This window comes from Mycoplana sp. ABR4_002, assembly GCF_056159645.1.
On record NZ_JBSWVO010000002.1, the window covers coordinates 230,687 to 287,491 of the forward strand.

The 56,805-nt window shown below is 65.2% G+C and carries 50 protein-coding genes (1 of these 50 running past the window's edge); 30 read left to right on the plus strand and 20 right to left on the minus strand.

What is annotated here, in order from left to right; genetic code table 11:
• The 8 genes in view from ACXAGF_RS21340 to ACXAGF_RS21375 are tightly spaced (at most 45 nt apart) and all read left to right on the plus strand, a layout consistent with a single transcriptional unit that may run on beyond the window.
• Nucleotides 1-153, plus strand: the final stretch of a protein-coding gene (locus tag ACXAGF_RS21340; protein ID WP_475019549.1) for an SDR family oxidoreductase. Its footprint begins 603 nt before the window's first position; 153 of the gene's 756 nt are visible here — the last part of the coding sequence; its start codon lies beyond the left edge, outside the window; its stop codon occupies nucleotides 151-153.
• A complete protein-coding gene (locus ACXAGF_RS21345) occupies nucleotides 150-1,187 on the plus strand; it encodes an AbrB family transcriptional regulator (RefSeq protein ID WP_475019550.1) in 1,038 nt (345 codons plus the stop codon). The genes ACXAGF_RS21340 and ACXAGF_RS21345 overlap by 4 nt, the downstream gene beginning before the upstream one ends.
• Nucleotides 1,188-1,190: 3 nt before the next feature.
• Nucleotides 1,191-2,360: a mandelate racemase/muconate lactonizing enzyme family protein gene (locus ACXAGF_RS21350; RefSeq protein WP_475019551.1), complete on the plus strand. Its 1,170-nt coding sequence runs from the start codon at nucleotides 1,191-1,193 to the stop codon at nucleotides 2,358-2,360.
• Nucleotides 2,361-2,405: 45 nt separating this feature from the next.
• Nucleotides 2,406-3,563 (plus strand): acyl-CoA dehydrogenase family protein, encoded by a 1,158-nt coding sequence (locus ACXAGF_RS21355; protein ID WP_475019552.1) that lies wholly within the window; start codon nucleotides 2,406-2,408, stop codon nucleotides 3,561-3,563.
• An 11-nt stretch (nucleotides 3,564-3,574) separates the two neighbouring features.
• A complete protein-coding gene (locus ACXAGF_RS21360; RefSeq protein ID WP_475019553.1) occupies nucleotides 3,575-4,696 on the plus strand; it encodes a CaiB/BaiF CoA transferase family protein in 1,122 nt (373 codons plus the stop codon).
• A 42-nt stretch (nucleotides 4,697-4,738) separates the two neighbouring features.
• Nucleotides 4,739-6,214, plus strand: coding sequence for an MmgE/PrpD family protein (locus ACXAGF_RS21365; RefSeq protein ID WP_475019554.1), 1,476 nt, complete (start codon nucleotides 4,739-4,741; stop codon nucleotides 6,212-6,214).
• A gap of 29 nt (nucleotides 6,215-6,243) precedes the next feature.
• Nucleotides 6,244-7,101: an HTD2 family dehydratase gene (locus ACXAGF_RS21370; RefSeq protein ID WP_475019555.1), complete on the plus strand. Its 858-nt coding sequence runs from the start codon at nucleotides 6,244-6,246 to the stop codon at nucleotides 7,099-7,101.
• Complete coding sequence (locus tag ACXAGF_RS21375) at nucleotides 7,094-7,939, plus strand: HpcH/HpaI aldolase/citrate lyase family protein (protein ID WP_475019556.1); 846 nt, start codon at nucleotides 7,094-7,096, stop codon at nucleotides 7,937-7,939. The genes ACXAGF_RS21370 and ACXAGF_RS21375 overlap by 8 nt, the downstream gene beginning before the upstream one ends.
• 10 nt (nucleotides 7,940-7,949) lie before the next feature.
• On the opposite strand, the gene ACXAGF_RS21380 is transcribed toward ACXAGF_RS21375, so the two are convergent.
• Nucleotides 7,950-8,120, minus strand: a complete 171-nt coding sequence (locus ACXAGF_RS21380) for a hypothetical protein (RefSeq protein ID WP_475019557.1) — start codon at nucleotides 8,118-8,120, stop codon at nucleotides 7,950-7,952.
• Between the two features lie 612 nt (nucleotides 8,121-8,732).
• Here ACXAGF_RS21380 and ACXAGF_RS21385 point away from each other — a divergent pair.
• The gene (locus ACXAGF_RS21385; RefSeq protein ID WP_475019558.1) at nucleotides 8,733-10,346 is read left to right on the plus strand and encodes a BCCT family transporter; all 1,614 of its coding nucleotides are present in this window, start codon (nucleotides 8,733-8,735) and stop codon (nucleotides 10,344-10,346) included.
• Nucleotides 10,347-10,438: 92 nt separating this feature from the next.
• Here the strand turns inward: ACXAGF_RS21385 and ACXAGF_RS21390 are convergent, their stop codons facing one another.
• The 3 genes from ACXAGF_RS21390 to ACXAGF_RS21400 form a co-directional block, all read right to left on the minus strand.
• Nucleotides 10,439-13,618, minus strand: a complete 3,180-nt coding sequence (locus ACXAGF_RS21390) for an efflux RND transporter permease subunit (RefSeq protein WP_475019559.1) — start codon at nucleotides 13,616-13,618, stop codon at nucleotides 10,439-10,441.
• 119 nt (nucleotides 13,619-13,737) lie between these two features.
• A complete protein-coding gene (locus ACXAGF_RS21395) occupies nucleotides 13,738-14,916 on the minus strand; it encodes an efflux RND transporter periplasmic adaptor subunit (RefSeq protein WP_475019560.1) in 1,179 nt (392 codons plus the stop codon).
• A gap of 33 nt (nucleotides 14,917-14,949) precedes the next feature.
• Nucleotides 14,950-15,777 (minus strand): alpha/beta hydrolase fold domain-containing protein, encoded by an 828-nt coding sequence (locus ACXAGF_RS21400; RefSeq protein WP_475019561.1) that lies wholly within the window; start codon nucleotides 15,775-15,777, stop codon nucleotides 14,950-14,952.
• Nucleotides 15,778-15,936: 159 nt separating this feature from the next.
• On the opposite strand from ACXAGF_RS21400, the gene ACXAGF_RS21405 reads away from it, so the two are divergent.
• Nucleotides 15,937-16,839 carry a LysR family transcriptional regulator gene (locus ACXAGF_RS21405; RefSeq protein WP_475019562.1) on the plus strand — a complete coding sequence of 301 codons (903 nt, stop codon included), beginning with the start codon at nucleotides 15,937-15,939 and terminating at the stop codon, nucleotides 16,837-16,839.
• 72 nt (nucleotides 16,840-16,911) lie between these two features.
• Here ACXAGF_RS21405 and ACXAGF_RS21410 read toward each other — a convergent pair whose 3' ends face one another.
• Complete coding sequence (locus ACXAGF_RS21410) at nucleotides 16,912-17,841, minus strand: LysR family transcriptional regulator (protein WP_475019563.1); 930 nt, start codon at nucleotides 17,839-17,841, stop codon at nucleotides 16,912-16,914.
• A 148-nt stretch (nucleotides 17,842-17,989) separates the two neighbouring features.
• Between ACXAGF_RS21410 and ACXAGF_RS21415 the strand changes: the two genes are divergently transcribed.
• Together ACXAGF_RS21415 and ACXAGF_RS21420 are read left to right on the plus strand one after the other, a co-directional pair.
• On the plus strand, nucleotides 17,990-19,684 hold the full coding sequence (locus ACXAGF_RS21415; protein WP_475019564.1) for a GMC family oxidoreductase: 1,695 nt from the start codon (nucleotides 17,990-17,992) through the stop codon (nucleotides 19,682-19,684).
• 39 nt (nucleotides 19,685-19,723) lie between these two features.
• The gene (locus ACXAGF_RS21420) at nucleotides 19,724-22,237 is read left to right on the plus strand and encodes a CoA transferase (RefSeq protein ID WP_475019565.1); all 2,514 of its coding nucleotides are present in this window, start codon (nucleotides 19,724-19,726) and stop codon (nucleotides 22,235-22,237) included.
• Nucleotides 22,238-22,321: 84 nt separating this feature from the next.
• Here ACXAGF_RS21420 and ACXAGF_RS21425 read toward each other — a convergent pair whose 3' ends face one another.
• From ACXAGF_RS21425 to ACXAGF_RS21450, 6 genes are all read right to left on the minus strand, one after another.
• Entirely contained in the window at nucleotides 22,322-23,716 is a 1,395-nt protein-coding gene (locus ACXAGF_RS21425; protein ID WP_475019742.1) for an FGGY family carbohydrate kinase, read from the minus strand.
• Nucleotides 23,716-24,945, minus strand: coding sequence for an NAD(P)/FAD-dependent oxidoreductase (locus ACXAGF_RS21430; RefSeq protein WP_475019566.1), 1,230 nt, complete (start codon nucleotides 24,943-24,945; stop codon nucleotides 23,716-23,718). Before ACXAGF_RS21430 ends, ACXAGF_RS21425 begins: the two co-directional genes overlap by 1 nt.
• On the minus strand, nucleotides 24,942-26,351 hold the full coding sequence (locus tag ACXAGF_RS21435; protein ID WP_475019567.1) for an FAD-dependent oxidoreductase: 1,410 nt from the start codon (nucleotides 26,349-26,351) through the stop codon (nucleotides 24,942-24,944). The genes ACXAGF_RS21430 and ACXAGF_RS21435 overlap by 4 nt, the downstream gene beginning before the upstream one ends.
• Before the next feature lie 127 nt (nucleotides 26,352-26,478).
• On the minus strand, nucleotides 26,479-27,573 hold the full coding sequence (locus tag ACXAGF_RS21440) for a twin-arginine translocation signal domain-containing protein (RefSeq protein ID WP_475019568.1): 1,095 nt from the start codon (nucleotides 27,571-27,573) through the stop codon (nucleotides 26,479-26,481).
• Nucleotides 27,574-27,614: 41 nt separating this feature from the next.
• Complete coding sequence (locus ACXAGF_RS21445) at nucleotides 27,615-28,952, minus strand: TRAP transporter large permease (RefSeq protein WP_475019569.1); 1,338 nt, start codon at nucleotides 28,950-28,952, stop codon at nucleotides 27,615-27,617.
• Complete coding sequence (locus ACXAGF_RS21450) at nucleotides 28,949-29,461, minus strand: TRAP transporter small permease subunit (protein WP_475019570.1); 513 nt, start codon at nucleotides 29,459-29,461, stop codon at nucleotides 28,949-28,951. The genes ACXAGF_RS21445 and ACXAGF_RS21450 overlap by 4 nt, the downstream gene beginning before the upstream one ends.
• 677 nt (nucleotides 29,462-30,138) lie before the next feature.
• Here ACXAGF_RS21450 and ACXAGF_RS21455 point away from each other — a divergent pair.
• The 3 genes from ACXAGF_RS21455 (at nucleotide 30,139) to ACXAGF_RS21465 (ending at nucleotide 33,594) form a co-directional block, all read left to right on the plus strand.
• A complete protein-coding gene (locus ACXAGF_RS21455; RefSeq protein ID WP_475019571.1) occupies nucleotides 30,139-30,912 on the plus strand; it encodes a DeoR/GlpR family DNA-binding transcription regulator in 774 nt (257 codons plus the stop codon).
• 568 nt (nucleotides 30,913-31,480) lie between these two features.
• Entirely contained in the window at nucleotides 31,481-32,815 is a 1,335-nt protein-coding gene (locus tag ACXAGF_RS21460; RefSeq protein ID WP_475019572.1) for a glycosyltransferase, read from the plus strand.
• Complete coding sequence (locus tag ACXAGF_RS21465) at nucleotides 32,815-33,594, plus strand: HAD-IIB family hydrolase (RefSeq protein WP_475019573.1); 780 nt, start codon at nucleotides 32,815-32,817, stop codon at nucleotides 33,592-33,594. The genes ACXAGF_RS21460 and ACXAGF_RS21465 overlap by 1 nt, the downstream gene beginning before the upstream one ends.
• A gap of 75 nt (nucleotides 33,595-33,669) precedes the next feature.
• Here ACXAGF_RS21465 and ACXAGF_RS21470 read toward each other — a convergent pair whose 3' ends face one another.
• On the minus strand, nucleotides 33,670-33,822 hold the full coding sequence (locus ACXAGF_RS21470) for a hypothetical protein (RefSeq protein ID WP_475019574.1): 153 nt from the start codon (nucleotides 33,820-33,822) through the stop codon (nucleotides 33,670-33,672).
• Between the two features lie 507 nt (nucleotides 33,823-34,329).
• Nucleotides 34,330-35,367: a GlxA family transcriptional regulator gene (locus ACXAGF_RS21475; RefSeq protein WP_475019575.1), complete on the minus strand. Its 1,038-nt coding sequence runs from the start codon at nucleotides 35,365-35,367 to the stop codon at nucleotides 34,330-34,332.
• Between the two features lie 137 nt (nucleotides 35,368-35,504).
• Here ACXAGF_RS21475 and ACXAGF_RS21480 point away from each other — a divergent pair, with 137 nt between their 5' ends.
• Entirely contained in the window at nucleotides 35,505-36,083 is a 579-nt protein-coding gene (locus ACXAGF_RS21480; protein ID WP_475019576.1) for an OsmC family protein, read from the plus strand.
• Between the two features lie 68 nt (nucleotides 36,084-36,151).
• Here the strand turns inward: ACXAGF_RS21480 and ACXAGF_RS21485 are convergent, their stop codons facing one another.
• From ACXAGF_RS21485 to ACXAGF_RS21510, 6 genes are all read right to left on the minus strand, one after another.
• Nucleotides 36,152-37,210, minus strand: coding sequence for an adenylate/guanylate cyclase domain-containing protein (locus ACXAGF_RS21485; RefSeq protein WP_475019577.1), 1,059 nt, complete (start codon nucleotides 37,208-37,210; stop codon nucleotides 36,152-36,154).
• Nucleotides 37,207-37,575 carry a group I truncated hemoglobin gene (locus tag ACXAGF_RS21490; RefSeq protein WP_475019578.1) on the minus strand — a complete coding sequence of 123 codons (369 nt, stop codon included), beginning with the start codon at nucleotides 37,573-37,575 and terminating at the stop codon, nucleotides 37,207-37,209. Before ACXAGF_RS21490 ends, ACXAGF_RS21485 begins: the two co-directional genes overlap by 4 nt.
• 132 nt (nucleotides 37,576-37,707) lie before the next feature.
• Nucleotides 37,708-37,923, minus strand: coding sequence for a YgaP family membrane protein (locus tag ACXAGF_RS21495; RefSeq protein ID WP_475019579.1), 216 nt, complete (start codon nucleotides 37,921-37,923; stop codon nucleotides 37,708-37,710).
• A gap of 87 nt (nucleotides 37,924-38,010) precedes the next feature.
• Nucleotides 38,011-38,898 carry an MBL fold metallo-hydrolase gene (locus tag ACXAGF_RS21500; protein ID WP_475019580.1) on the minus strand — a complete coding sequence of 296 codons (888 nt, stop codon included), beginning with the start codon at nucleotides 38,896-38,898 and terminating at the stop codon, nucleotides 38,011-38,013.
• 30 nt (nucleotides 38,899-38,928) lie between these two features.
• Nucleotides 38,929-39,345, minus strand: coding sequence for an ArsR/SmtB family transcription factor (locus ACXAGF_RS21505; protein ID WP_475019581.1), 417 nt, complete (start codon nucleotides 39,343-39,345; stop codon nucleotides 38,929-38,931).
• Nucleotides 39,342-39,977, minus strand: a complete 636-nt coding sequence (locus ACXAGF_RS21510) for a peroxiredoxin (protein ID WP_475019582.1) — start codon at nucleotides 39,975-39,977, stop codon at nucleotides 39,342-39,344. Before ACXAGF_RS21510 ends, ACXAGF_RS21505 begins: the two co-directional genes overlap by 4 nt.
• 265 nt (nucleotides 39,978-40,242) lie before the next feature.
• On the opposite strand from ACXAGF_RS21510, the gene ACXAGF_RS21515 reads away from it, so the two are divergent.
• The 14 genes from ACXAGF_RS21515 (at nucleotide 40,243) to ACXAGF_RS21580 (ending at nucleotide 55,684) form a co-directional block, all read left to right on the plus strand.
• Nucleotides 40,243-40,671: a YeeE/YedE family protein gene (locus tag ACXAGF_RS21515; protein WP_475019583.1), complete on the plus strand. Its 429-nt coding sequence runs from the start codon at nucleotides 40,243-40,245 to the stop codon at nucleotides 40,669-40,671.
• Nucleotides 40,671-41,105, plus strand: coding sequence for a DUF6691 family protein (locus ACXAGF_RS21520; RefSeq protein ID WP_475019584.1), 435 nt, complete (start codon nucleotides 40,671-40,673; stop codon nucleotides 41,103-41,105). The genes ACXAGF_RS21515 and ACXAGF_RS21520 overlap by 1 nt, the downstream gene beginning before the upstream one ends.
• 159 nt (nucleotides 41,106-41,264) lie before the next feature.
• On the plus strand, nucleotides 41,265-42,053 hold the full coding sequence (locus ACXAGF_RS21525) for a sulfite exporter TauE/SafE family protein (RefSeq protein ID WP_475019585.1): 789 nt from the start codon (nucleotides 41,265-41,267) through the stop codon (nucleotides 42,051-42,053).
• 226 nt (nucleotides 42,054-42,279) lie between these two features.
• Entirely contained in the window at nucleotides 42,280-43,299 is a 1,020-nt protein-coding gene (locus ACXAGF_RS21530) for an aldo/keto reductase (RefSeq protein ID WP_475019586.1), read from the plus strand.
• Nucleotides 43,300-43,321: 22 nt separating this feature from the next.
• Nucleotides 43,322-43,828, plus strand: a complete 507-nt coding sequence (gene fae / locus ACXAGF_RS21535; RefSeq protein ID WP_475019587.1) for a formaldehyde-activating enzyme — start codon at nucleotides 43,322-43,324, stop codon at nucleotides 43,826-43,828.
• 2 nt (nucleotides 43,829-43,830) lie between these two features.
• The gene (locus ACXAGF_RS21540; RefSeq protein WP_475019588.1) at nucleotides 43,831-45,279 is read left to right on the plus strand and encodes an NAD-dependent succinate-semialdehyde dehydrogenase; all 1,449 of its coding nucleotides are present in this window, start codon (nucleotides 43,831-43,833) and stop codon (nucleotides 45,277-45,279) included.
• 35 nt (nucleotides 45,280-45,314) lie between these two features.
• A complete protein-coding gene (locus ACXAGF_RS21545; protein WP_475019589.1) occupies nucleotides 45,315-46,265 on the plus strand; it encodes a LysR substrate-binding domain-containing protein in 951 nt (316 codons plus the stop codon).
• A gap of 31 nt (nucleotides 46,266-46,296) precedes the next feature.
• On the plus strand, nucleotides 46,297-47,925 hold the full coding sequence (locus ACXAGF_RS21550; protein WP_475019590.1) for an ABC transporter substrate-binding protein: 1,629 nt from the start codon (nucleotides 46,297-46,299) through the stop codon (nucleotides 47,923-47,925).
• 56 nt (nucleotides 47,926-47,981) lie between these two features.
• Nucleotides 47,982-48,941, plus strand: coding sequence for an ABC transporter permease (locus ACXAGF_RS21555; RefSeq protein ID WP_475019591.1), 960 nt, complete (start codon nucleotides 47,982-47,984; stop codon nucleotides 48,939-48,941).
• Between the two features lie 9 nt (nucleotides 48,942-48,950).
• Nucleotides 48,951-49,796 carry an ABC transporter permease gene (locus tag ACXAGF_RS21560; protein ID WP_475019592.1) on the plus strand — a complete coding sequence of 282 codons (846 nt, stop codon included), beginning with the start codon at nucleotides 48,951-48,953 and terminating at the stop codon, nucleotides 49,794-49,796.
• Nucleotides 49,793-51,379 (plus strand): dipeptide ABC transporter ATP-binding protein, encoded by a 1,587-nt coding sequence (locus ACXAGF_RS21565; RefSeq protein WP_475019593.1) that lies wholly within the window; start codon nucleotides 49,793-49,795, stop codon nucleotides 51,377-51,379. The genes ACXAGF_RS21560 and ACXAGF_RS21565 overlap by 4 nt, the downstream gene beginning before the upstream one ends.
• A gap of 28 nt (nucleotides 51,380-51,407) precedes the next feature.
• Nucleotides 51,408-52,826 carry an aldehyde dehydrogenase family protein gene (locus ACXAGF_RS21570; protein WP_475019594.1) on the plus strand — a complete coding sequence of 473 codons (1,419 nt, stop codon included), beginning with the start codon at nucleotides 51,408-51,410 and terminating at the stop codon, nucleotides 52,824-52,826.
• 22 nt (nucleotides 52,827-52,848) lie between these two features.
• On the plus strand, nucleotides 52,849-54,066 hold the full coding sequence (locus tag ACXAGF_RS21575; RefSeq protein WP_475019595.1) for a mandelate racemase/muconate lactonizing enzyme family protein: 1,218 nt from the start codon (nucleotides 52,849-52,851) through the stop codon (nucleotides 54,064-54,066).
• 7 nt (nucleotides 54,067-54,073) lie between these two features.
• Entirely contained in the window at nucleotides 54,074-55,684 is a 1,611-nt protein-coding gene (locus ACXAGF_RS21580) for a GMC family oxidoreductase (protein WP_475019596.1), read from the plus strand.
• A gap of 39 nt (nucleotides 55,685-55,723) precedes the next feature.
• Here the strand turns inward: ACXAGF_RS21580 and ppk2 are convergent, their stop codons facing one another.
• The gene (gene ppk2, locus ACXAGF_RS21585) at nucleotides 55,724-56,647 is read right to left on the minus strand and encodes a polyphosphate kinase 2 (protein ID WP_475019597.1); all 924 of its coding nucleotides are present in this window, start codon (nucleotides 56,645-56,647) and stop codon (nucleotides 55,724-55,726) included.
• Nucleotides 56,648-56,805 lie beyond the last annotated feature (158 nt).

A 56,805-nucleotide genomic window follows, 5' to 3' on the forward strand; every position in this document is an offset into this window, starting at 1 on the left:
GCGCCAAAGCACCACGGCAACCGCAAGAACCTCGTCGGCCGGCACGGGCGGCCGGAGGAGGTGGCCGAGGCGGTCGCCTATCTGGCGGGCGCGCGCGGACGTTACGTCACTGGCGAGACGCTGCATGTCAACGGCGGCGCCTACCTGTCATGACAATCGGGACCAACCTCACGCTGGCCGGCGGTATCGCCGCCTCGGCCGTGGCTGGTTGGCTCCTGTCCCTGACAGGCGTTCAGCTCGCCTGGATTCTCGGTGCGATGGCGGGCAGCGCCGTCTATGCCAATACCGTCGGCCTCGGCGGCAAGACAAAATATGCTCGCCGCCTCGGCCAGCTCCTCATCGGCGCTGCGACGGCGGCGATCCTGACGCCGGGCATTCTCGGCGAGCTCTGGTCCTATCTGCCGGCAATGATCGCTGCCGCCTTAGTCGCCAATGCGCTGGGCGTGGCTCTCGCCTTCCCGCTGCAGAAGATCGCCCGTGTCGATCGCAAGACCGCATTGCTCTCGACACTTCCGGCCGGCATGTCGGAAATGGCGTCACTGGCGCGCGAGATCGGCGCGCAGTCCGACGTCGTGATGGTCGTGCATACGCTGCGCGTGGTGATGATCGTCGTCCTCGTTCCCTTCCTTTTCGGCGTCGACCGGAACGCTGTCGCTGCTGCCGTCGATCCGCAGGCGAGCGTCCTGGCGCTTGCCGCCTGCGTCGCCGGCGGTCTGGTGCTGTCGGTGGTGACCTCGCGACTCGGCGTGCTCAATCCCTGGGTCATCATGCCGATGGCGGTCGGCATCATGCTGGTGTCGATGAACGTCGCCATCGCGACGATGCCCTGGTGGCTGATCGTCACCGCGCAGGTGCTCATCGGCTTCTCGCTCGGCGCGCGGCTGAAGAAGGAGGACTTCGCGCGTGTTCCGCGGGCGGCGCTTGCCGCCGTCCTCTGCAGCGGCGGGCTCATCCTCATCATGATCTTCGGCTTCGTGCCGGTGCTCCGCCTTTTCGTCGATGTCGCGCCGGTCTCGCTGGCGCTCGGCGTTGCGCCCGGCGGGCTCGGCGAGATGATCGCCTCGGCCAAGGCGCTCGGTGCCGCCGCCGCCATCGTTGCCGGTTTCCAGTTCACCCGCTCCTTCCTCACCAACATCATCGCGCCGTCGCTGCTCGTTCGCTTCGCGGCCAGTCCGAAAGGCAAGTGACCCATGAATATCGTCGATATCCGCGAGGCCGTGGTCTCGATCTCCTCGCCCATCCGCAACGCCTTCATCGATTTTTCGAAGATGACGGCAAGCGTGGTTGCCGTCGTCACCGACCAAGTGAAGGATGGCAAGCCGGTGATCGGCTACGGCTTCAACTCGAATGGCCGCTATGCGGCGAGCGGGCTCTTGAACGAGCGTTTCCTGCCGCGGCTGCGTGAGGCGAAGCCGGAAAGCTTCATCAACGATGCCGGCGACAATCTTGACCCGCACAGGATCTGGGCGGCGATGATGGTGAACGAGAAACCGGGCGGTCATGGCGAGCGCTCGGTCGCCGTCGGTGTCGTGGACATGGCGGTCTGGGATGCCGTCGCCAAGATTGCCGGCGTGCCGCTCTACAAATACCTGGCCGATACCTATGGCGACGGCACCCACGACGATTCCGTGTTCGTGTATGCCGCCGGCGGCTACTATTATCCGGGCAAGGACGACAACCAGCTCCAGGACGAGATGCGGCGCTATCGCGCCATGGGCTACGAGGTCGTCAAGATGAAGATCGGCGGCGCGCCTCTCGACAAGGACATCCGGCGGATCGAGGCCGTGCTGGAGGTGGTGGGCGAGGGCAAGTATCTTGCCGTCGACGCGAACGGCCGCTTCGATCTCGAAACGGCGCTCGCCTATGCGGAGGCGATGAAGCCCTACAACCTCTTCTGGTACGAGGAAGCGGGCGACCCGCTCGACTATCATATCCAGGCCGAACTCGCGAAGGTCTATCCCGGGTCGATGGCGACCGGTGAGAACCTCTTCTCGCATCAGGACGCACGCAATCTCGTGCGCTACGGCGGCATCCGGCCGGATCGCGACTGGCTGCAATTCGACTGTGCACTCTCCTACGGGCTTGTCGAATATCTGCGCACGCTGGAGGCGATCGGGCAGGAGGGCATTTCCAGCCGCAACTGCATTCCCCATGGCGGGCACCAGCTTTCGCTCAACATCGCCGCCGGCCTGAAACTCGGCGGCAACGAATCCTATCCGGAGGTCTTCAAGCCGTTCTGCGGCTTTGCCGACGGCAACCGCATCGAAAACGGCCGTGTCGGCCTGCCGGATGCGCCGGGCATCGGCTTCGAGCAGAATTCGGCGCTGATCAGGGCGATGCGCGAAGCGACGAACACCTGAGCGGCGAAAGGGTATGGAAATTCGATGAACGAGGAATAGACAGTCATGGTCGACGCCGACACGATCCGCGAGATCCGCCAGTCGATCGCCTCTCTTTGCGCCCGCTTTCCGGGGGAATACTGGCGCGGGCTCGACCGGGAGAAGGCCTATCCGTCCGCCTTCGTCAACGCGATGACGGACGGCGGATTCCTCGGGGTCCTGGTGCCGGAGGACTATGGCGGCAGCGGGCAGGGCATCACGGTCGCCGCCAACATCCTGGAAGAGGTTCATGCGCAGGGCTGCAACGCGGCAGCCCTCCATGCGCAGATGTACACGATGGGCACGCTGCTGCGTCACGGCAGCGAGGCGCAGAAGACGCTGTGGCTGCCGAAGATCGCGAGCGGCGAGACAAGGCTCCAGGCCTTCGGCGTCACCGAGCCGACGGCCGGCACCGATACGACATCGATCCGCACCTTCGCGGAGAAGCGGGGCGACCGCTATATCGTCAACGGCCAGAAGGTCTGGACCTCGCGGGCCGAGCATTCCGACCTGATGATCCTGCTCGCCCGCACGACGGCGAAGGACAAGGTGGCGAAAAAGCGCGACGGACTCTCGGTCTTTCTCGTCGACATGAAGACGGCGCTTGGCAACGGGCTTTCGATCAAGCAGATCCGCGCCATGCTGAACCATGCGACGACGGAAGTGTTCTTCGACAATCTGGAGATTCCTGCCGACAGCCTGATCGGCGAAGAGGGCAAGGGCTTCAGCTACATCCTCGACGGCATGAATGCGGAGCGTATCCTGATCGCGGCGGAATGCATCGGCGATGCGGCGTGGTTCACAAGGACATCGTCGCGCTATGCCAACGAACGCGTCGTGTTCGGCCGGCCGATCGGCCAGAACCAGGGCGTACAATTCCCGATCGCCCGGGCCTATGCGGCGGCTGAGGCGGCAAAGCTGATGGTCTATCGCGCGGCGGAGCGCTTCGACCGGGGCGAACCCTGCGGGCCGGAGGCCAACATGGCGAAGCTGCTTGCCTCCGAAGCCTCGTGGCAGGCGGCCGATACCTGCCTTCAGACCCATGGCGGCTTCGGTTTTGCCGAGGAATACGATGTCGAGCGCAAGTTCCGCGAGACGCGGCTCTACCAGGTGGCGCCGATCTCGACGAACCTCATCCTCGCCTATCTGTCCGACCATGTGCTCGGCATGCCCCGTTCTTATTGAGGGCCTAGAGGATGGCCCGAGCGCTCGATGGATTGCTGGTCGTCTCACTGGAACAGGCCGTGGCGGCGCCCTTCTGCACCTCGCGGCTGGCGGATGCTGGCGCGCGGATCATCAAGGTGGAGCGGCCGGAAGGCGATTTCGCGCGCAACTACGACCGGCTGGCCAAGGGCCAGTCCTCCTATTTCGTCTGGCTGAACCGCGGCAAGCAGTCGATCGCGCTCGACCTGAAGCAGGCAGAGGATCTGGCGGTGCTGAAGTCGATGCTGGCGAAGGCGGACGTCTTCGTTGAAAATCTCGCACCCGGCGCCGTTACGCGCCTCGGGCTTGGCGTCGACATGCTGGAAGGCCTCAATCCGGCGCTGATCCAGTGCCATATCTCCGGCTATGGCGACCACGGGCCGCACCGCGGCCGCAAGGCCTATGACCTTCTGATCCAGGCGGAATGCGGGCTTGCCTCGGTCACAGGCACGCCGGAGGAAGCCGCACGCGTCGGCATTTCGGTCTGCGATATCGGCACCGGCATGTATGCCCATGCGGCGATCCTCGAGGCGCTGATCGAAAGGCGGAGTACAGGCCGGGGCGCGGTCATCGACGTTGCGATGTTCGACGCCATGGCCGACTGGATGGCGGTGCCGCTGCTGCAGGCCGAGGGTGCCGGCAGGAACCCGCCGCGCATGGGCCTGCGCCATCCGTCGATCGCGCCCTATGGCGTCTTTTCCTGCGCCGACGGCCGCGGCGTGCTGATTTCCATCCAGAACGAGCGCGAATGGCATGCCTTCTGCGCCACCGTCATGGGAGACGCGGCACTCGCGACCGATCCACGGTTTTGCGATGCCTTCCGCCGGATCGAGAACCGGCCGGTGATGGACGGGCTGATCGCGGCAGCCTTCGCCGCACAGCCGCACGAAGCGATGATCGAGCGTCTCGATGGGGCGGGCATCGCCTATGCCATGGTCAACACGCCGCTCGATCTGGCGGAACATCCGCATCTGAGACGGATCGACGTTTCGACGGACGGCGGCGCCATTGCCGTCCCCGCTCCCCCGGCGCACAGACGGGGCAGCGTGCCGGACTTTGGCGCGGTGCCGGCCGTCGATGCCGACGGCGCGGCGATCCGCCGGGAATTCGGCTGAGCCGATGCGACACGCGCTGATCTGTGCGATGGGAGGAAGACCGTGAACCAGCATCCGAAGACATCCGCTGCGAGCGATGATCCGCACGCCCATCTCTCTGGCCTCACGAAGGCGGCCGCCGACTTCGTTGCCGGTCTCGACTATGCCGATCTCGACAGTGAGACACTGCGGCTCGCGCGGCGCTGCGTGCTCGACGGGCTCGCGGTCGCACTTGCCGGCTCCGAGCAGCCGGGCATGAAACCGCTCGGCGCCTATGTCGACAGCCTCGGCGGCACGCCGCAGACCCGGCTGATCGGTCGGGCGGCAAGCCGGGTGCCGGCCCATCTCGCCGCGCTCTGGGGCGGAACGGCCGGCCACGCCATGGACTGGGACGACACGCAGCTTGCCGAAGGTCCCGGCCGCCCCTACGGCCTCCTGATGCATCCGACCATACCGCCGCTCATCGCCGCGCTGACCATGTCGGACCTTGTTGCGGCCGAGACTGGCCGGCCTGTCGACGGCAAGCGGTTCCTGACGGCCTTTGCGGCGGGATTCGAAGTGGGCTGCAAGGTCGCCGAGGCGATCAATCCCGACCACTACATGCGCGGCTTCCACACCTCCGGCACCATCGGCACCTTTGCCGCAGCGGCAGCCGCCGCCAAGATGCTCGGCCTCGACGCGGCGGGCGTTGCGCAGGTTTTCGGCCTCGCCGCCTCGATGGCGTCGGGCATCCGCGCCGGCTTCGGCACGATGACGAAGCCGATGCATGTCGGCCGCGCGGCGGAAAACGGCGTGACGGCGGCGCTGCTCGCCCGCCACGGCCTCTCCGCCAATCCGGAGGCGCTCGACGGGCGCTGGGGCTACCTGGCGATCGCGGGGCCGGGCGGCGAGCCGGCGCTGGTGCGCGACCGCTTCGGCAGGCCGCACACGATGACAAGCCCTGGCGTGTCGATCAAGCCCTATCCGTCCGGCGTGCTGACCCATCCGAGCATGGATGCCATGCTCTTCCTGATGCGCGAAAACGGGTTGACGGCAGACGACATCGAATCCGTCAAGCTGAAGGCCGGCAGCAACGTGCTCGGCCCCATCCGCTTCCGGATCGCGACGACGGAGCTTGAGGGAAAATTCTCCTTCGCCTTCCTTCTGACGGCGATCATCCTGGCGGGCCGCGCCGGCAAGGCGGAGTTCACGGATGAATTCGTCTCCTCGCAAGCGTCGCAGGACATGCAGCGACGGATCGAGACCGCCTTCGACCAGTCGATCGAGGACATGGGCTGGGACCGCATCCGCTCGAAGATCGAGGTGACGACGAAGGACGGCCGCCATTTCGAGCGCTGGGCCGACGAGAACTATCGCGGCAGCCCGCACAACCCGCTGTCCGATCGCGAGCTTGAGGGCAAGTTCCGCGATTGCGCCGAGGGGCTGATCGACGAGGCGCGGATGCGGCAGGTCCTCGACTTCGTCTGGACGCTGGAGGAGGCGAAGGATGTCGGGCGCATTTTCGAGCTGCTGGACTGGCAGGGCGGCACGGCGCGATAGACACGCGGGCAGCGAAGAAAGGACAAACGATGTCTTCTGAGGCAGCCTCTGACGGCCGCGAAGCAGTCGGCCGCACGGAACGACGGCAGGCGACGATCCTCGCCGATCGCGTCGCGGCACTTGCCGCAGCGCTCGACCTCGACGGTGTGCCGGGCGGTGGGGCACAGCTGCCGCCCGCCTGGCACTGGATGTTCTTCAATCCGGTTGCCCGTCGCAGCGAACTCGGGCCGGACGGCCACCCCCGGCGCGGCGGCTTCCTGCCGGACCTCGGCCTGCCGCGCCGCATGTGGGCGGGCGGGCGCCTCACTTACCGCGCGCCGCTGCCGGTCGGGGCCGAAGCGGCGCGCGAAAGCGAAATCCTGGATGTCGTCAGGAAGGCCGGCCACAGCGGCTTCCTCGCCTTCGTGACCGTACGGCATCGCATTTTCGACGGGGGGACGCTCGCGATCGAGGAGGAACAGGACCTCGTCTTCCGCGAGGCGGCAAATCGCAGCGTGCAGGCAGCGCCGCCGGCACAAGCGCCCGGCGACGCACGCTGGTCTGAAACGATCGTGCCTGACCCGGTCCTGCTCTTCCGCTATTCCGCGCTGACGCAGAACGGCCACCGCATCCACTACGACCAGTCCTATGCGCGGTCGGTCGAGGGTTACCGCGACCTCGTCGTGCACGGGCCGCTGATCGCCACGCTCCTTCACGGTCTGGCGTCGCGCACGATGCCCGGTGCCTTGCTCCGCCGGTTTGCGTTTCGGGCCATTGCGCCGCTTTTCGTCGATCGTCCGTTCCGCCTTGAGGCGGCGCAGTCGCAAAGGGGCGGCGGACTGACGCTCTGGGCGTGCGGACCGGAGGGCGAACTGGCGATGCAGGCGGAGGCGACCTTCGATGCTTGACGACGGAAGGAAGGCAGGATCGGGGCCGGCATTGCCTGCCAGCTATCTCTTCGTGCCGGGCAACCGCCCCGACCGATTCAACAAGGCTGCGGCTTCCGGTGCCGGAAGCATCATCATCGACCTGGAGGATGCCGTCGGGTCGGACGACAAGGATAGGGCCAGAGGTGCTGCGGTCGACTGGTTCCGACAGGGCGGTACCGGGGTGCTGCGCATCAACGGTGTTGATACGCCGTGGTTCGAGGCGGATACCAAGGTGCTTTCCGCCTTCCCGCAGGCTATCGCGATGGTGCCGAAGGCGACGACCGCAACGATGGCGGCGCTGTCCCACCGCCTGCCGGGCCGCCTACTGATAGCGCTTGTCGAAAGCGTCGAGGGGCTCGTGCAAATCCATGATCTGGCGGCCGTCCCCGGCGTCTGCCGCATCGCCTTCGGCAATCTCGATTTCGGGTTGGATGCACGTATCCCCGGTACCGGCTCGACGCTCGATCCGGTGCGGTTGCAGATCGCGATTGCGTCGCGCCATGCCGGCCTGCCGCCGCCGGTCGACGGGGTGAGCGTCGATCTCGAGGACGAGGCGGGACTGGCAGCGGATGTCGCGCGGGTCCGGGATCTGGGCTTTGCCGCGAAGCTCTGCCTGCACCCGCGGCAGGTGGCCGTCGTGAACGGCGGCTTTGCGCCGTCGGCGGCCGAACTTGCGCAGGCGCGCCGGATCGTAGCGTTAGCCGCGTCCGCCGGAGGCGGTGTCGTGCGACTCGACGGCAGGATGATCGACCGTCCGGTGGTCGAGCGCGCAAGGGCGCTGCTCGACACGGCCGGAGACCCGAGCGGACCGTCATGATGCCTGCCGGTTACCCGGCCTTGAGATAGTCCATCTCGGAAAGGGCCTGCCGGACCGTGTTGACGAAGGCGCGGACGTTGGCGTCGCCCGTATCGGCCGCGAATCCGGCGAAGATCGGCGTATCGGCAATCACAGGGTCGACCTCTTTGTTGCCTGAGCGGTCGCCAAATTCTCGCTGCATCGGATGATCCCGTATCTGGTGCCGCTCCTCGGCGTGATCGTCCTGTACCTGGCACTGATCACCTATGTCCCGGCCGTCAGCCTGGCGGCGCTTTAATTGTTCGGCGCGCGGTGATGTCGGGCGTGAAAGACCCGCGCCGCCGCGCCGGAAAATGGGCGCTGTTCCGGGACATGCAAAATAGTTCCATAATTATGCTTATCTGACTTTTAATTGTAGCCGCAAAGTTAAAGTGTCCTGATCCTGCAAAGTAAGAATGTCACCCTCCCCGGGGTTCAGATGACCGGGAGCCTGCGGATGGGATTGGTTGCGATGAGCGGGCCGACCTGCGCGGATTGAGAAAATGGTCGCCGGACGCATGAGGTTGGCTTTGGCGGTGCATGTCCTGGGCTTGAGCACGCGCCAGGGGCGTGGTGTGCTGGATCGAAACCAGTGCTGGCGGTGCGGATGGCGCGCGCGGAACGCTTGGGGGCTCCAATCTTGGCCGAAATGTGGCAGAATTGACCTCTTGGCGGCGCGTCGGCGCGCTTCGGCGCCGCGTTTTGCGCCCATGGCCGGGAAGGCCACCGCTCCCGCGCTCTGTTCGCGGGATGATTACGTTTCCGGGAGGATCCCATGAGTGATACCGGCATCCCCGTTCCTGAAGGACCGACGCAACTGATCGACACGGAATACAAGGTCGGCCAGGACAACATCACCGCGCAGATCGGTCCCTTCGGGCTCGACGTTCACAATCCCGTCTTCATGGTTTCCGGCTTGACCATTGTCGGCTTCGTTCTGGCAACGCTGGCCTTCCAGGAGCAGGCCGGCCCACTGTTCGGCGGCTTGCGCGAGTGGCTGACATCGACGTTCGACTGGTTCTTCCTGCTCGCCGGCAATGTCTTTCTGCTTTTGTGCGTTTTCCTGATCCTGTCACCGTATGGCAGCGTCCGCATTGGCGGGCGTGATGCCGTTCCGGATTTTTCGTACTCGGCCTGGTTCGCCATGCTGTTTGCGGCCGGCATGGGAATCGGGCTCATGTTCTACGGCGTCGCCGAGCCGATCTCGCATTTCTCCTCGTCCGTCGCCGAGGATGCGGGAACGCCTGCAAGCTGGGCCCCGCTCGCCGGGGCGCCGGGAGACCAGGTGCTGGCGCACGACCTCGGCATGGCTGCGACCATCTTCCACTGGGCGCTGCATCCCTGGGCGATCTACGCCGTGGTTGCCTTGGCCCTGTCGCTGTTCTGCTACAACAAGGGCCTGCCGCTGACCATGCGGTCGATCTTCTATCCGATCTTCGGCGAACGCGTATGGGGGTGGGTTGGCCATGTCATCGACATCCTGGCCGTGTTCGCGACCCTGTTCGGCCTTGCAACCTCGCTGGGCTTCGGTGCCGAGCAGGCCAGCGCCGGGCTGAGCCACCTGTTCGGCCTGCCGACGAACGACGCGACAAAGGTCATTCTGATCGTGGTCATCACCGCCATTGCGCTCGTTTCCGTCGTCGCCGGTCTCGAGGCCGGGGTGAAGCGTCTGTCCCAGGTCAACATGGTGCTCGCCGCGCTGCTGCTGCTGTTCGTGCTCCTCGTCGGGCCGACGCTTGCAATCACCATGGGCTTCTTTTCCAACCTGTACCAGTACCTGCGTCACCTTCCGGAACTGGCGAATCCGTTCGGCCGCGTCGACGACAATTTCCGCCAGGGCTGGACATCGTTCTACTGGGCATGGTGGGTTTCCTGGTCACCCTTCGTCGGCATGTTCATCGCCCGGATCTCGCGCGGCCGCACGGTACGCGAGTTCATGACATGCGTCCTCATCATACCGTCACTCGTGTCCGTCCTGTGGATGACAGCCTTCGGCGGGACGGCGCTGAGCCAGATCGTCAATGACGGATATCAGGTAGCCGTCGAGGCGCCGCTCGAACTGAAGCTGTTTGCCATGCTTGAGGCGCTGCCCTTGCAGGCGATCACCAGCTTTATCGGAATCGTGCTGGTCATCGTCTTCTTCGTGACGTCTTCGGACTCCGGATCGCTGGTGATCGACACGATCACCGCTGGCGGCAAGGTGGACGCCCCGATTCCACAGCGGGTGTTCTGGGCCAGCTTCGAGGGCCTGGTGGCCATTGCACTGCTCTTGGGCGGTGGGTTGACGGCGCTTCAGGCGATGGCCGTCTCGACCGGCTTTCCCTTCACCGTCGTACTCCTGCTGGCCTGCTTCGCGATCCTGAAAGGCCTTGCGAGCGAGCCCCGCTAGGGCATGGCGCCGTCGCGGGCCAGCGTGGCGGCCAGCGGCTCGCCGGATCGGGCCGAAGTCCGCCCCCGGGTGGCAACCCGGGGGCGGGTCCCCTACTCTGCCGGCACAGCCTGCGGGGCCGGCTCGGCCGTGTTCCTGAGCGGGCGGTTGCCGGTCAGCCTGCGCACCAGCACGTAGAACACCGGCGTCATGAAGATGCCGAAGAAGGTGACGCCGATCATGCCGGAGAAGACGGCGACCCCCATCGCGGCGCGCATTTCCGAACCGGCGCCGGTGGAGAAGACGAGCGGCACCACGCCCATGATGAAGGCGGCGGACGTCATCAGGATCGGCCGCAGGCGCAGCCGGCTCGCCTCGATCGCCGCCTTGACCGGCGTGCGCCCTTCGAACTCAAGCTCGCGGGCGAACTCGACAATGAGGATCGCGTTCTTCGCCGACAGTCCGACCAGCACGATCAGGCCGATCTGGGTGAAGATGTTGTTGTCTCCCCCGGTCAGCCAGACCCCGGTCAGCGCCGCCAGCACGCCCATCGGCACGATCAGGACGATCGCCAGCGGCAGGGTCAGGCTCTCGTACTGCGCCGCCAGCACCAGATAGACCAGCAACAGCGCGAGCGGGAAAACGATGATGCCCGAATTGCCGGCGAGGATCTGCTGGTAGGTCAGGTCCGTCCACTCGAAGCCGATGCCCTTCGGCAGCGTCTCCGCCGCGATCCGCTCGATTGCGTCCTGCGCCTGCCCGGAGGAGAAGCCCGGCGCCGGTCCGCCATTGATGTCGGCGGCGAGGAAGCCGTTGTAGCGCGTCGTGCGCTCCGGCCCCGTCGTCGCCTCCACCTTCAGCAGCGCCGACAGCGGGATCATCTCGCCCGCCTTCGAGCGCACCTTGAGCGTGCCGATGTCCTCCGCGCGGGCCCGAAACTTGGCATCCGCCTGGATCCGGACGCTGTAGGTGCGACCGAACGCGTTGAAATCGTTCACGTAGAGCGATCCGAGGTAGATCTGCAGCGTCTCGAACACGTCGGTGACGGCGACGCCAAGCTGCTCGGCCTTCTCACGGTCGAGGTCAGCAAAGAGCTGCGGCACGTTGATCTGGAAGCTGGAGAACAGCCCCGCCAGTTCCGGCGTCTGGTATGCCTGCGCGAGGAAGGCCTTGGTTGCCTCGTCGAGCGCCTGGTAGCCAAGGCCGGCCCGGTCCTCGATCTGCAGCTTGAAGCCGCCGGTCGTGCCGAGGCCCTGGACGGGCGGCGGCGGGAACATGGCGATGAAGGCGTCCTGGATCGCGCCGAATTTCTGGTTCAGCTGCATGGCGATCGCCCCGGCCGACAGTTCCGGCGTGGTGCGTTCCTCGAACGGTGCGAGGCCGACGAAGACGATGCCGGCATTTGAGCCGTTGGTGAAGCCGTTGATCGACAGGCCCGGGAAGGCGATGGCGTGCTCCACCCCCGGCTGGGCGAGCGTGATCTCGCTCATGCGCTCGATCACGTCCTCGGTACGGTCGAGGCTGGCTGCGTCCGGCAACTGGGCGAAGCCGATGAGGTACTGCTTGTCCTGCGCCGGCACGAAGCCGCCGGGCACGGTCTGGAACAGTTGCCAGGTCACGCCGACAAGGCCGAGGTAAATCACCATGATCAGGCTCTTGCGCGACAGGATGGCGCCGACACCGCGGCCGTAGCCATTGGAGCTCGCGCCGAAGACGCGATTGAAGCCGCGGAAGAACCAGCCGAAGGCGCGGTCCATGGCGCGCGTCAGCCAGTCCTTCGGCGCATGATGATCCTTCAGCAGCAGCGCCGACAGCGCCGGTGACAGCGTCAGCGAGTTGATCGCCGAGATCACCGTCGAGATCGCGATCGTCAGAGCGAACTGGCGATAGAACTGGCCGGACAAGCCGGTGATGAAGGCCAGCGGCACGAACACGGCGACGAGCACGAGCGCGATCGCGATGATCGGCCCCGACACCTCGCGCATCGCCCGGTAGGTGGCCTCGCGCGGTGACAGCCCGTTCTCGATATTGCGCTCGACGTTCTCGACCACGACGATCGCGTCGTCGACGACGATGCCGATCGCCAGCACCAGCCCGAACAGGCTCAGCGCATTGATCGAGAAGCCGAAGACGTACATCACCGCAAACGTGCCGATGATGGACACCGGAACGGCGAGCAGCGGAATGATGGAGGCGCGCCAGGTCTGCAGGAACAGGATCACGACCAGCACGACCAGCGCGACCGCCTCGAGCAGCGTGTGGACGACCTTGTCGATCGAGGCGCGGACGAACTGGGTCGTGTCGTAGACGATGTCGTAGCGCACGCCCTCCGGCATGGCGACCTGCAGCTCCGCCATCGTTGCGGCCACTTCGTCGGAAATCTCGATCGCGTTCGAGCCCGGCGCCTGGAAGACCGGGATCGCAACGGCGGGCTTGTTGTCGAGCAGTGAACGCAGCGAGTAGTCGGCCGCACCGAGTTCGATGCGCGCGACGTCGGACAGGCGGGTGATGGCCCCGTTCTCGCCGCTCTTGACGATGATGCGGCCGAATTCCTCCGGCGTCTTCAGTCGACCCTGCGCGTTGACGGAGAGCTGCAGGTCGATGCCGGCCTCGCTCGGCGACGCGCCGATCACGCCGGCTGCCGCCTGGACGTTCTGCTGGCGGATCGCGGCGGCGACGTCGCTTGCCGCCAGGCCGCGCTCGGCGGCCTTCTGCGGGTCGACCCAGACGCGCATGGAATAGTCGCCCGATCCGAAGATCTGCACCTGGCCGACGCCGTCGATGCGCGCCAGCCGGTCCTTGATGTTGAGGACGGCGTAGTTGCGGAGGTAGGTGATGTCGTAGCGGTCGTCCGGCGAACTGAGGTGGATGACCATCATCAGGTCCGGCGAGCTCTTCACGGTGGTGACGCCAAGGGCGCGCACCTCGGAGGGAAGCCGCGGCTCGGCCTGCGAGACGCGGTTCTGCACCAACTGCTGGGCCTTGTCGGGGTCGGTGCCGAGCGCGAAGGTGACCGTGAGCGTCATCACGCCGTCGGCGGTCGCCTGGCTCGACATGTAGAGCATGTCCTCGACGCCGTTGATCGCTTCCTCGAGCGGCGTCGCCACCGTCTCGGCAATGACCTTCGGGTTGGCACCCGGATACTGGGCGCGGACGACGACGGACGGGGGCACGACCTCCGGATATTCGGAGATCGGCAGCGACCGCATGCCGATCAGGCCGGCAATGACGATCAGGAGCGACAGCACGCCGGCAAAGACGGGGCGATCAACAAAGAAGCGTGAGATATTCATGACGGGTCCCCTCGGGGCTGGCGGCGGCCCCGGACGACGACACGTCTTGGACCCGCGGCCTGGGCCGAGGGCGGGGCTCGAGGATTGGGGGTCCGGCGGGTCTCCCCGCCGGCAACGGACTACTGGGCGGCGGCGAGGTCCGTCTGGGGATCGACAATTGCGCCGGCGCGGACGCGCTGCAGACCATTGACGACGATACGGTCGCCAGCGCTGAGGCCGGTTTCGACGATGCGCAGTCCGTCGACCGCGGCGCCGAGTTGGACCTGCCGGTAGTTGACCTTGTTTTCGGCATCGACGACGAAGACGAACTTCTTGTCCTGGTCCGTGCCGACCGCACGCTCGCTGACCATCAGCCGCGGCTCGGCCTTCGGCTCGCCGACGCGGATGCGTACGAACTGACCGGGAATCAGCCGGTTGCCCGGATTGTCGAAGACGGCCCGCACGCGGATGGTGCCGCTGGCCTCGTCCACCTCGTTGTCGATCAGCTGGAGCTTGCCGACCATCGGCGTGCCATCGTCGCCAAGCGTGCCGATCCTGACCGGGACCTGGTCGATTGCGGGCAGCGCGCCGGCATTGTCGGGAAGCTTGGCAAGCGTGCGGGCCACGAGATCCTCGCTCGCATTGAAGCTGGCGTAAATCGGGCCGGACGAGACGAGCGTCGCCAGTGCCGGCGATGCCGAGCCTGCGGCGACGAGGTTGCCCTCGGTCACTTCCAGCCGGCCGACGCGACCGTCGATCGGTGCGCGGATCTCGGTGTAGCCGAGGTCGAGCCGCGCCGTGAGGAGCGATGCCTCGGCCGCGCGCAGGTTGGCGACCGCCTCGCTGCGGAGGCTCTGGCGCTGCACGTAGTCGCTCTCGGAGATCGTGTTCTTTTCCACCAGCCTACGGCCCCGCTCCAGCTCGGCTTCGGCCAGGTCGAGCTTGGCACGGGCCGAGGCGACGAGGGCTTCGGCCTGCGCGACGGCTGCCTCGAACGGCGCCGGATCGATCTTCACGAGTAGATCGCCCGCCTTGACCAGCGCTCCCTCGCGGAAATGCACCGACTGGATGGCGCCGGGGACGCGCGAGCGGATTTCAACGCGGTTGACGGCCTCGAGCCGGCCGGAGAATTCCTGCCAGGTGGTGACGCTACGCGGTTCGAGCGCGGCGACCGTGACGGGGATTGCGGCCGCGGCGGGCCCTGCCGGCGCGGCATTCGCGCCGGCGGTAAAGTCGAAATGCAGGGCTGCGGCGGAAATGGACACAGCAGTACCCAGGCCGGCGCCCCAGAGGGCCCAGCGTCGCGTGTTCAACGGCATTGGTATCTCCTTACGGCCCCTTGGGCCGGTTCTTCATCTCAAATGACAAAAGGTCCCGCTCTCCAGGTCCCGAACAAACGTCTCGAATTCCTCGCGCAAGGCGGCGGGGGGCTCGCATTGCGCTGTTGGTCGATTTCCATAGATCTGCGTCCAGCCCTGACAGGCCGGAAGCACGCATTGTCTCACCGCCACGCCGGCCGTCTGCAGGCGTGCGGCGTAGTTGGCGGCCTCGTCCCGCAACGGGTCGTCCGCCGAGGTCACGATCAGCGCCGGTGCGACGCCCGCCAACCGGGAGCAGTGGCCCGGCGCGGCGTAGGGATGGCAACAGCCGCCGGTCGCGCCGAGATAGTGGTTCCAGCCCTCCGTCCAGCGTTCCAGCATGCCGACCCCGCCCGCCTCACGGAACGAGGGGGTCGCCATCAGCGGATCGATCAGCGGCGACAAAAGAATCTGGCCGTCGATTTCTCCCGCCATCTGGTAGTCCCGCGCCTTCAGCGCTACCGCCGCTGCGACATTGCCTCCCGCCTCGACGCCGGCAACGAGCAGCGACGAACGCTGGCTGCCGAAGTGCCTGCGCTTGCCGCTGAGGCAGCGCAGCGCCGCAAACGCATACTCGAGCGCCTCGGGAAACGCATTGCCCGATGGTGCGGCATAGTCGGCCTCGACGACCACTGCGCCGGCACCGGCAAAGCAACGCGCTATCGGGCTTTCCGCGCCACGCTCGTCCTCAAGGAACGAGCCGCCGCCGAGATAAAGAACGAGCGGCGGCGCCTTGCCGCGACCGGGGGCGTCGTAGATGCGGACCGACATGGTGCGGTGCGAGCGCCCATCGACCTCCATCTCCCGCCATTCACTGGCCATCGTCCTGGTTCCTTTGCATGCAACCTGCTTTCCTGGGAAAGGGTGCTTGCCTCACTTACGTCTTATTTTATTATCCGGTTTCGATTTCATAAGACCTGAAATCCTGATAGCACTGTTCCAAATTTCGAATAATAGCGCAATGCAGCAAAGGGACTTGCCTTGGACCAGCTTTCCGCCATGCGCGTCTTCGTTCGAGTGGTCGAGACCGGCAACTTCTCGCGCGCCGCCGCGGCGCTGAACGTGCCGAAGACCACGGTGACCAATCTCATCCAGGGGCTTGAGGCGCACCTGCGGACGACGCTCCTGAACCGGACCACCCGCCGTGTGATGGTCACGACCGACGGCGCGCTCTACTACGAGCGCGCCTCGCAGATCATATCGGAGATCGACGAACTCGACAGCAGCCTTTCGCAGTCACAGTCGCAACCCTCCGGCCGGCTGCGTGTCGAGATGGCGGGGGCCTTCGCCGACCTGCTTGTCGTTCCGTCGCTGTGTGACTTCCATGCGCGCTATCCGCAGATCCAGCTCGATCTCGGTGTCGGCGACCGCCTGGTCGACTACATCGCCGAGAATGTCGACTGCGCCCTGCGCGGCGGGACGCCGAGCGACCAGTCGCTGATCGCCCGCAAGGTCGCGGAGATGGAACTCGTCACCTGCGCCGCCCCTCGCTACATCGACAAATGCGGGATGCCGGAGCGGCCGGAAGAACTGGCAACCAGTCACTTCGCCGTTGGCTATCTGATGGCCCAGGCAAGCCGTGTCATGCCGATGGAGTTCATCCGATCCGGCGAAAGCAGGGAGATCACGCCGCGTTATGTCGTCTCCGCCAACGACGCCCGTACCTACCTGAATGCCGTTCTGGCGGGTCTCGGCGTGGCGCAGGTGCCGCGTTTCATGGCTAAGCAGGCATTGGACGACGGTCGGCTCGTGCCGGTGTTGACGGAATGGCGATGCGATCCGGTGCCGCTCTATATCGTCTATCCGCAGACGCGGCATCTGAGCAACAAGGTCCGCGTCTTCGTCGACTGGCTCGTCAGGCTGCTGCGGGAGAACCCGCACTAGGATGCGACGCGAGGGCGCAACCGCGGGCGCGCTCCCGGCTCAATGGTGGGGTCGGATGCGGCCGTCCCGCGGTCAGGCGCGATCCCATATGCGTCTCGCGGCATCGAAGGCCAGCGCGATCACCGGGTCCGATGCGCGGCTTGCGAGACAGGCGAAGCCAAGTGACGTCGTGATTTTGACCCTGTCGGCGATCGCCAGCCCGTTTGCCTGCTGCTCGTGCAGCGCGATCGATTCGCGGCAGAGACTCAGGCCGAGACCGGTGCGGACCATGGCCAGCATCGAGGCTTCCTGATCGACCGACGCGACCACGTTCTGCCTCAGGCCGAGCTCGCCGAACAGTCTGTTGAGCAGCCGGTGGTGCACCGAGGCCGGTGGCGTCCCGATCCAGGGCAGGTCCGCGAGGCCGGACCAGTCCTTGCCCCGGACGGATTCCGAAAGCGCCGCCGGCGCGACAACGCGGTAGGTCAGCGGCGCCAGTTCCAGGCAGCGGAAGAGCCCGCCCTGCCCTTCCTCCGCCGGCTCCGCCGCGGGGTCGTAGTCGCGGACGTCCCCAAGGAAGAAGCCGATGTCGAGTTCGTTGCGCTTCAGGCCTTCCGGCACCTCGCCGCTCATGCCGTGCCGAAGCTCGGTCTCGATGCCGGGCCCGGTTTCCACCAGCGCCTTGAGGAGCGAGCCGAGCCTGGTGAACTCCGGATCGATGATCGTGCCGATCCTGAGCTTGCCCCGGACATGGGTCGACAGATGGTGGGCGGTCTGGCCGAAGTCGGTCAGAGCGGCCAGAATCCGCTCTGCCTTGGCGGCAAGCAGGGTCCCTTCCCGCGTCAGTTCCATGCCCCTGGCCGTGCGCCGGAACAGTTCGACGCCGGTGTCGGCCGCAAGGCGCTTCAGCTGTAGGCTGATCGCGGGCTGGGTCAGGTGCAGCCGCTCCGCGGCACGCGTTACGTTCCCTTCGCGCGCGACCGTCACGAATGCCTTCAACGTCTTCAGGTCGACCAGATCCATATTAATTTCAATTATAATTGTTTGCGCGATTTGTCATTGGATTTTCTCGTGTACGGCTGATTACTGTCAAAAATCTGCAATGCCGCCACAAAAGGCAAGAAGGCGGGATGTGGGAATTTATAATTGACAAGCTGGGAGGGGTGGTTTCATGTCGAAGGCCGGGGGTGTGAGTGTCGAGAACCAGTTCGACTACGTCATCGTCGGCGGCGGGTCGGCCGGCTGCCTGCTGGCCAACAGGCTCAGCCGGGACCCTGCCAATCGCGTCCTGCTGCTGGAGGCCGGCAAAAGGGACAACTACCTCTGGATCCACATTCCCGTTGGATATCTCTATTGCATCGGCAATCCGCGCACGGACTGGCTCTACAACACTGAAGCGGACCCCGGCCTGAACGGCCGTCGCCTGCGCTATCCGCGCGGCAAGACGCTCGGAGGCTGCTCTTCGATCAACGGCATGATCTACATGCGTGGCCAGGCGCGTGACTATGACGGCTGGGCCACCGAGACCGGTGACGAAAGCTGGACCTGGGAAAACGTGCTGCCGGCGTTCCGCGCCCATGAGGACCATTACCGGCTGGACGACGGCCGCGATCCCCAGACAGGCGACAACAGCCGTTTTTCGGACATGCACGGTCATGGCGGTGAGTGGCGGGTGGAAAAGCAGCGACTGCACTGGGACGTGCTGGACGCCTTCGCCGAGGCAGCCGTCGAGGCGGGGATCCGGCGCAGCGACGACTTCAACAGCGGCGACAATGAAGGGGTCGGCTATTTCGAGGTCAACCAGCGCTCCGGCTGGCGCTGGAACACTTCGAAGGCCTTTCTCCGCCCGGTCGCGAACCGTCCCAACCTTTCGGTCTGGACGGAGGCTGCAGTCGAGCGACTGACGACCGCAGCGGACGGAGGCGGCGGCCAGCGCTGCACCGGCGCGAGGGTTCGGCGCGGGACTGGTCTGCTCGACGTTCACGCGCGAAAGGAAGTGATCCTTTCGGCCGGCGCCATCGGGTCGCCGCAGATCCTGCAATTGTCCGGCATCGGCCCGGCGGCGCTTTTGCAACGACACGGGCTTGCGGTCGTTGCCGACCTTCCAGGCGTCGGCGAGAACCTTCAGGATCACCTTCAGATCCGCTCGGTTTTCAAGGTCACCGGTGTCAAGACGCTGAACAGGCTGGCCAACAGCCTGTTCGGCAAGGCGATGATCGGTCTCGAATACGGGCTGTTCCGCACCGGGCCAATGAGCATGGCGCCATCCCAGCTCGGCGCCTTCACGCGTTCCGACGAAGGCCGCCCCCATGCCAATCTGGAATATCATGTACAGCCGTTGAGCCTGGATGCTTTCGGCGAGCCTCTGCACCGCGTTCCGGCTTTCACCGCCAGCGTCTGCAATCTCAATCCCACCAGCACCGGTTCGGTGCGGATCCGTTCGGCAAGGCCTGGCGATGCCCCCGCCATCGCGCCCAACTATCTGAGCACGGATGAGGATCGAAAGGTCGCCGCCGACAGCCTGCGGCAGGTTCGCCAGATCGTGGCGCAACCGGCCTTAGCGCGCTACCAGCCGGTGGAGTGGAAGCCCGGCGTCGCGTACCAGACCGACGACGAACTGGCGAAGCTGGCGGGCGACATCGCCAACACGATCTTCCATCCGGTCGGCACCACCAGGATGGGGCGAGACGACGATCCGATGGCCGTCGTCGACAGCCGGTTGAAGGTGCGGGGCGTTTCGGGCCTGCGCGTCGTCGACGCCGGCATCATGCCGAGGATAACCAGCGGCAACACCAACGCACCGACGCTGATGATCGCGGAGAAGGCCGCGGCCTTCATCCTGCAGGATGCCGCCCGCAGCGCTTGAGGCTCTCCCCTTTCCAGGTCCAGTTTAAGGATATCGGACATGCCATCCACCACCCGCGAAAATCTTCCGCTGCATGGCGTCAAGGTCGTCGACTTCGGGCAATATATCGCCGGTCCGGCTGTCGCCATGATCCTGGGTGATCTCGGTGCGACCGTGGTGCGGGTCGATCCGCCCGGCGGACCCATCTGGGACAGCCCTGCCAATGCGACGCTCAATCGCAACAAGCTGATCGTCAACCTCGACCTGAAGACGCCGGAAGGTCTGGAACAGGCGCTCGCGCTAATCGCGGAGGCCGACATTGTCGTGGAGAATTTCCGGCCGGACAAGCTGAAGAGGCTGGGGATCGATTTTGCGGCACTGCGACAGCAGCGACCCGAGCTGATCAGCGTTTCCATCCCCGGTTTTGCCTCGACGGATGTCGAGCGTCGCGAACTGCGTGCCTATGAAAGTGTGATCGCCGCCAGTTCCGGCGTCTATACCGACATGGGGCTGAACCGTGTCCTGATGGGCGTGAACCCGTCCTTCTCGCCGCTGCCGCTGGCTTCCGCCTATGGGGCCATGCTGGCCGCGTCCGCTGCCGTCCTGGCGCTGCAGGCGCGCGAGCGCACCGGACTTGGCGACCACGTGGAGGTACCTCTCGCCAGCGCCATCATGGAGGGGCTCTGCTACAATTCGATCAAGATCGACGGGCTGCCGGACCGCTACGTCACCCAGCGCGAGCGCGAGATTGCCCGACGGCGCGCCGAAGGCCTGCCGATGAACCTCGGTTATGAGGAACTGCAGGATCTGCTCGATCCCTTCTATCGCAGCTATCTCTGCAAGGACGGGCGCATGTTCTACGTGGTCTGCCCGAGCCACAAGAACCATGCCAAGCGCTGCCTGCAGGCGCTCGGCATCTACGAAGAGCTTGTTGCCGATGGCTTGATGGAGGAAGAAGACACCTATCTGCCGACGTCGGAATGGAAGTCCGACGTCTCGCTCGGCGTCTATCCCCTGCCGAAGTTCTGGGCCGACAAGATTGCCGCGCGGATGAAGGAGGTCTTCCTCACCCGCACCTCCAAGGAATGGGAGCGCATCTTTGGGCGTGGCGGCTTCCCCGGCGCCCCGCAGCGCTGGCTGCAGGAATGGATCAACGACGACCATGCGGAGACCTCCGGTCTCATGATCGAATTGCAGGATCCCGAATACGGCACGATGATCCAGCCCGGCCCGGTGGTCTGGCTTGAGGAAAGCGGCGAGGCTGCCCTGTCGCCGGAACCGCGCCGATGGGTGGAGTTCTCGACCGCGCTCTCGGTGCTTCGCCTTCAGAAGACCAAGCTTCCGCGCGTGAGCAACGGCGCCGACCGCAGCGGTTGGCTCGAGGGCGTGCGGGTTCTCGACCTCTGCAACGTGATCGCCGGCCCGCACTCGGTCTATTACCTTGCCCGCTTCGGTGCCGAGGTGATCAAGCTGGATCCGGCCACACCGCTCTACGATTGCTGGAATACGGTCATCTTCGGCATGTCGCACATGCGCGGCAAGCGCTCGTTGCTGGCCGACATCAAGAGTCCCGCGGGGCGCAAGGTATTCGAGGAGCTGGTGAAATCGGTCGACGTCATCGTCTGGAATGCGCCCGACAACCAGATCCGCCAAATGGGCCTCGACGCCGAGGCGCTGAAGAAAATCAACCCTGATGTGATCTTCTGCAAGCTCGATTGCTTCAGCGGCGTGCTGCGCGGGCCGCGAACCGACTATGTCGGCTATGACGACCTGGTGCAGGCGTCGACCGGAATCATGTTGCGCTTCGGCGGGGCGATGCACGAGCCGGAGGAGCATGCCCATGTCGGCACCATCGACGTGATGTGCGGTTTCGGCGGCGCCCTCGGCGTCGCTGCCGCGCTCTATCAGAAGCTGAAGACCGGCCGTACCGGCCGCGGACGGACATCGCTGTCGGCCAACAGCGGGCTGCTGCAGATTCCGTTCTGCTACGACTACCGGGGCCGCCCGCTCTTCAACGAGCCGTCCGGCCGCTACGTTTCCGGCTATGACGCGCTAACCCGGTTCTACTACACCGCGTCCGGCGACTATCTGCTCTTCAGCACGAACGAGCAGGAAATCCCGCATCTCGACCGGATCGACGAATTCAAGGGCATCGCGGCGCTGCCGAAGGAGGAGCGGGAAGCCTTTCTTTCGGGGGTATTTGCCGCCGACACCGCCGCGGCGTGGATCGAAAGGCTGCGCGCCGAAGACATCGGCGCCGTCGTCTGCGACAATCTCGACGCGTTGCGGGCGACCTACGCGCGCGAGGCGGACGGCGAGCCCGGGACGGTGGGGGGAAGCTACTCCTTCTCCATCTATTCCGACCATCCGAGCGGGCATGTCGTGACGCAGCTTGACCCCTGCGCAATCCGCCCGAGCCGCAGCGCGATTACTTCCCCTCCTCCGGCGGAAAAGTACGGGGCCTCGACCGTCAGCCTTCTGAGGGAGCTGGGCTACACGACGGCGCAGGTCGAGGCGATGATCGAGGCGGGCGCCGTCAGCCAGGGCTGGAGCAAGGAATACCTGCCAAGCTGAGCGGCCGTTTGGGGCGGCGGTTCGCCCGGCCGACCGGCGATCTTTCTGCCGAGCTGGTCGGCCGCCCGGCGACGCCGGGTGCGGTCACGTCCGCCAGCGACGAGCGCGCTCAAGGGCCGCCGCGAAACGGGCGTGATCGGCCCTGCTCACGGACCCATCACCCGTATAGGTCACGGTGGTGCTCCGGGCTGCGGCGGTATCGACGCCGCACAGTTCCGCAAGGCCGAGCGCCGTCAGTTCGTGCATGGCAGGCACGACGATCCGCCGCCGGCTCGCCGAAGCCAGGAACTGCGCGAAGTATCTGCTCTGGGAAAGCCCGCCGTCGATCGAGATCTTGCCGCCGTTGTTGTTGACGCCGGCGACCGCATCGACCAGGCCGGCGGTGAGCATGGCGATGCCCTCAAGCACCGCGCGCATCAGATCGACTCGACCGGTTGCATGGTCCATGCCGATAAACAGCGGCGCCGCCAGTCGATCCCAATACGGCGCAGCCAGGCCGGACAGCGCGGGGACGAAGACGATGCCGCGGCTGAGTGCAGACGGGCCGTCGAACGCATCCAGTTCCTCGACGGTCGAGAACAGTCCGATGCCACGTGCCCACTCGACCGCTGCTCCGGCATCATAGACGCCGCCCTCGACCGCAAAGACGGGCGGCTCGTCCCGCCGCTGCCAGGCGATGGTCGGCAGCAGGTCTCCGGCTGCGGGGCGCTCGTTGCCGGTGATCGCCAGCAAAAAGGCGCCGGTGCCGAAGGTGATCTTGCAATCGCCGGGCCGTCGGCAGCCGTGCCCGTAGAGCGCCGCCTGCTGGTCGACGATCGACGCCGCGACCGGTATGCCGTCGATCGTGCCGAAGCCCGTGTCCACCGGACCGATCGGTGGCAGGCATTCGCGTGGCACGCCATGCAGTGCGCACATCTCTGCGCTCCACTGTCCGGCGGCGAGGTCCAGCAGCCCGGTTCGCGACGCGGTGGCGATATCGGTCGCGAAGGTTCCGCACAGGCGGTCGAGAAAGAAGGCGTCGGTCGTGCCGAGCCGCAGCCGGCCGGCGGCCAGCGCCTTTGCCACGTCCGGTTCGCTTCGCACCAGATAGGCGAGCTTGCTTGCCGAAAAGTAGGGATCAAGCGGCAGCCCGGACACCACTTTCGAACGTGTCTGTGCTTCCGCATCGAGCGAAGCAAGGGTGCCCGCCGTGCGTGCGTCCTGCCAGACGATGACGGGCGACAGCGCCCTGCCCGTCTCGGCGTCCCAGGCGAGGCAGCTCTCGCCCTGGTTGGCGATGGCGATGGCATCGACGGGGCCGGCCTGCCGAAGCACCGCGCCGATGTTCGCCAGCAGCTCTTCCGGATCATGCTCGACCCAGCCCGCGGCCGGATGGTGTTGCGCATGGCGTATGGAGGCGACCGTTCGGGCCGTGCCGCCGTCCTCGATCACGAGGCAGCGCGTGGATGTCGTCCCCTGGTCGATGGCAGCGACGCGCATCATTTTTCCTCCCGGAATCGGAAATGGACGGTTCTCGCCGTATACGCCGCTGCAGGAATCGGCACGAGGAAACGCCGTTCGGGCAGCCATAGCCGCCCCTGTCGCCAGACTTCGCGGCCGTCGAGCTCGAGCGACAGGAGGCCGCGGCGGCGTTGTTCGAACCGCAACTGGAACTGGCGGAAGGCTGGCGAAGGCAGCCCACTGCGGCGCAGCATCTGTGGCACGACCAGCTTCACGGGGGGATCGAAGGTGACGGAGACGGGATCGCCCGCCTCTCCTGCCCTGCCAAGGTCCTCCGCGATCGCCGCGCCCACGGCCGTGCCTTCGCGAAAGGCCCAGCCCCCGGTCTCGACGGCGCGGAGCACGTTGCCGCTGGCAAACACCCGCGGGTCCTCGGTGCGGCCGTCCTGGTCGATAGCCGGCCCGGCGCTGGCGGTCGTGACCCCGATCGGCGACTGCAGGAACAGCGCGGCCTCGGGGGTGAAGCGCCCGGTAAACAGGACGCCGTCGCAGGCCAGTGTCTGCTTGGTCCCGTCCCGGTGGCGGATGGTTGCCGCCTCGACCCGTGCGTTGCCGCGAATGTCGACAAGGTCCGTGCCGCAATGGAAGGGGATGCGCGCAAGCGCGGGAAACCAGCGGAACGGCGCCCGCGCGAGCGGATGACTGTTCGGCTCGATCATCGCCACCGGGCGCGCGCCGTGGGTGAGACATGTCAGCGTTGCCGACAGCGAGACGAGTTCGGAGCCGACGATCAGCGGCCGGCGGAAAGGCATCAGGCCGTGAAAGGCGACGTAGGACTGCAATGCGCCGGTCGTCAGGACGCCGATCGGACGGTCGCCGGAAACGAGCCTTGCGGCGCGCGAGGTTTCGCGTGCGCCGGTGGCGATCAGGATGCGACGCCCCATGATGGTCGAAAGGCCTTGGTCCGAGGCAACCGTGAGCATGCCTCCATCGTCCAGCGAAACGACGGAGTGCCCAGTGCGGACCTCGATCTTGGCCGCCGCCGCCTCCCGTTCCAGCCGGCGGCCATAGGCGGCGCCGAGGTACAGGCGCCGGAATTCGCGCATGCCGAAGGGGGAGTGGCTGCAGTGCCGCGTGGCGCCGCCAAGCTGACGCTCCCGCTCCAGGATCACGACGCGTGCGACGCCGCGACGATGCAACTCGAGAGCCGCGGCGACCCCGGACGGTCCGCCCCCGACGATGATGACATCCGCATCCGCCGCGTTCATGACAGCTCCGGCTCCTGAACCGCCAGCGACGTCGCCAGCCGGCCCTTCGTCATCTCGGCGAGGCGGGCGTTGCAATAGAAGCCCTGGCAGCGCCCCATGCCCGCACGCGTGCGACGCCGCAGCCCGCCGAAGTCCCCGGGCGGCACCGGACTGTTGAGGGCGGCCTCGATCTCGCGCCGCGTCACGAGTTCACAGTGGCAGACGATCTCGCCGTGATCCGGTCGCTGCCAGTCGCGCTCGCCTGTCTCGGTGAGGTTGGGAACGGTTACGGGAGGGGCGTCCGAGACCGGCTTCAGGGCCACGCCAAAAGCGGCGTGCAATGCCAGCGCATGCTGGGCAAGGCCAAGCGCTGCGCTGAGCCCGGTCGAACGGATGCCTCCCAGCGTTATTGCCCGCTGCTCGGCGCGTGCGTGAACACGATAGGCCTTCTCTTCGGTGGCAGGCCGCAACCCCGCATAGACGGCTGTCACCGGCAGGCTCGCAAGGGCGGGAATGATGTCCGCGCCGCGCGCCAGCAGGGCGCGCAGCGTTTCCGTATCGACGGTGGCGCGAACGCGGTCCTCCTGTTCCTCCGCGGTCGGACCGATCAGGACGTTGCCGAAGACGGTCGGGCACACGACGATGCCCTTGGTAATCTCGGTCGGGACCGGCAGGACGATGCGGGGTACGTGTCGGAACGCTGCTTTGTCGAGAACGACGAACTGCCCCTTGCGCGGCTTGATCTGGAATGTCGGCTCGAAGCCGAGCCGGCGATCGACGAGGTCGCCATAAAGACCGGCAGCATTGACCACGGACCGAGCCGTCACCGTTCCCGACGAGGTCTCGAGCGTCCAGCCGCCGTCGAAATGCCCGCTCAAAAGTTCGGCATTGCGCATGAAGACCGTACCGAGCGCTGCGGCCTGTGTCAGATAGGCGAGCGGCGCCGACCAGGGGTCGATGACATGCTCCCCCTCCACTTCCAGCGCCGCGATCAGGTTGTCGGCGAGCCCGGGCATGGTCCGGCGTGCTTCCGCCCCGGACAGGATCCGGAGTTCGGCGATGCCGTTGCTTCGCCCCTGCCTCTCGATCGCTGCGAGCTTGTCCGCCTCTATGGCGTTCCAGGCGCAAACGAGCGCGCCGGTCCGCACCAGCGGCAGGTTCAGGCCGGCGCGGATCTCCAGGTATTCTTCTCTTCCGGCGCGAACGAGCGCGAGTTCGAGGCTGTCCGGAGGGGCGTCGAAACCGGTGTGCAGTATGGCGCTGTTGGCCTTCGAGGCGCCCGACAGGATGTCCGGCCCCTTCTCGATCAGCACCACGCGCGCACCTGCCAACGCAAACCGGCGGACGACGGCGCAGCCGACAACGCCCGCGCCGATGACGGCGACGTCGAAGGGGCCTGTCGGCGGCACTTTGGCTGGTCGGAGCATTCTGGCTCCCTTCCATAGCAAATCGGCGTGCGACGGTCGGGCCATCGCATCGGCCTATGCCAGACATCGGTTGCGAAACGGGGTGGCCCGCCCTCAGGATCGGGCGGGCCAAGCTTGCAATTCACGCTCAGCGATAGGGGTAGCCGGCCTTCTCCATGGTCTCGGCATATTTCTTGAACGCCGCGACGACCTTGCCGGCGCGCGGGCTCGAAGCGGCCACCTCGTCCCAGAAGCCTGCGGAGTCCTTGACCACCTGGTTCCATTCCTCCGGCGGGAGCGCCGTCAGCTCCATTTTTTCGCCTTCGACGCGCAGCTTCGCTTCGCCGCCCCAGTACCAGACGTCGCGGTAGTAATGCGACTGGTCGATGGTGATGCGGAAGAGTTCCTGCAGGTGCGGCGGGACCTTCTGCCAGCTCGCGGTGTTGGCGAAATAGCTGCCGAACCAGGCACCGGTGACGGAGTTGGTCAGGGCGTAGTTGCACACGTCGGCCCAGCCGACCTCATAGGCCTCTGTAAAGCCGCACCAGGCCACGCCATCGAGTTCGCCCGTCTGCATCGCCACTTCGACGTTGTCCCAGGGGATCGTGACGGGGACGAGGCCGTAGCGCGAGAGGAAGCGGCCGGCGGTCGGGACCCCGAACACGCGCAGCCCGTTCATGTCGGCCAGACTGCGAATGGGCTTGCTGACGGTGAAAATGTGCAGCGGATCCCAGGCGCCGGAAGAAATCCAGGTGACGTTGTCGACCTCAGAATAGGCCTCCTCCCAGATCTCCTTCAGGCCGTAGTAGCTGAACAGCGCCGGCACATCCAGGCTGTAGCGGGTGGCGAACGGGAAGTATCCGCCGAACACCGCGATGTCGACCGGCGAGGCCATCGTTGCCTCGTCCGACTGCACGGCATCGATCGTGCCGCTCTGCATGGCCCGGAACAGGTCGGCCGTCGGCACCAGCTGGTCGGCGTAGAAAAGTTCGATCTCCATCTCGCCGTTCGCTGCGGCGTTGAACGCGTCGATCTGCGGTTTGATCACGTGGGCCCCGAGCGGCGCGCCGGAATAGGTCTGGAGCCGCCACTTGATCGGACCGGTTTGGGCGTTGACGTAAGGAGCGGCAAGCGTGGAACCGGCCACCGCGGCACCGGCGCCGAGACCGGTCTTCGTCAGGAAATGTCGGCGCGTGGACAGGATCCGTTCCGAGGCGCCAGGTTTCTTCATGTCCTTTGTCATTTCGTTCTCCTCTGGTTAAACAAGTCTGTCGGCCGTCCGTATCAGCCCTTCACGTTCATGTGCTCGGGAAGCCAAAGCGCCAGTTGCGGGAAGACCATGATCAGGGCGATCGTGATCGCCATGATGAGCGAGAAGGGCCAGATCGACCGGTAGATGTCGATCAGCGTGATCTCCTTCGGCGCCAGCGAGCGCATCAGGAACAGGTTGTAGCCGAAGGGCGGGGTGATGTAGGCGATCTGGCAGGTGATGGTGTAGAGCACGCCGAACCAGATCAGTTGGTTGTCGAAGCCGAGGTCGAGAAGCTTGACCAGTGGGATGTAGAGCGGCGCGACGATCACCAGCATGGCCGTGTCGTCGAGGAACATGCCCATGACGATAAAGCTGATCTGCATGACGATGATGACGGTCCAGGGCGACAAGTCCCAGGTGCCGATCAGCAGATTCTCGATGGCCTTGACCGCGCCCAGGCCGTCGAACACTGCCCCAAAGGCCAGCGCGGCAAGGATCAGCCACAGGAACATGCACGAGACCGAAAGGGTCTTCATCGAGGTCTCGCGGATCAGCTTCCAGCTGAAGCGTCGCTTGAGCACAGCGGCGAGCGTCGCGCAGGTGGCGCCCACGGCGGAGCTCTCGACCAGGCTCGTATAGCCGAACACGAACAGGCCGGTCATGAAGAAGAAGATCGCGAAGGGGATGATCCCTGCCCTCGCCAGCTTCAGCTTCTCGGCCAGCGGCATGTTCAGCTCCTCTTCCGGCACGATCGGCGCCAGTTTCGGATTGAGCCGGGCCCGAACCACCACATAGGCAACGAAGAGCGCAGCCATGATCAGACCGGGGACAAGGCCGGCGAACCAGAGCTTGGATACCGGCTGGCGGGCAATCATGCCATAGAGCACCATTACCACCGAGGGCGGGATAAGGATGCCGAGCGATGAGCCACCCTGCACCACGCCCGAGATCAGGATCTTGTCGTAGCCACGCCGCAGCATTTCCGGCAGCGCGATGGTTGCGCCGATTGCCATGCCCGCGACCGAAAGGCCGTTCATGGCGGAAATGATGACCATCAGGAAGATGGTGCCGATCGCGAGCCCGCCGCGCACGCGGCCGAACCAGACGTGCAGCATCCGGTAGAGATCCTCTGCGATGCCGGACTCCGACAGGATGTAGCCCATGTAGATGAACATGGGCAGCGTCAGCATCGCATACCAGTTGAACAGCTTGAACACCTGGTTGAACGGCAGCTCGATCGCGCCCTGGCCGTAAAGCAGCAGGGCTGCGGCGGAGGCGACGAACCCGATCGCGCCGAACACGCGCTGGCCGGTGGTCAGCAGCACCACCATGGACGCGAACATGAGGAGGGCGATTGTCTCGTAGCTCATCGCAACTCCTCACCGCGCAGGGCTGCCAGATGCTTGAACGCCAGCGCGACCGCCTGCATCATCATCAGGATCAGGCAGGCCACCATCAAGGACTTGATCGGAATGACGGAGGGGTTCCAGATGGAAAAGCGCCGCTCGCCCGTCTCGATCGCATAGGCAAGGCTGGAGATCGATCCGGCCAGAAGAACGCCGAGATAGAAGATGAGGCAGCCGATGGTGGCGAGATCGATCTTGGCGCGGCTGCGCGGCGAGACCGACGTGTACCACAGATCCATGCGGACATGGTCGTCGTTCTTCAGCGTGATCGGCCCGCCCATGAAGTAGTAGGCGGCCAGTGTGAACTGGGTCAGTTCCACCGCCCAATGGACCGGCATCCGGATCAGGTTTCGCGTCACGGCATCGAACAGCAGCGCGCCGCCCATGAGAAAAATCAGCGATGCCGCCAGATAGCCGACATAGTCGGAGATCCTGTCGGTCCACCGCACGTAACCTGCGATCAAGCCACGCATCGGCGACCTCCCGCCCGTTCGTCACTGCCTTTCGAAACCACGCATTCGCTCCCTTGCCGGTTTGGGTGTCACGAAGCGCACCGGTGCGACGGGGTCGCTGCCGGCGCGAGAGCCGGAGACAGAAGGCTAGCCGTGGCGTCACGGGAAAGGCCGGATGGCCTCCTCGTGGAAAGGACATTGCGTCTGCGGCCTGCCATCGGCCGGACAGTCGCAGTCCTCGCATGTAAACCCGCGCCGCGTTCGCCCCTGCTGTTTCCGGGCCGCCGACTGCCGCTATGGCGAATGTGATGCTTGTCGAACCTGGTCCATTTCAGTTCCCCGAATGCTGTGATGTTCAGCGATGCATTTGTTTTGTTTTTTAGCTGCATCTGTCGCCACTGTAGCGGGTTTCCTGCCGAAGGAAAGCCCAAATCTTACAGTTTTTGACCGAACGGTCACCAAGTTATCGCAAGTTTTCGGTCAAAGGCTGCCGTTATATCGAATAAATTGACCGAACGCGCAAATCGCGCTACGAATAGCTCCAGTTCGGCAACGCGTCTCCTGCGGGGTGCGGCCATGCTGCCGACGGGCGAACACCGCCGCACCATGGCAGATGGATCGTTTTGCCATAGGGTTGCCAGCAATTCGGTGTTCAACGGCCGGCGAACCGAGTCGCCTTGCGGCGCGTGGGGGTCAACTTGCAACCAATAAAGCGCCACGAGGAAATTTCCCGGCTCCTTGACCATTCGGGCGAGATGGCGGTCGAGGAATTCGCCGCCCTGCTGGGAGTTTCGCGCGAGACGATCCGTCGCGATCTGACGCGCCTTGACGCCATGGGCAAGTTGCGGAAATTCCACGGCGGGGCAAGGGCCATTGTCCGCTCGGCTCCAGCCATCGAAACGGAGGGCCCGTTCGCACAGCGCATGGCGCAAAACGCCGAGGCCAAGAAGACGATCGCGCGCGCCGCGAGCCGGCTTCTCGCGCCAGAGGACTCGCTGTTCATCGATACCGGCAGTACGACCGTGGCCATGGCCGAAGTGCTGGCCGAACTGAACGCGCTCGTCGTCATCACCAACTCGCCCAGGATCGCAGCCGCCGTCGCGACCAACAAGAGCCACAAGGTCTTCCTGATCGGCGGGGCCTACGGGGCGGATGCGGGCGAAAGCCTGGGACCGCTTGCGCTGGAGCAGATTGCCAAGTTTCGCGCCCGCCACGCCATTCTCACGGTCGGGGCCCTCGATGCGGACTCGATCATGGACTTCGATGTCCAGGAGGCGGAGGTTGCCAAGGCGATGATCGAGCGGGCCGAACGCGTCACGGTGCTCGCCGACCAGAGCAAATTCGATCGCCGTGCTGTGTTCGAGGTCGCGCCGATTTCGGCCATTGACACGCTGGTGACAGATGCCCGACCGTCATCCACTATCACCTCAGCCCTGGACGCGGCCGGCATCGAATTGATCGTCGCCGAATGACGGCCGGCGGAGACGCCGCGGCCCTGGCCGATCGGGCGATCCGCGATATGTCAGAGGGGCTGTCTTGAAATCGACACGTAAATCCGGTGTAATCCTTGTGCGGTCACGTCGAAGTTTCTGTCTAGATGAGTACAGGAACTCGGCGACGGACGAAAAGGGGTCCCGGCTTGTATGAGATGTCGGGGCCCTTTTTCTTTCTGCAGCCTAAACTGGCGTGCCGCCGATCCCCTTCATCTCTTTCAACGACCCGGCTGTGAACCTCATTCAGGCGGCCGCAGCTGTCGATGACGCCACCAGATTTTTGACGCGACCCGTCGCTCGGCTTCGATCCTGTCGGCAGCAGACATGCGTGTGGCGCCGATCGCGCCGACCCATCTCTGCCATCTTCGTTCTCCATGTCGAGGCAACTTACGGGAGAACAAAAATTCTGGACAATTGTAAAAGGTGGCGCCTTCCTTGACATGATTACCGAAGAAGAGGAAATTAATTTCAGGTATGGTTGGCTACGAGGCATAATTTGGCGGATGGAAACGATCTCTTCCTTCCTTTTCCTGAGGCAAAACCGGAAATGAAGACACGCAGGACCGATGCGGCGCCAAGGGTTGCGTTGCTGTCTACGCATGGCTATGTGGCTGCCAGGCCTCCTCTCGGCGCGGCGGATACCGGGGGGCAAGTGGTCTATGTGCTGGAACTCGGCAAGAAGCTCGCACAGCTCGGCTACGAGGTCGATATCCTCACGAGACAGTTTGAGGGCCAGCCTCAGATCGACCAGATCAACGACCATGCGCGGGTCGTCCGTTTCCCCTGCGGCGGCAGCGAGTTCATTCCGAAGGAATATCTTTATCGGAGCCTCGACGAATGGTGCGACAACGCACTGACCTATCTACGTCAGCACGATCGTACCTATTCCTTCATCAACAGCCACTATTGGGACGGCGGCATCGCCGGACAACGGCTGGCCGACAGTCTGTCGGTCAAGCATATCCACACTCCGCACTCGCTCGGCTCCTGGAAGCAGCAGCAGATGCTCGAGGATTACCCGTCCATGGCCGCGACCATGGAAGCCGAGTTCAACTTTTCGGAGCGCATCCGTCATGAGCGCGCGCTGTATCAGGCGTGCGACTGCCTCGTCGCGACTACGCCGATGCAAGTCGAGGTCCTGACCAAGGACTATGGCGTGCCGGAGGGCCGCGTGGTGATGGTGCCGCCCGGCTACGACGATACACGCTTCTATCCGGTCTCGCGTGCGACCCGCGAGATCATCCGGCAACGGCTGGGGTTCGAAGGAAGGGTCGTGCTGGCCCTGGGACGTCTCGCCACCAACAAGGGCTACGATCTTCTCGTGGACGCTTTCGGTGTCATGGCGGAGAGGGAGCCTGAGGCGCGGCTTCACCTTGCGATCGGCAGCGAGGAACTTGACGAGGTCGAGGGCGAGATCCTCAGGGGCATCAAGGCCAGGGTCGCGGAACTGAACCTGACCGATCGCGTGGTCTTTTCCGGCTACGTCCCCGACGAGGCGTTGCCGGACTACTACAGGGCAGCGGACCTCTTTGCGCTTTCGAGCCGTTACGAGCCTTTCGGCATGACGGCAGTCGAAGCCATGGCTTGCGGAACGCCCACCGTGCTGACGACCCACGGCGGATTGTTCCAGGCCGTGAACTACGGGCGCCACGCCCTTTTCGCCGACCCGTTCGACCGGTACGATTTCGGCATCACGATGATGAAACCGTTCCGCTACCCGAAGCTCAGGAGCCGGTTGTCGCGCATGGGCGCGCACAAGGCGCGCAGCCTCTTCACCTGGTCGGGCATTGCCCAGCAAGTCGCTGCAATCTCGAAGGGAAGGGCGCAGGTGGCGCACTTCGGCGACAACGAATGGGCAGAGCCGTGGCTAGACGGTGACTGATGGCGATAAAAGTCCTCTCGGCCGATCTCGACGGTACGCTGCTCGGCAGCCGCGAAGCGGAAGGCCGCTTCCTCGAGGCCTGGACGAGCATTGAAGAAAGCAGGCGACCCCTGCTCGTGTTCAACAGCGGCCGCCTGCTCGACGACATCCAGCAGGTGCTGCCGGAGACGAACCTGCCGCAGCCGGATATCCTGATCGGCGGTGTCGGCACCATGCTCTTCCACTTCGGTCGCCTGTCTGAGGCGGCGGCCTATCACGAGAACCTCGGCACCGGCTTCGATTGGGCGGCGATCGAGGCGCTTCTGAGCCCGCACCCTCGGCTCGAACTCCAGCCGATGAAATACCAGTCGCCGCTCAAGTCGAGCTGGTATCTCACGGGTGGCAAGCCCGACGATCTGCATCACATCGAGACCTTGCTCTCGGATGCGGGACTGAAGATCAGGCTGATCTACTCGAGCAACCGCGATCTCGACATTCTGCCGAGGGGGGTGGACAAGGGTTCCGCTCTGGCCTGGCTGTGCCTCCGGCTCGGCGTAGACTTGGCTGACGTGCTCGTGGCGGGCGACACGAACAACGATCGAAGCATGTTCGAGCTGCCCGGCGTCAGCGGCATCGTTGTCGCAAATGCGCACGAGGAACTGCTCGACCTGGCGCGACGGAACACGCGCATCTATCGTGCCAAGGGGAATGAAGGCTTCGGCGTTGTCGAGGGACTTGCGCATTTCGGGCTTCTGGCGAAACCGCTCGCAGCCGGTTGGCGCGCCGGGCAGGAGTCCTGAGTCCGCATCAAGGATGGTTTCCACCTTGTGATGGGCGGTTGCTCGTTCTGGGTCCGCCGGGCATGGCGGGCACAGTCAGCGGTGCTCGGAGTAAATGGAACTGGCCCTTACGAGCGGCCCGTAGGATTTCATCATCACGAAAAACAGGCCGGCGACGATCAGCAACATCCCGCAGACCAGGCCGCATCTGATAAGGCGCGAGTCGCCCGTTGCTTCCCTGCGTTTCATGCGCCGGCTCCCTCTCGCTCGGGAGCAAACCCTACGCCCGTTGCGGAACGTGTCGCCAGATCTTTAGCGGACAACTTCACATCTCCCGTCAAAAAATTGGCGGCCCGCGGCGGTTAGGTCACATCTGCGGACACGCAAGAACGTCATCGCCTATCAACGGGAAAAGGATGGCCGGCGTAAGACCGCTTGAGGGCTTCTTTTGGTCGGCATTGGGATCGCATCGGGCTTCGTTCCGGCGGCCCGCCGGCGCAAAGGAGAGCCCCGGTCGAACCGGGGCTCAGCTTCGCCACATCCGTCTTGTCCAGCCTTGATTCCTTACCGCTACCCTATGGCTGCCCGGGGATGGCAGGAGAACTGCAGCAAGGGGGAACTATGCTGCACCTGGGTAACTCCTCGCAGTCCCAGATTGTATCATTTGGTGCTCTCATACAAATCAAGGATTGTTGAGAAGGGGTCGCAAAGTTGTGACCGACAGCGCATGCGTGCATCGAAGGTCAGTTGGCCGGATCAGCCGCCGGCTTGGCCGGCCGCCCTGATCAGCGGCTGGAACATGCGGCGATAGCTGCTTGGGGTCAGTCCGGTGCAACGCCTGAACAGCCGTCTGAAGAAGGCCGGGTTTTCATAGCCGACCAGGGCCGCGATCTCGTCGACGGCGGTCGCCTGGCTTTCCAGCATACGTTTCGCCTCCTCGATCCGCAGGTTCTGCACATAGGCGATCAGCGTCACGCCGGTGGCCGCGGTGAAGCGTCTTTTCAGGCTGCGTTCGGGAATGCCGCAGTGTTTCACGGTCGCCGCAACCACGACCGGCTCGCGATAGTGCTCGGCAAGCCAGTTCTCCGCTCTGCGCACGACCGAATCCGCATGCGGTTGCCGCCTCACCAGGCAGGCATAGGGGGACTGGCCCTCGCCGTGCCATTTGAGGAGGTACACCTTGGCAATGTGCAGCGCTTCGCCCGGGCTGCAATGACGGGCGATGATGTGGATCGCCAGGTCGTGCCAGGATGTGGTGCCGCCTGCGGTCACGATCCGGCCGGTCCGGTCCGAAATGACGAGATTGGGCGCCGGATCGAAGCGAACCCGAGGGAAGCTCCGGCGGAACAGGTCCTGATATCCCCAGTGCGAGGTTGCATCGCACCCGTCGAGCAGGCCGGCAGCCGCCAGCAGCACGGAGCCGGAGCAGGCCGAATAGATCGTGCTGCCATCGGCATGACAGCGCCGCAGCCACGCCTTCGTGCGCCCGTGCCGGTCGCGAATGTCGTCGGCCGGCGACAGCCAGAGTTCGGGCACAATGACGATGCCCGGCCGGGACGCTTGCTCAAGCGTAGCCTCGGGGCGAACCGGAATGCCATTGCCGCAAAGGAACGGCCGCCGTTCCGGCGACACGATGCAGGGTCGGATCTGTGGGCAGTCCGTTCCGCTGCCGACGAGGTCCCGCCAGAGCGTGCCGCTGGCCGCCAGTACGTCGACCATGCCGTACAGCGCCGACCCCGCCGTTTCCGGCAGCGCCAGGATCAGGGCGGTGACCGTTTGCTCACGCGCTGCCATTGCAAAGCTCTTGGCACATTTGGGTCGATTTCGACCAAAATGGCACTGACCGGGGACGCAGTCCATACGTAGCTTGATGGAACGGGGACATCCCCTCGCCGCGCGCAAGACCACCCAAACACGATGGAGCGTCTGTCATGAACACGCATTCTTCAATCCACCCTGCCCCGACCTCTCTCAACGGCTTTAACGTCGACGCCGCCATGGCGACGATTGCGGCGCTCAAGGCCGACCGGAGCCTTGCCCGGTTTCAGTTCCGCGCCCGCAACACCTGGATCAGCGGTGGCGAGAACCGCTCCGTGATCCGTGACTTTTTCGGCTGCGGCGAGGAGGACAGGTCGCGCGAGGCGGCCTTTGAGTTCACGAACGGCGAGCCGCCGGTGCTGCTCGGCAACAATGAGGGCGCCAACCCGGTCGAGTTTCTGCTGCATGCGCTTGCCGGCTGCGTGACAACCACCTTTGTCCTGCACGCCATGGCGCGCGGCGTCGCGGTTGCGGAACTGTCGACCGAACTATCCGGCGACCTCGATCTGCAGGGCCTGCTCGGTCTCGATGACAGCGTGGCGCCCGGCTATGAGCGAATCCGCATCCGTATGCACGTCAAGGCCGACTGCTCCGACGAGGCGCTGGATGAGCTGCTTGCCTGCGCCCAGCGCCACTCGCCGGTTTGCAACACCGTCTGCCGGCCCGTTCCGGTCGTGATCGAGCGGGTTTGAAAGTCCGCTACCCGCTCGCGCGGCAAGCTGCCCGGGCGGGTTGCCTTGTCGTGGCGGTCAGGGGGACGTCAGAACTGTCGCGATCTCCGGGTGAGGTCGAGACCGGCCCCCACCCCGATCAGGCTAAGGCGGCCGATCCCGCGAATATCGTGGCTGCCGAGGTCCGATAGCTGGAAGTCATCGAGCAGGTCCTGCTTCATCTCCTCCGGAGCGACGATGCTCATCGGCTCGGCAAAAGCCTGCAGTCGGGCCGCGATGTTCACGGCCGGTCCGAACACGTCATAGACGTATTTCTGGATGCCGACGACCGAGCCGACGGCCGCGCCGGTGCCGATCCCGATGCGCGCCTCCCATTTGTGCTGGTGGCTGAGGTTGCGGCGCTCGAGGTAGCGGATGAAGCGAACGGCACAGTGGGCGACCGGAGCCGCATGGTCGGGGGACGGCACCGGCATGCCGGCGACGGCCATGTAGGCATCACCGATCGTCTTTATGCGTTCGCAGCCGAATTGTTCGGCGATCCGGTCGAAGGCGGTAAAGATGTCGTTCAACTCGCCTAGCGTCACCGTGGGGTCGTGTTCGGCCGAGAACTTGGTGAAGCCGACAAAGTCGAGCATCAGCACGGAGACGTTCTGAAAGAGTTGCGGCGTGACGACGCCGAAGGTCTTGAACTCCTCGTAGACCGATCGGGGCATGAGGTTCAGCAGCAGGCGTTCGACCCGCTCCTTCTCCCGCTCCAGTTCGCGTGTGTTCCGCTCCACCATCGCCGAGTAGCTCTCAATCATTGACTCCAGTTCGCGCAGGCGAGTGATGTTGGCGCATTCGAGCACGTAGAGCCGCCCCGCCTCCGTCTCAGCGGTCGAGACCGACAGATGAATCACCAACGACCGTCGCTTGGGCTTGACCGTGAGCTCGCGCGTGAAGCGGCCGTCCGTCTCCAGTCGTTGTTGCATCTCGGAAAGGTCGAAGCCGGGAAGCACGTCGGCAAGCAACGCCGTGTCCGCCGGCTCCCCGAACCACTCGGCGAAGGACGGATTGTGAAAGAGGATGCGCTGGTCCGACGAGCGCACGATCGCGATTCCGACGCCGATCGTACGGAGCAACTGTTCGTTGATCGCGGCGATGCTCATGACTGCTCCGCCGAAACGATCACCGGGCGGCGGGCCTCGATTTCCGCCGAGACGCGTCTTATGTCCTGCTCCTCGAAATCGAACTCCTGAAGCGTCTCGCGCAGGATCTCCGTCATCGCGTCGAAGTCGGCATGGGTCAGGTTCAGATGGGTGTGGACCTTGCGCAACCTTTCGTCGGAAAAGGCGGCCGGGCCGCCGAGGACCGAGGCGATGAACTTGGTCTGGTGGTCGATCAGCCGCGGCATGTCCACGTTTTCGAAGTGGATGCCGATCTCGTCCGAGTCGAGCACCTTCTCGTAGAAGGCCATGACGACACGGCTGACAGTTCCAAACCCGCCATATTTATCGAACAGTGCCCCAACCATGTCGTGCCCCGCCCTACAATAGGGAAAGACTAGACCATAAGCGCCGTGCGTCCAAGGGCCTTGCCGTCGCGGGGGCGTGGTCCGTCCGGCATGCGCGATACACAATGGCAGTCGCGGGGCGTCGGGCGCCTGCTAGTTTTTGGGCAGGGCGCAGGTCCGGATCCCCAGCAGCCGGTAGGCCGGGCAAAAGCGGAACAGCGCCGTACCCAGCATCACTATGCCGGCGGCAAGGCTCAAGAATCTCCAGGCGCCCCAACCGTCGAACGCCGTCGTCACCAGCGGCAGCGCGACAAGGACGATACCGACGAGGAAGCGCAGGATGCGATCGAGAGAACCGACATTTGCCATTTTGACCTCCGTGGGGTGAGTGTGGTGCTGGATCGAACGGCTTTGGCGAGTGGCAGACACACCTGCACACGGGCCTCATGGGACACGTTAATCGGAACCCTTGCGTGGCTCGAAGTAACCGATCGGGATTTTCAGGTAGGAGCGGCCGTTGGTCTCCTCCGACGGCAGCCGCCCGCCGCGGATATTGACCTGCAGCGCGGCCAGCATCAGCCGAGGCAGGGGCAAGGTCGCATCGCGTGCATCGCGTACCCTGACAAAATCGGCTTCCGTCACGTTCCCGGCGATATGCTTGTTGCTGGCCAGATGCTCGGCGACACTCGCCTCGCACATCGCGTCGCGGCCGTTCGGTGCGTAGTCATGTCCGATGAAGACGCGCGTTTCGGGGGGGAGCTCGAGAATGCGGCGAATGCTTGTATAGAGCGCTCTAGAGTCTCCGCCCGGAAAATCGGCGCGGCTCGTTCCGCTGTCGGGCATCATCAGCGTGTCGTGCACAAACGCTGCGTTGCCGGCGACGTAGGTAATCGAGGCCATGGTGTGGCCGGGCGAGAAATAGACAGTCACGGGAATCTCGCCCACGTGGAAAACTTCGCCGTCCTTGAAAAGTCGGTCCCATTGCGAGCCGTTCGCCGGAACATCGTCGCCCAGGTTGTAGATGCTCTTCCACAGCGCCTGGACCTTCGTGACATGTTCGCCGATCGCCGTGGGGGCGCCAAGTTTCGCCTTGAGGTAGGGCGCGGCGGAAAAGTGGTCGGCATGTGGGTGGGTGTCGAGGATCCAGACGATCTCGATGCCCGTCTGTTGCACGTACTCGAGAATGCGGCCCGCCTGCTCGGTTGTAACGGCGCCGGCACGCGGATCGTAGTCCCAGACCGGATCGACGATCGCGCCCTTCATGGTCTTGGGGTCGTGAAAGACGTACTGCCACGAGCCGGTCGGCTCGTCCCAGAACGACCTCACGATAGGATTGGCGGTCATGAACTTACCTCGCTTACACGTTTTTCCTAACTATCCCGCCCGCAGGACGCGGGCGAATTGGGCTGCATCGCCTGCCGATGTTGAGGGCGGTCGTTCCGGGGCGGCCGTTGCGCTCGCGCCCGCGAGGGCGTCCGCCGGCCCGCAGAAAAGCTGGAACAGAAGGGCCGTCACCGCTTCGGCTCGGCCGTCGGCGATCGAATAGTAGATCTGACGGGAGACTCGCCGCGTCTTGACCAGGCCGGCCTGGCGCAGTTCGGCGAGCTGCTGGGACAGCGCCGGCTGCTTGATGCCGAGCGCCTCCTGGATGTCGCTGACGGAGGATTCCTGCTGGGCGATCTGGCACAGCAGCATCAGCCGGTTGGCATTGCTGAACAGGCGCATGAACTCCGCCGCTTCCGGAGCCTTGGCGGTCAGGGTCTCGAGGGAAACGCGCGGCTTGCCGATCATGGGCGCCGTTCCCGAAAGTACCAGCTCTCGCCCTGCCGAAGACCGCCCTCGTCAAGGTCGGCGACCGGTGCCGGCTCCACCAGCGGATCGCCCGGCCGCCAGCCCTCTGGAGTTGACGCCTGCTCCCGTTCCGCAGCCTGGAGCGCTGCGACGAGCCGCAGCAGCTCGTCCACCGAGCGGCCCACATTCATTGGATACCAGACGATGGCGCGAATGATGCCGTCTGGGTCGATCACATAGGTCCCCCGCACCGTTGCGCTGCTCTCCGAGGCGTTGTCGATCATGCCATAGGCGCGCGCAATGGCCATGGAGGGGTCTTCGACCAACGGGAAGGTCACCTTCACGCCGAAGCGTGCGTGAATGTCGCGCAGCCAGGCGATGTGGGAGTAGAGGCTGTCCACCGAAAGGCCAAGCAATGCACAGCCTATCCGCTCGAAGTCCGGGGCCGCTCTTGCGAGGGCGATGAACTCGCTGGTGCAAACAGGCGTGAAGTCGGCGGGATGCGAAAAGAAAACGAGCCAGCGGCCCTGAAAGGCGGCCAGCCTCAAAGGTCCGGCGGTCGACCGAGCGGCAAAGTCCGGGGCCGGATCGTTGAGGCGTGGCGTAGGAGGCGTGGGCGCTTCGGTCGTCATCGATTGTCCTGGTCGGGTCGGGTGGCCGTTCTCTGATGCAGGGCGTGCGTTCGCATGAATGGAAAATACAATATTGTATATTTACTGTAAATATGTATTTATAAGATTGCCCAGGGCGCCTTGTCGGTCAGCTTCGTGTTAGATCGATCGCGTCAGGTCGATCGTGGCAGGAAATCGAGCCGAGCCGCCTCGTGCGCCGGCCGAACGCCTGCCGGCGGGCGAGCGCTGGGAATGGCAATCAGGTTTCAGTGGGGTTGTGATCTTAATGAGCGAACTCAACATTCTTTGGCCGCTGGGCGGCGGCCTGCTCATCGGTCTTGCGGCAGGATTGTACCTGCTGACCACGGGGCGCATAGCCGGTATATCCGGCCTCACCGCTGGGGCGGCGGGTTTGTCGGATTCGGGCTTCAGCAGGCTTGGGCTCGGCTTTCTGGCCGGCATCCTCGGCGGTGCTGCGCTGGCTAGCGCGTTCGTCCGCCAGCCCGATGTCCTCGTCACGTCCTCGGCCCCGCTGCTCGTCACTGCTGGCCTGCTGGTCGGCTTCGGCACGCGCCTGGGCTCCGGCTGCACCAGCGGGCACGGGGTCTGCGGGCTTGCCCGTCTGTCGCCGCGCTCGATCGTCGCCACGCTGGTGTTCATGGCGGTGGCCGCGGTCACGGTTCTCCTCATGCGTCTTGTTTCCGGAGCGATGTGATGCTTGCCAGAATCCTTGCCGCTGTTGCCAGCGGCCTTCTCTTCGGCGCCGGGTTGGTGGTCTCGGACATGATCAATCCCGCTCGCGTGCGCGCCTTTCTCGACGTTGCCGGCAACTGGGACCCGTCGCTGGCGTTCGTGATGGGCGGTGCGCTGATCCCGTCGGCGATCGCCTATCTGCTGCGCCGCCGCCTGCAGGCGCCACTCTTTGATAACCGCTTCCATGTCCCGGCCGGCACGCAACCAGACGCACGGCTGGTCGGCGGCGCGGTGCTGTTCGGGCTCGGATGGGGCCTCGTCGGCTTTTGTCCCGGTCCGGCGATCGCAGCACTCACCACGGGTCGCTGGCAGGCGGGACTTTTCGTGGCCGCCATGCTTATGGGCATGATCATCTACCGTTTGACGCTGGGCCGTCACGCCCTGGCGGCACGATGACGCGGGGACGGTTCGTGGGCATCCGTAGGCGCATCAACCGGCCGTTCGTGCCATTACGGAATGCGGTCAGGGCGATGCCTGTGATCGCAGCGCCGGGCATGGCCTTGCTTCGCGTCAGTGCCGCGCGGATTGCATGAGCCGGCGAAAGGCAGTCTCGACATGTATCTGGAACCCCTGCAATACGGTCTCGGTGCGCTCTCCGGCGGGGTGGTCGGTCTCGCGCTCGGCCTGTTCGGTGGCGGCGGCTCGATCCTCGCCGTGCCGCTGATGGTCTATGTGGTCGGGGTGCCAAGCCCGCATCTGGCGATCGGCACCAGCGCCTTCGCGGTTGCCGTCAACGCCGGCGCCAACCTCCTCGGCCACGCGCGCTTCGGCCATGTCAAATGGCGTTGCGCGGGCGTCTTCAGCGGGGCCGGCGTTGTCGGTGCGCTGATCGGCTCGTCGCTCGGCAAGATCGTGGACGGTCAACACCTGTTGATCCTCTTTGCCTTGCTCATGGTTCTGGTGGGTGGGCTGATGTTCAAGAACAGGGGCGCAGAGGGCGATCCGGGGGCGCAATGCTCTCGTGAAAATGCGCCCAAAATCGTCCTGTTCGGCGGCCTCACCGGTATCGTCTCCGGCTTTTTCGGGATCGGCGGCGGGTTCCTGATCGTGCCGGGCCTGGTCGCCTCCACGGGCATGCCGATCCTGTTTGCCATCGGCTCCTCGCTGGTCGCCGTTGCCGCCTTCGGGCTGACGACGGCACTGAACTATGCCGTCTCCGGGCTCGTCGACTGGGCGCTTGCCGCCGTGTTCATCAGCGGCGGCGTCGCCGGCGGCCTTGCCGGCGCGGTCGCGGTGCGAAGGCTTGCGGCGCGCAAGGGCATTTTGAACACCTGTTTCGCCCTCCTCATCTTCGTGGTCGCCGGCTACATGCTCTACAAGGGCTATCTCCAGATCGCCGCCTGAGGCGCAACCGGCGCGGGCCGTGTTCGCGCCGGCGGGGCGCGGCGCCCCTCCCCCCTCCCCTTTCCTGGCACAGCACGGGTCGATGGCGCGGCACCTCTGCGGCGGTGGCGCGGCTTGCGAGCAGCCATCGAATTTCGAGATGGCAGCATCGAATAAGTCTATTTGTCACAACCAGCCGGTAACGACATAGTCCGCGCCAGGGAGAAACATTTCGTAGGACATCGCTGTGGAACACGTTCGCTTTGGCCGTACCGGTCTGAAGACCTCGTCGCTTTGCCTGGGCACGATGGGCATTGGCTCTTCCAAGTGGAAGGGCTGGGTTCTCGACGAGGATCGCTCGGTGCCGATCCTGAAGAAGGCGCTCGATGCCGGCATCAATTTTTTCGATATGGCTGACTGGTACTCGACCGGGCTCAACGAGCGGGTCGTCGGACGCACGTTGCTTTCGCTGACGGAGCGTGAAAAGCTGGTGCTGGCCACCAAGGCGTTCTACCCGATGAGCGAGGATCCGAACGACAAGGGCCTTTCTCGCAAGCATCTGATGAAGTCGATCGACCGATCGCTCGCGCAGATCGGCACCGACTATGTCGACCTGTACATCATCCACGCCTTCGATCCGGAGACGCCGATCGAGGAGACGATGTGCGCGCTCAACGACATCGTCAGGTCGGGCAAGGCCCGCTATATCGGCGCCTCGACCATGTATTCCTGGCAGTTCGCCAAGATGAACCATGTCGCCGACAAAAACGGCTGGGCGCGGTTCGTCAACATGCAGTGCCAATATTCGCTGCTCTACCGCGAGGAAGAGCGCGAAATGATGCCCTACTGCAAGGACGAGGGCATCGCCGTCACCACCTTCTCGCCGCTGGCGCGTGGGTATCTCGCCGGCGGCGGCACGGCGCCGCGTATCGCCCACGACCTCTTCCTCGAGTGGTTCGGCGACGAGATCGATCAGGAGATCGCCCGCCGCGTCAATGAACTGGCGCGCAAGTACGAAAAGGCGCCGAGCCAGATTGCCCAGGCCTGGGTGTTCGGCTCCGGCAACAGCACGGTGCCGCTCATCGGTGCGGAAAGCGCAGAGCAGGTCGAGGCCGCGCTCGAGGCGGCAACCATCGAGCTCTCCGCCGGCGACCGCGCCTACCTCGAGGAGCCCTACCGGCCGCGCGACATGATCAACGACTACAACGACGTGCGCCGGCCGCGCGCACTGTCCGCGCCGGTCGTTGCCCCCGTCGCAGCCGCCTGACCTTTCAAATTGGAGCAAGCCTGTGCTTTACATCGGTGAAGGATTCGAGGGCTCCGGCCCGAACGCCGCCCACATCAACCTCTATCTCGGTCCGAAGGACGGGCCGATCGCCGGTGCCCTGGCGACGGCGGCGGCGAGTCCCGGTCCGGGCCACCTGCCCTTCCAGGCCATCCTCAAGCCCAATCTGCCGGCCAAGCCGGTAACGCTCTTCATTGCCAAAGCGGTGCTGCAGCCGGGCAATCATGAGACGATGACCTGGGGACCGGCCCAGGCCGGCGTTGCCGCCGGGATCACCGCTGCGTTGCTCGACGGCACGCTGCCGGCCGAAGCCGAGGACGACTGGCTGGCGATCGCGGCGGTCTGGGTCAACCCGGCGGCGGACGACGCCGAAACGGTCTATACCCACAACCGCACGGCGACGCACATGGCGGCGAAGCGCGCCCTGATGCGCAATTGGCCGTCGCGCGAAGAGCTTGCCGAAGGCATCAGGACGGTCGGCAATCCATTCTTCACGCCGAAGGTCGCCTGAACATGGAACTTGTCGAGCAACTGGCCATGATCGGCGGCGTGTGGCAACACGCGATCGAAAAGCGGCAGTTCGCCGTGCTGAACCCCGCGGACGGCAGCGAGATCGCCCGCGTCGCCGATTGCGGGCGCGTGGAGGCGCAGCAGGCGCTGGATGCGGCCGAGACCGCGTTCCGTAGCTGGCGCCAGACCACGGCCTCCGAGCGTTCCGAAGTGCTGCGCCGCTGGGCGGCGCTGATGCTCGCCCGTCAGGAGGAACTGGCGCGGCTGCTCACTGCCGAGCAGGGCAAGCCGCTGGCGGAGGCCCGGGGCGAGGTCGCCTATGCCGCCGGCTTCCTCACCTGGTTCGCGGAAGAGGGCCGCCGCGCGCATGGTGGCGTCGTGCCCTCGCACCGGCGCGATGCCCGCATCGTGGTGATGAAGGAACCGGTCGGCGTGGTCGCGGCGGTCACGCCCTGGAATTTTCCGCTGGCGATGATCACCCGCAAGATCGGGCCCGCGCTGGCCGCCGGCTGCACCATCGTCGTCAAGCCGGCCGAGGATACGCCGTTGTCGGCTTTGGCGCTCGCCCGTCTTGGGGAAGAGGCCGGCGTCCCGGCCGGCGTTGTCAGCGTGGTGCCGACAAAAAATCCGGCAGACGTCGTGGGCGTGTGGATGGAGAGCCCGGCGGTGCGGAAGTTCTCCTTCACCGGGTCGACCGCCACCGGCAAACTGTTGATGAAGCAGTGCGCAGACACGGTAAAGCGCGTGAGCCTCGAACTCGGCGGCAATGCGCCGCTGATCGTGTTCGACGACGCCGACATCGAACTGGCGGTGCGCGGCACCATCGCCTCCAAGTTCCGCAACACCGGCCAGACCTGCGTCTGTGCCAATCGCATCCTCGTCGAGGACGGCATATATGACAGATATGCGGCGGCCCTGAGCGCTGCGGTCGCATCGATGAAGGTGGCGCCCGGCACGGAAGAGGGTGCCGCCCAGGGGCCCCTGATCAATGCGCCCGCGCTTGGCAAGGTCGAACGCCATGTCGCCGACGCGGTCGAAAAGGGCGCCACCGTCCTCACCGGCGGCAAGCGTCACGAACGGGGCGAACTGTTCTATGCGCCGACCGTGCTGGCCGGTGTCACGCCGGCAATGGTCCTGGCGCAGGAGGAGACGTTCGGACCGGTGGCAGGGCTGTTCCGCTTCAGGGGCGAGGAGGAGGCGATCGCGCTTGCGAACGCAACCGAGACCGGCCTCTCGGCCTATTTCTTCACGCGTGACCTCGGCCGCGCCTGGCGTGTCGCCGCTGCGCTCGAGGCCGGCATGATCGGCATCAACGAGGGGGTGATCTCCACGGAGGTCGCGCCATTCGGCGGCATTAAGCAATCGGGCGTCGGGCGCGAAGGCGCAAGCGAAGGGCTGGACGAGTATCTGGAGAGCAAATACGTGCTGTTCGGGGGGCTTTCCGCAGGATGATGGAGCGCTCCGGCTCGAACAGAAAGGATCCCTTCATGGATCGCCGACGGCTTCCGCTCAATGCGTTGCGCGCCTTCGAGGCTGTTGCCCACTACAACAGCTTCACGGCCGCCGCCGCGGCACTCAACATTTCGCAGAGTGCATTGTCGCGCCACGTCATCAGCCTTGAAGAGAGCATCGGCTGCAAGCTGTTCGAGCGCGGTCACAAGGCCATCACACTGACGGACAAGGGGCGTGCGCTGCTTGCCGGCGTCGCCAAGGGATTCGACCGGATCGACCAGGCGCTGCAAGATATCAGCGGCGCCGACGGGCAACGCCAGCGCAAGCTGCGCATCAACCTGCCGCCGAGCTTCGCCATGAAGCTGACGGTGCCGCTCTTGACCGATTTCCGACGCAGCTTTCCCGACGTGCTGCTTGAGGTGTCGACGCCCTATGGCGGACCGAACAGCGAGTTCGACGTCGCCGTCGTCTATACGCGTCCGACCGTCGACGAATGGATCACCGACCTTTTGTGGGAGGAGCGCCCGACGATCCTGTGCCATCCGGAACTGGCGCGCGGGACGCCGCCGGACATTGCAACGTTCATAGCAGCCAATGAACTTGTCCACGTCAAGATCGTCGAGGTGGAGCCTTATCACACCTGGCAGCGCTTCGTGCTGCAGAACGGCATTTCCGGCGTTTCGGTGGCTCGCGGGGTTACCTTCGACAGCGCCAGCCTTGCAGTCCAGTACGTGCTCTCGGGACAGGGTCTGGCCCTTGTCGACCCGGTGCTGTTCCGTGACGAACTCGAGAGCGGCCGCGTCGTGGCGCCCTTCGAGGCCAATCACTACGAGGGCTTCGGCTACTACCTGAAAATCGATGCCGAAGGATTGGCGGATCCGCTGATGGCGGGATTCCGCTCCTGGCTGATCAGCCGCTTCAGAAGTCACAGCCAGGGCGAGGGCGGGCCGGTCTTGCGCGTCGTTTCGACGACGGACGGCGCCTGAAGGAAGAAAATCGTTCAAGGAGGAGGAAACGATGACGGAACTGAAATCCAATAGCGGACGACCACTGCATTCGGCGGTCTCCGAGCTGTGCGACAGGGTGCAGGCGGGCGCGATCGACCGTCGCGGCTTCCTGCGTGCCGCAGCCTGGCTCGGCGTTTCGGCGGCATCCGCCAGCGCCTTCGTCGGCATGGGCGGGGAGGCGCGTGCTCAGTCGGAAGTTCCGGTCGATGGCGGTACTCTGCGCTTCGGCTGCCAGATCCAGGAGCTGACCGATCCGATGCTAACGAGCTGGATCGAGGCTTCGAACCTTTATCGCAACAGCCTCGAGTTCCTCACCTATGTCGATGCCGACAACATCACCCATCCCTACCTCGCCAAGAGCTGGACGCCGTCAGAAGACCTGAAGGTCTGGGATTTCGAGCTCGACGAGCGCGCGACGTGGTCGAACGGTGATCCCTTCACCCCCGAGGACGTCATTTTCAACATCGAGCGCTGGATCGCACCGGAATCGCAATCGTCCAACAAGACTGCCTTCTCTGCCATCGAGAAGGTGGAAAAGACCGGCGATCACAGCATTCGCATCACGCTGTCGCGCGGCGTCTCCTCGCTGCCGGAGCAGCTCTATTCCTACACCTGCCCGATCGTGCACCGCAATTTCGTCAAGGACGGCGGAAACTGGCCGGCCAATCCGATCGGCACCGGGCCGTTCAAGCTCGTCAGCCACGAGGTCGGACGGCAGGCGATCTTCGCCAAGCGCCCGGACTACTGGGGCACGCCTGCCCATCTCGATGAGATCCACTACATCGACATGGGTACCGACGTGACCACCCACCTTGCCGCACTCGCGAGCGGGCAGATCGACGTCATCTATCGGGCCAGCATCGCCGAATACGATCTGATGAACTCGCTGCCCAGCATCCAGATCCTGAAGGCCAATCCGGCGCACACGCTGGTCATGCGGATGCAGGTCGATGCCAAGCCTTTCGACGACGTCCGCGTCCGCAAGGCGGTGCAGCTTGCGGCCGACAACAAGCAGATGCTCGACGTTGCCTATCGCGGCGAGGGCGTCGTCGGTGGGAATTTTCACGTTTCGCCGAACCAGCCGGACTACTATCCGCTGGAGCCGGTTGCGCGCGACGTCGAGAAGGCCAGGGCACTTCTGGCCGAGGCCGGGCACGAGGACGGCATCGACATCGAACTGACGCTCGGCAACACCCAGGGCAAATGGGAGCAGGACACCGCGCAGGTGCTCCAGCAGAATCTCGCCGAGGCGGGCATCCGCCTGAAGCTCAATGTCCTGCCCGCCTCGCAATACTGGCCCGTCTGGGACAAGGTGCCGTTCGGCCTGACCTACTGGGCACACAGGCCGCTGGGCGCGATGACGCTCGACCTCGCCTATCGCTCGGGCGGCGCCTGGAACGAAAGCCACTTCGCCAGCCCCGCGTTCGATGCCGCGCTCGACAAGGCTATGGCGCTGGTCGACCCGGCCGAGCGCAAGGAGGCGATGCGCGAGGTCGAGCAGATCCTGCAGGACAACGCGATCATGGTGCAGGCCTACTGGCCGAGCCGCTTCAGCGCCGCGGCAAAGAATGTCCGGAACTTCCAGCTGCATCCGGCGGACTATTTCCGCATGGATGGCGTCTGGCTCGCCAAGGCCTGATCATCGGAGCGGGCCGCGTTCGCGCGGCCCCAATCCCGCCGGCGAGGAGACTGCCCGTGACCCTTTTCCTGTTTATCGTGCGCAAGCTCGGCGGCGCCATGGCCGCCATGCTGACCGTGTCGTTCCTTGTTTATCTCGCGCTCGAGATCAATGTCGGCGACGTCGCCGTCAAGGTGCTCGGTCAGTTCTCGACCGAGGAGCAGCGCGCCGCCTGGCTGACGGCGAATGGCTACGACGATCCCTTTTTCATCCGTTACGGCCGCTGGCTCTGGGCGTTCGTCACCGGGAATTGGGGCGAGTCGAGCTATTACCGCGCGCCCGTCATCGACCTGATCCCTGATCGGCTGGCCGCGTCCGGATTGCTTGCGGGCGGCGCCCTGCTGGTCATGGTTCCCGTCGGCCTGCTCGCCGGCGTGCTTGCCGGCATGCGACCGGGGTCCCTGATCGACCGCGGCGTGTCGCTGCTGTCGATCGTCACCACATCGATTCCGGATTTCGCCTCGGCGGTGTTCCTGTCGGCGGTTTTCGTCTTCTGGCTCAACTGGCTTCCCGGCGCGAGCACCATGCTGACGGGCTTCTCGCTGAGCGAGATCGTCCTGCCGGTGCTCGTTCTCGCCCTCTATTCGACTGGCTATCTCGCCCGCGTCACCCGCGCCTCGATGGTCGAGGTGATGGGCACCCACTACGTGCGCACGGCCCGTCTGAAGGGCGCGAGCCTGGCGCGCATCGTCTGGCGTCATGCGTTGCGCAACGCGCTGATCACCCCGGTGACGGTGATCATGCTGCAACTGCCATGGCTGCTTTCCGGCGTCATCGTGGTCGAAGTGTTCTACGCCTACAAGGGGTTCGGCACGCTGCTCTACGACGCCGCGCTCAACAGCGACATCCGGCTCGTCGAAGCCTGCGCCATGGTGAGCGTTCTCGTCGTGGTCGCCACCCAGATCCTGTCCGACATCGCCTATGGCTGGCTCAATCCTCGCGTCTCGCTGCTCGATGCGGCGACGGGCGGCAAATAGGAGATCGCGATGCGCAAGTTTCTTTTGCCCTACCTTTCCAGCCCGATTACCGTCATCGGCGGTCTGCTGAGCACCGGCTGGCTGCTGATCGCGGTGCTGGCGCCAGTGCTTGCTCCCTATGACCCGATCAAGACTCTGGTGCCACTGGCCCAGCCGGGCACGGCGAACCCAGCCGGCGGCATGTTCTGGCTCGGCACCGACATGCTGGGGCGGGATATCCTGTCGCGTCTGATCTATGGCGCCCGTACGGTCGTCGTCTTCGCAACGCTCGCGACCCTCACGGCCTATGCGGTCGGCGTCACGCTCGGCCTGATCGCCGGCTACTGGCGCGGTCGCCTCGACGCGATCCTGTCCTATTTCGCCAATGTCGTACTCTCCTTTCCCGTGCTGGTGCTCTACATCGTCATCATCGTGGTGATCGGATCCTCGCCGTTCAACATCATCCTCGCGGTCAGCTTCGGCAGCGCCCCAGCCATCTTCCGTATCGTCCGCGGCATCACCATCGACGTCGCCAGCCGCGACTATGTGGCGGCGGCGATCACCCAGGGCGAAAGCGTCTGGCGCATCATGCTCTTCGACATCCTGCCCAACGCCAGCGGCCCTCTCGCCGTCGATTTCTGCCTGCGGCTCGGCTACACCGCCATCACCATCGGCACGCTCGGCTTCCTCGGCCTCGGCCTGCCGCCGCCGACGCCCGACTGGGGGACAATGGTCAACGAAGGCCGAGGCATGGCCATCGCCTTCCCGCATCTCGTCATCTTCCCCTGCCTCGCCATTTCCTCGCTGATGCTCGGCCTCAGCCTGCTGGCCGACGGACTGAGAGAGGTTTCCGACGCACAAGGACGGCGCGCATGATGACCGAACAAGAGCAAGCCATTCTCACCGTGGACAACCTCCGCGTGACGTTGCCGAAGGGCGCAGACCGTCCCTTCGCGGTCAAGGATGCCAGCTTCACCTTGCGACCGGGGGAAATTCTCTGTGTCGTCGGCGAATCCGGTTCCGGCAAGTCGGTGCTGTCCAGTGCACTGATGGGGGCCGTGCCCGAGGGGCTCAAGATCGCCGGCGGACGCGTGCAACTCGGCGCCACCGATCTCGTCGGCCTGTCGGAGAGGGCATTCCGCGTCATTCGCGGCCGCGACATCGCAATGATCTTCCAGGAACCCATGGCGTCGCTCAATCCGGCCATGACCGTTGCGGCGCAGATCGAGGAGGTCTTCCTGCTGCATTCGAAGATGGACGCGGCGGAACGCGCCAAGCGAGCCCGCGCCCTCGCCGAGGCGATGCGGCTGCCCGATCCCGACCGGATCCTCAAGTCCTATCCGCATCAGCTGTCCGGCGGCCAATGCCAGCGCGTCGTCATCGCCATGGCGCTCGCTATGAACCCGCGGGTGCTGATCGCCGACGAGCCGACCACGGCGCTCGACGTGACAACCCAGGCGCAGGTACTCAAGCTGATCCGCGAACTGCGCGACGTGCATGGACACGGCATCGTCTTCATCACCCACGATTTCGGTGTCGTCGCCGATATCGCCGACCGGGTCGCGGTGATGAAGCACGGAGAGATCGTTGAGATCGGCGAGGCCAAGCAGGTGCTGACCGACCCGCGTCATCCCTACACCCGGGCACTGATTGCGGCCGTGCCGAGCCTCGTTCCGCACGGCCGCTCTGCCGGCCCCGACGCCGAACCGGTGCTTGCCGTGCGTGGCCTGCATCACTCCTATGGTGCGCTGGCGGTGCTGAAGGACATAAATCTCAGCCTCGCGCCCGGCCGTGTCGTGTCGATTGTCGGCGAATCGGGCTGCGGGAAGTCGACGCTTGCCAAGGCGATGATCCGGCTGATCGAGGCCAAGGGCGGGCGCGTGGAGGTAGCCGGCACCGACCTCCTGGCGCTGCCGGAAAGCAAGCTCAGGAAATACCGCCGCACCATCCAGATGATCTTCCAGGATCCGTTCGGTTCGCTCAACCCGCGCCGTCGCGTCGGACCGATGATTGCACGGGCGGCGCGGCTGGCCGGGGCCAGTTCGCTCGAGGCCCGGCGCCGCGCCGAGGAACTGCTGGATCTCGTCGGCCTGCAGAAGAGCGCCTACTGGCGCCGGCCGGGCGCATTTTCCGGCGGCCAGCGCCAGCGCATCGGCATCGCCCGGGCGCTCGCGATGCAGCCGGACGTCCTGATCGCCGACGAAAGCGTCTCGGCGCTCGACGTCTCCGTCCAGGCGCAGGTGCTCGACCTCCTGCGCAACCTGCAGCAACGCCTCAAGCTCGCCATCGTCTTCATCACCCATGACCTGCGCGTGGCGGCCCAGATCAGCGACGAGATCGTGGTGATGCAGAAGGGCGAGGTCGTGGAGCGCGGCAGCGCGGCAAAGGTGCTCAGCGAACCGAGCCACCCCTATACCAGGACCCTGCTCGATGCGGCCCCCGGCCGCAGCGCCTTCTGACATGCGGCCGAAACATGAGGGAATTGCCTTGACCGACTATCGCAATTTTGTCGCCGGCGTATTCCGGCCGGGGTCGGAACTGGTTGCGGTGCATAACCCCGCCAACGGCGAGACCGTCGCCCGCGTGCCTGCCGGCTGTGCTTCGGACGTCGTTGCCGCCGTCGAGAGCTCCGCCAGGGCGCAGAAGGCATGGCGGACGCTGCCGGCGATTGCTAGGGGGGAAGCGCTTCGCCGTTTCGCGACCGCGATCGAGGCCCGCGCCAGCAGAATCGGCGCGGCGCTCGCCCTGGAATCTGGCAAGAGCCTCGGGGATGCGACGGCGGAGGCGATCTACGGAGCGGAACTGATGCGTTATCACGCCGAGTGGGCGCGGCGCATCGACGGCGAGGTGATCCAGAGCGACAGCCCGGACGAAACCCTGCTTCTCAAACGGGAACCGATCGGCGTCGTCGCCTGCCTGATCCCCTTCAACTTTCCGGTCTACACGCTGGTGCGCAAGATCGCGCCCGCATTAATCGCCGGAAACGCCGTCGTCGTCAGGCCGAGCAACTCGACCCCGACCTCTGCCTTCGAGATCGCAGCGGCCGCCATGGAGGCCGAGTTGCCGGCGGGCCTCGTCAACATCCTGACCATGTCGCACGACGTCGCCGCAACGCTTTGTACCCATCCGTCGGTCGGCATGATCACGCTGACCGGTAGCCTGCAGGCGGGGCGCACGGTTCTCGAATACTGCAAGGCCAATATCGCCAAGCCGTCGCTCGAACTCGGTGGCAAGACGCCGGTGATCGTCGAGCCCGACGCCGACCTTGACGCGGTCGTGGCCGGCCTCGTGGCGGCCAAGACCAACCATTGCGGCCAGGTCTGCACGGCGCCTGAGCGGGTCTATGCGCACCGCTCGATTCACGATGCGTTGCTCGGCCGGCTCCGGGCCGGCTTCGCGGCAAGGGCGTTCGGCGATCGCGCCGTCGACCAGACACGCATGGGGCCGCTCGCCACGAAGTCGGCCCAGGCCAGCGTCCACGCGATGGTCACCCGGGCGGTCGAACAGGGCGCCCGGATCGAGGCCGGCGGCGTGCTGCCCGACGGCAAGGGAAATTTCTATCCGGCGACCCTGCTCTCCAACTGCCGGCAGGACATGGAAGTCGTCGCCGAAGAGGTGTTCGGCCCCGTGCTCGCCGTGCTCACCTATGACAGCGCGGACGAGGCCCTGGCGCTTGCCAACGACCATCAGTTCGGGCTGAGCTCGGTGCTCTTCACCAACGACTACGGCACCGTGATGCGCTTTGCCGACGCCATCGAGGCGGGCGAGCTCTACGTCAACCGCTTTCCTGCGGACCCTTATCAGGGCTTCCACGCCGGCTGGAAGCGGTCAGGACTCGGGGGCGACGACGGCAAGCACGGCATGCTCGAATTCACGCAGACCCGCCTGGTCGTGCTCAAGCACTGACGCTCGCAGAAGGACTTTCACCATGCAGATTGCCTCGCTCGCCGTCCACGTCGTTGCCGTGCCGCCGCCCCATATCGGCGGCATGTACTGGGTCTTCGTGCGGCTCACCACCAAGGACGGCATCGAGGGCGTTGGGGAAATCTACGCCACCGCCTTCCACCCCAAGGCGCTGGTGCCGTTGATCGAGGACGTTTTCGAGCGTCACCTGCTCGGCCACGATCCGCACGACATCGAGCGCTTCTGGCGCTCGGCCTATTCGAGCGGTTTCACCCAGCGTCCCGATCCGACGATGATGGGCATTGTTTCCGGGCTCGAGATCGCCTGCTGGGACATCGTCGGCAAGGCCGCCGGGCAGCCGGTGCACAAGCTGCTGGGCGGTTGCGTGCACGAGCGGCTGCGCGCCTATACCTATCTCTACCCGAAGAACGACGCCGGCGAATATGACTACAACGACGCCGAGCTCGCGGCCGACGAGGCGGCCAGAATGGTCGACATGGGCTTCACCGCCGTCAAGTTCGATCCGGCCGGTCCCTACACGGCCTATTCCGGTCATCAGCTGTCGATCGGCGTGATGGAGCGGTGCGAGGAATTCTGCGAAAAAATTCGCGCCGCGGTCGGCGGCCGTGCCGATCTGCTGTTCGGCACGCACGGGCAGATGGCGCCGTCCTCGGCCATTCGCCTCGCCCGCCGGCTCGAGAAATACGATCCGCTCTGGCTCGAGGAGCCGGTTCCGCCCGGCCAGGAAGAGGCGATGGCCAGCGTCGCCCGTGCGACGTCAATCCCGGTTGCTACCGGAGAGCGGCTGACCACCAAATACGAGTTCCAGCGCGTGCTGGAAACGGGTGCCGCATCGATCCTGCAGATGAATGTGGCGCGGTGCGGCGGCCTGCTGGAGGCCAAGAAGATCGCTGGCATGGCAGAGGCGCACTACGCGCAGGTCGCCCCGCACCTCTACAACGGGCCGATCGGTGCCGCAGCGAGCATCCAGCTGGCCGCGGCCTGCCCGAACTTTCTCATCCACGAGGCGATCGTCGACTTCAAGGGCTTCTATGCCGAGATCCTCCAGAGGCCGCTGCAGTTCGACGACGGCTACCTGATACCGTCGCGCGAACCAGGGCTCGGCGTCGAACTCGACCTCGACGTGGTCGAGAGGAACTCGCCCTACGAGGGCCAGCGCCTGCACCTGCAGATGGACGACAAGCCCGTCGACATCAAGGCGTTTGCACCCGCTCGCGGCTGAGGATCACATGACCACCTTCGACTACATCGTTGTCGGCGCGGGGTCCGCCGGCTGCATCGTTGCTGCCCGGCTTGCCGAGGACGGAAAGCACAAGGTGCTGCTGATCGAGGCGGGCGGCAAGGACAGCTCGCCCTGGTTTCGCATCCCGGTCGGCTACGCCCGCTCCTATTACGACCCGCGCGTCAACTGGATGTACTGGACCGAGCCGGAAGCGGCGTTGAACCAGCGACGCATCTACGCGCCGCGCGGCAAGGTCCAGGGCGGCTCGGGCTCCATCAACGCAATGATCTTCGTGCGCGGCGCGGCTGCGGACTTTGATGACTGGGCCGCGGCGGGCAATCCCGGCTGGTCCTATGGCGAGGTGCTGCCGTACTTCAAGAGGCTCGAGACCCATGCGAACGGCGAGTCGGATTTCCACGGCGGAAACGGGCCGATCCACATCACCCCGATGCGCGACCAGGCGCACCCGATCACCAGGCGCTTCCTCGACGCCTGTGCCGAGCTGCAGCTGCCACTCAACCGGGACTTCAACGGTGCGACGATCGAGGGCGCCGGCGTCTACGACATCAACACCCGAAACGGCGTGCGCTCATCCTCCTCGCTCGCCTACTTGCGATCAGCACTAAGGCGCCGCAACCTTGCCATCCTCCGCAACGCCCGCGCCCGCAAGATCCTCGTCGAGGACGGACGGGCGCGTGCCATCGAGGTTGCGACGCCGGCTGGCACCGAGAACTATTCCGCCCGGCGCGAGGTCATCTTGTGTGCCGGCGCCGTCGACACGCCGAAGCTGCTGCAGCTCTCGGGGATCGGCGATGGCGCATTGCTGCAAGCGATGGACATCCCTGTTGTCCACCATCTCCCGGCCGTCGGACAGAATCTGCAGGACCATCTCTGCGCCAGCTTCTACTACCGCTCGACCGTGCCCACCCTCAATGATGATCTCGGCAACCTCTTCGGCCAGGCCCGCCAGGCGCTTCGCTACGCCGTGTCGAGGCGCGGACCCCTGGCCCTGAGCGTCAACCAGGCGGGCGGCTTCCTGCGCGGCAGCGCGCAGGAGGAGCGGCCGAACATCCAGTACTACTTCAATCCCTTGTCCTACCGGATCCCGTCGGACCCGCGCGCCGGCCTCAAGCCGGAGCCCTATTCCGGCTTTCTGCTTGCCTTCAATTCCTGCCGGCCGACCAGCCGCGGCACGGTCAGCATCGCTTCACCGGACGTGAACGACGCGCCGCACATCCGTCCGAACTACCTCACGACCGCCCGGGACGAGGCAGAGGTCATCCAGGGCAGCCGGCTGGCGCGCCGGATCATGGCCGCGCCCGCGCTGAAGGCGATCACCGAACGCGAGATGCCGCCCTCGGCCGAGGCCGTGAGCGACGCCGAACTGCTCGCCTATTTCCGCGAGCACAGCGGCTCGATCTATCACCTGTGCGGCACCGCTGCGATGGGCCCCGACGCCCGGAGCTCCGTCGTCGACGCCTCGCTGAAGGTCCATGGGCTCGCCGGCTTGCGCGTCATCGACGCCTCGGTCTTCCCGAACATCACCGCCGGCAACATCAACGCGCCGACGATGATGGTCGCCGAAAAGGGCGCAGCTGCTGTCCTGGGGGAGGGGTAGTCGCCGGTAGCAGCCAGGTTCGGCATCGACAGATCCGGGCTAGTACTTCGACGGAACGTAGAGCTCCCGCGGCAGGACCTGACGCTCGTAGTCGGGGTTGAAGATGCGGTCCGGAAGGGAAATGTCCTCGTGCGGAACCTCCTCGTACGGGATCTGCGACAGCAGGTGATCTATGCAGTTCAGGCGCGCCCGCTTCTTGTCGTTGCCCTCGACGATGAACCAGGGCGCCTCCGGGATGTTGGTGCGGGCGAAGGTCTCCTCCTTCGCCTTCGTATAGGCCTCCCAGCGCACCCGTGACTGAAGGTCCATCGGCGACAGCTTCCACTGCTTCAACGGATCGTGGATCCGCATCAGGAACCGCATCTGCTGTTCTTCGTCGGTGATCGAGAACCAGTACTTGACGAGGCGAATGCCGGAGCGGACGAGCATCCGCTCGAATTCAGGCACGTCGTGGAAAAACTGCCCGACCTCGTCTTCGGTTGCAAAGCCCATGACCCGCTCGACGCCCGAGCGGTTGTACCAGGACCGGTCGAACAGCACGATCTCGCCGCCGGCGGGCAGGTGCGGCACGTAGCGCTGGAAGTACCACTGCGTCTTCTCGCGGTCGGACGGCGCCGGCAGGGCCACCACGCGGACCACGCGCGGGTTCAGGCGCTGGGTGATGCGCTTGATCACGCCGCCCTTCCCGGCCGAGTCGCGGCCTTCGAAGATGACCACCACCTTCTCCTTGCGATAGGCGACCCAGTCCTGCAGCTTGATCAGCTCCGACTGCAGCGCCAGCAGCGCCCGGAAATACTCGATGCGCGCGATCGTCGGCGGATGGGTTTTGCGGTAGATCTTGCGGATTTCCTCCGACAGGGCCGCCGGTTCGGACAGCTCCAGCTCGTAGTCCTCGTCGATCGTATCGGCCAGCTCCGCCTCGAGCCAATCGATTCCTTCCGCGTCGTTTCTTGAGATCTTCATTTCAGTCCTCCGGCGCTCACCCTCGGGTCACGGTCTTGATCTCTTCACCTATGCTACGACTACGTGAAGGATTCTTGACAGGGTGCCGAGGTCGGTGGCGCGGGACGTGCCCATGAAGAGCCCCTTCCGGCATTTCCGGCGGTATGGATGTCTCTCTC

Excerpts from the sequence above, each read along its gene's own strand:
- ACXAGF_RS21360 (WP_475019553.1), top strand. The coding sequence starts at position 3,575 with ATGGCCCGAGCGCTCGATGGATTGCTGGTCGTCTCACTGGAACAGGCC.
- ppk2 (WP_475019597.1), bottom strand. The coding sequence starts at position 56,647 with ATGAAGATCTCAAGAAACGACGCGGAAGGAATCGATTGGCTCGAGGCG.
- ACXAGF_RS21550 (WP_475019590.1), top strand. The coding sequence starts at position 46,297 with ATGACGGAACTGAAATCCAATAGCGGACGACCACTGCATTCGGCGGTC.
- ACXAGF_RS21540 (WP_475019588.1), top strand. The coding sequence starts at position 43,831 with ATGGAACTTGTCGAGCAACTGGCCATGATCGGCGGCGTGTGGCAACAC.
- ACXAGF_RS21475 (WP_475019575.1), bottom strand. The coding sequence starts at position 35,367 with ATGGCAGCGCGTGAGCAAACGGTCACCGCCCTGATCCTGGCGCTGCCG.
- ACXAGF_RS21480 (WP_475019576.1), top strand. The coding sequence starts at position 35,505 with ATGAACACGCATTCTTCAATCCACCCTGCCCCGACCTCTCTCAACGGC.
- ACXAGF_RS21370 (WP_475019555.1), top strand. The coding sequence starts at position 6,244 with ATGTCTTCTGAGGCAGCCTCTGACGGCCGCGAAGCAGTCGGCCGCACG.
- ACXAGF_RS21345 (WP_475019550.1), top strand. The coding sequence starts at position 150 with ATGACAATCGGGACCAACCTCACGCTGGCCGGCGGTATCGCCGCCTCG.
- ACXAGF_RS21470 (WP_475019574.1), bottom strand. The coding sequence starts at position 33,822 with ATGAAACGCAGGGAAGCAACGGGCGACTCGCGCCTTATCAGATGCGGC.
- ACXAGF_RS21545 (WP_475019589.1), top strand. The coding sequence starts at position 45,315 with ATGGATCGCCGACGGCTTCCGCTCAATGCGTTGCGCGCCTTCGAGGCT.
- ACXAGF_RS21410 (WP_475019563.1), bottom strand. The coding sequence starts at position 17,841 with ATGGATCTGGTCGACCTGAAGACGTTGAAGGCATTCGTGACGGTCGCG.
- ACXAGF_RS21355 (WP_475019552.1), top strand. The coding sequence starts at position 2,406 with ATGGTCGACGCCGACACGATCCGCGAGATCCGCCAGTCGATCGCCTCT.
- ACXAGF_RS21460 (WP_475019572.1), top strand. The coding sequence starts at position 31,481 with ATGAAGACACGCAGGACCGATGCGGCGCCAAGGGTTGCGTTGCTGTCT.
- ACXAGF_RS21350 (WP_475019551.1), top strand. The coding sequence starts at position 1,191 with ATGAATATCGTCGATATCCGCGAGGCCGTGGTCTCGATCTCCTCGCCC.
- ACXAGF_RS21485 (WP_475019577.1), bottom strand. The coding sequence starts at position 37,210 with ATGAGCATCGCCGCGATCAACGAACAGTTGCTCCGTACGATCGGCGTC.
- ACXAGF_RS21385 (WP_475019558.1), top strand. The coding sequence starts at position 8,733 with ATGAGTGATACCGGCATCCCCGTTCCTGAAGGACCGACGCAACTGATC.
- ACXAGF_RS21380 (WP_475019557.1), bottom strand. The coding sequence starts at position 8,120 with ATGCAGCGAGAATTTGGCGACCGCTCAGGCAACAAAGAGGTCGACCCT.
- ACXAGF_RS21430 (WP_475019566.1), bottom strand. The coding sequence starts at position 24,945 with ATGAACGCGGCGGATGCGGATGTCATCATCGTCGGGGGCGGACCGTCC.
- ACXAGF_RS21465 (WP_475019573.1), top strand. The coding sequence starts at position 32,815 with ATGGCGATAAAAGTCCTCTCGGCCGATCTCGACGGTACGCTGCTCGGC.
- ACXAGF_RS21580 (WP_475019596.1), top strand. The coding sequence starts at position 54,074 with ATGACCACCTTCGACTACATCGTTGTCGGCGCGGGGTCCGCCGGCTGC.
- ACXAGF_RS21560 (WP_475019592.1), top strand. The coding sequence starts at position 48,951 with ATGCGCAAGTTTCTTTTGCCCTACCTTTCCAGCCCGATTACCGTCATC.
- ACXAGF_RS21400 (WP_475019561.1), bottom strand. The coding sequence starts at position 15,777 with ATGGCCAGTGAATGGCGGGAGATGGAGGTCGATGGGCGCTCGCACCGC.
- ACXAGF_RS21375 (WP_475019556.1), top strand. The coding sequence starts at position 7,094 with ATGCTTGACGACGGAAGGAAGGCAGGATCGGGGCCGGCATTGCCTGCC.
- ACXAGF_RS21495 (WP_475019579.1), bottom strand. The coding sequence starts at position 37,923 with ATGGCAAATGTCGGTTCTCTCGATCGCATCCTGCGCTTCCTCGTCGGT.
- ACXAGF_RS21390 (WP_475019559.1), bottom strand. The coding sequence starts at position 13,618 with ATGAATATCTCACGCTTCTTTGTTGATCGCCCCGTCTTTGCCGGCGTG.
- ACXAGF_RS21525 (WP_475019585.1), top strand. The coding sequence starts at position 41,265 with ATGTATCTGGAACCCCTGCAATACGGTCTCGGTGCGCTCTCCGGCGGG.
- ACXAGF_RS21425 (WP_475019742.1), bottom strand. The coding sequence starts at position 23,716 with ATGCGCGTCGCTGCCATCGACCAGGGGACGACATCCACGCGCTGCCTC.
- ACXAGF_RS21520 (WP_475019584.1), top strand. The coding sequence starts at position 40,671 with ATGCTTGCCAGAATCCTTGCCGCTGTTGCCAGCGGCCTTCTCTTCGGC.
- ACXAGF_RS21420 (WP_475019565.1), top strand. The coding sequence starts at position 19,724 with ATGCCATCCACCACCCGCGAAAATCTTCCGCTGCATGGCGTCAAGGTC.
- ACXAGF_RS21510 (WP_475019582.1), bottom strand. The coding sequence starts at position 39,977 with ATGACGACCGAAGCGCCCACGCCTCCTACGCCACGCCTCAACGATCCG.
- ACXAGF_RS21450 (WP_475019570.1), bottom strand. The coding sequence starts at position 29,461 with ATGCGTGGCTTGATCGCAGGTTACGTGCGGTGGACCGACAGGATCTCC.
- ACXAGF_RS21515 (WP_475019583.1), top strand. The coding sequence starts at position 40,243 with ATGAGCGAACTCAACATTCTTTGGCCGCTGGGCGGCGGCCTGCTCATC.
- ACXAGF_RS21575 (WP_475019595.1), top strand. The coding sequence starts at position 52,849 with ATGCAGATTGCCTCGCTCGCCGTCCACGTCGTTGCCGTGCCGCCGCCC.
- ACXAGF_RS21435 (WP_475019567.1), bottom strand. The coding sequence starts at position 26,351 with ATGCTCCGACCAGCCAAAGTGCCGCCGACAGGCCCCTTCGACGTCGCC.
- ACXAGF_RS21565 (WP_475019593.1), top strand. The coding sequence starts at position 49,793 with ATGATGACCGAACAAGAGCAAGCCATTCTCACCGTGGACAACCTCCGC.
- ACXAGF_RS21415 (WP_475019564.1), top strand. The coding sequence starts at position 17,990 with ATGTCGAAGGCCGGGGGTGTGAGTGTCGAGAACCAGTTCGACTACGTC.
- ACXAGF_RS21445 (WP_475019569.1), bottom strand. The coding sequence starts at position 28,952 with ATGAGCTACGAGACAATCGCCCTCCTCATGTTCGCGTCCATGGTGGTG.
- ACXAGF_RS21505 (WP_475019581.1), bottom strand. The coding sequence starts at position 39,345 with ATGATCGGCAAGCCGCGCGTTTCCCTCGAGACCCTGACCGCCAAGGCT.
- ACXAGF_RS21395 (WP_475019560.1), bottom strand. The coding sequence starts at position 14,916 with ATGCCGTTGAACACGCGACGCTGGGCCCTCTGGGGCGCCGGCCTGGGT.
- ACXAGF_RS21490 (WP_475019578.1), bottom strand. The coding sequence starts at position 37,575 with ATGGTTGGGGCACTGTTCGATAAATATGGCGGGTTTGGAACTGTCAGC.
- ACXAGF_RS21500 (WP_475019580.1), bottom strand. The coding sequence starts at position 38,898 with ATGACCGCCAATCCTATCGTGAGGTCGTTCTGGGACGAGCCGACCGGC.
- ACXAGF_RS21440 (WP_475019568.1), bottom strand. The coding sequence starts at position 27,573 with ATGACAAAGGACATGAAGAAACCTGGCGCCTCGGAACGGATCCTGTCC.